Raw genomic sequence first — 49414 nt, 5'->3', positions numbered from 1 at the left:
CTAACGTCATAGAAGCAAGCTTCTAATCAGTTCGCTCGACTTGCATGTATTAGGCACGCCGCCAGCGTTCATCCTGAGCCAGGATCAAACTCTCCGAAGAAATGTTTGACTTGCTCAATTTAAAAAAATAAAAATTAACGTTGACGTTTGTCGCTTTGTTCAGTTTTCAAAGTTCAACTGCCGCTCTTAAGCGACTTTACTATCTTATCAAGTTATTAACGTAATGTCAACAACTTTTTTTATTTCTTTTTGTTGTTTTCGCTTATCTGCGTTAGCAACAGATATAAATATACCAAATCGTTTTCATAAAAACAAGAGGTAAATTAAAAGTTTAAATTTTCTAATATTACTAACTAAAAAAAGATGGCCGTAGCCATCTCTTTTTTAGCGTTGACGCATATGTGGGAATAATAGTACATCACGGATTGACGGTGCATTTGTTAGTAACATAACAAGACGGTCAATACCGATTCCTAGACCACCTGTAGGTGGCATACCATATTCTAATGCCTCAATAAAGTCATCATCCATCTCATGTGCTTCATCGTTTCCTTGTTCTTTCTCTTTCAACTGAGCTTCAAAGCGCTCACGTTGGTCAATTGGATCATTTAGCTCTGTAAATGCGTTGGCGTGTTCACGTGCAACGATAAACAGCTCAAAACGGTCAGTAAAACGCGGATCTTCCGCATTTTTCTTAGCCAATGGAGAGATTTCTACAGGATGTCCGTAAATGAACGTTGGTTGAATTAACTGCTCTTCTACTTTTTGTTCAAAGAATTCATTTACAATATGTCCATATTGCATATGTTCAGTGATTTCTACCCCGTGTTCTTTCGCTAAAGCACGAGCTTCTTCAACAGATGTTTCTCCCCAGAAGTCTACGCCCGTATATTGTTTAATAGCATCGACCATATGAAGTCTTGTCCATTCTGGAGTTAAATCTACCTCTTGATCGCCATACTGAATCTTTGTTGTGCCAAGTACTTCTTGCGCAATGTGTGCAATTAAGTTCTCTGTTAAAGCCATGATATCTTTGTAGTCCGCATACGCTTCGTACAATTCGATCATTGTAAATTCAGGATTGTGACGTGTAGATATACCTTCATTACGGAATACACGGCCAATTTCATATACTTTTTCTAATCCACCTACGATTAAACGTTTTAAATGAAGTTCAATCGCAATACGCATATAAAGTTCCATATCAAGCGCGTTGTGGTGTGTCACAAACGGACGAGCTGCTGCTCCACCTGCGATTGAATGCATCATCGGTGTTTCAACTTCTAAATATCCATGATTATCTAAGTAACGGCGCATCGATTGAATAATGCGGCTTCTTGAGATAAATGTTTGTTTACTTTCTGGGTTTGTAATTAAATCTAAGTAACGTTGACGGTAGCGCTGTTCAATATCTTTTAAACCATGATATTTATCTGGAAGTGGACGAAGCGCTTTTGTTAGTAACGTAAAATCTTTTACTTTAATAGAAAGTTCGCCAACTTTTGTTTTGAATAAAACACCTTCAACCCCTACCAAGTCACCAATATCTACGCTGCTGAAGATTTCGTACTGTTCTTCGCCAATTGCATCTTTACGTACATAAAGCTGAATTTGTCCTGTTAAATCTTGAACGTGAGCGAAACCTGCTTTTCCTTTTCCACGCTTTGTCATAATACGACCAGCTAGTGACACAGGCACTTCATTTTCTTCTAACTGTTCTTTTGTTAACTCGTCATACTCACTAATTAATTGCTGTGATGTATGTGTACGTTCAAAACGTTGACCAAACGGATCAATACCTTGATCTCGTAGGTTGCTCATTTTTTCGCGACGAACGAGAAATTGATCATTTAATTCTTCATGACTCATCGTTTACTCATCTCCATCGTATAATTAAGTTTTCCGAAACAGAAAAAAGGCCAGCATGTTTACTGGCAACTACTACGTTTCTTTAAAATTATTATAGGTTCAGTCGTTTCTCTATGTCAAATCGCTTTATTCTTGCTTTGCTTCTCTTTTTCTTCGATTTCTCTAACAAGCTACCGAATAAACCAACAACCTGCGAACCCAAACCTCAAAGTTTTTACTCAGAACTCTACTTTACGCCAATATAAAAATGAATCAACTAATAAGATTCATTTTCACTTATGTAAATCATTACGATTATTTTCGAACATATCTAGTATACCCGTTGTTTGCTCTTGAAATAATTTTACATCTTTTAAATCTGATAAACGTGTTGTGATGGTTTCAACTTTTTCTTCTGCTACAGGGAGAATAAGAGATGGAGCTAGTTCGTTTAGAGGAACCATCACAAACGCTCGTTCAAACATTCGGGGATGAGGGACGCTCAGTCTATCCGTATGAATGATTTCATTACTATAAAGTAAGATATCTAAATCAAGGGTTCTAGGTCCCCATACAATCTCTCTTTTTCGGCCTGCCGTTTGTTCAATGGCTTGCAAACAATCTAAAAGGTGCTCTGACGAATACGTTGTTTGTATTTTTACTACCATGTTTAAAAAGCTTGCTTGATTCGTATACCCGACCGGGGCCGTTTCATAAACAGATGAAACAGCCACTACCTTAATCTCAGAGTGTTTCATCAAGCCAGTAACTCCTGACTTCAAATGTTCCATTCGATTTTCAATATTTGATCCTAATGCAATATATGCTTCTGTTGTCATTCAACGGCTCCTTTTAATTTCAATAGCTACCGATTGATAATAACCGGGAATTGGCGGATCGGGCTTATATACTTTTACTGTACAAGCCTGCACGAGTTCGTAATTAGCAAGCAATTCAGATGCAATCGTTTCAGCCACCGTTTCAACTAACTTGAACGTGCGCTTCTCTACAACTTCCTGGCATGTTTGGTATAAATCTGCATAGCTCACCGAGTATTCTAAATTGTCCGTAGTACCAGCTTGCTTTAAATCCAGTCCCACAGCTAAATCCACGTGAAAACGCTGCCCTAATTTATTTTCTTCTGGAAATACGCCATGATAGCCATAGAAACGCATATCATTCACATAAATTTTATCCATCTTTAGTCTCTCCTTTCGCTTTTATACATGTAGCTCGTGTCGACTCATTAGCGACATAGTGTAAGAGCGATACTCTTTTTGCAACTGAGCTGTCAGCGTATGGTCTCCTACTGAAAACTGCTTATCCTTTATACTTCGAAGAGGTACGATTTCTTGAATGGAATTTGTAACGAAAGCTTCATCACCCTCCAAGAGCTGTTCCACCGTAAATAAGCCTTCTACAACCTCTATGTTTTTCTTTTGTAAAAGCGTAAAGATAAACTGTCTCGTAATTCCATTTAAGATACCTGTTTCAAGAGACGGCGTATATACACAATCATCTTTTACAAAAAATAAATTGGACACAATACCTTCGGCTAAGAACCCTTCTTTTGTTAAAAAGATACCCTCTTTATTTAAGTCTGAACCAACTTCTCGCTTAGCTAGTACATTATTTAAATAATGATGAGACTTTAACCTCATGGTTCCTTCAGGCGTATTTCGTTTCGTCTCAAGAATAAGCCCCTCTTTTACAAGGGGGCTCGATGGATGAGGCATTGATTTCATATATACTATTGTAGATGGCTTGTCGTATTCTTCCACCTGCAAGCCAATTCCGCCATTTCCTGCTGAGACATTTAATCGAACATACGCATTCCTCTCATTGTTTTTCATTAACAGACTATTAATGATTTCCAACACGTCCTGTGTAGAGTAGTCCCATACAATATTTAATTCACGTAAGCTGCTACGCAGTCGATCCAGATGGTCTTCCACTAAAAATGGATGACCTTCATAAACTCGTAACGTTTCAAACAGCCCTAGGCCATACATATATCCGTGATCAAACGGAGAAATAGTGGCTTCAGACGCAGGCTTTACTTCGCCATTTACGTATATATACATATCATTACACTCGCTTTTTTTCGTAAGTTTCAATAAAATTCTTCAACATTTCTTTACCGTAAGAAGTCATGATAGATTCAGGATGGAACTGTACTCCTTCAATAGGTAATGATTTATGGCGAATCGCCATAATTTCATCTTCTGCTGTCCACGCTGAAATTTCAAAACAATCCGGCAGTGAACTTTTTTCTACAATCAAAGAATGGTATCGCGTTGCCGTGAACGGATTATCAAGATCTTTAAAGATAGTACGGCCATCATGATGCATTTCAGATGTTTTACCGTGCATTAATTTATCCGCACGAATCACATTCCCTCCAAAAGCTTGCCCAATCGACTGATGCCCTAAGCATACACCGAATATTGGAATCTTACCTGCAAAATACTCGATGGCTTCTAGACTGATTCCCGCTTCATTAGGACTGCATGGTCCCGGGGAGATCATCAAGAAATCTGGATTTAGCACTTCAATTTCAGAAAGTGTAATTTCATCATTTCTTTTTACAAGAAGCTCATGCCCTAGCTCACCTAAATACTGTACTAAATTAAACGTAAAAGAATCATAATTATCAATCATTAATATCATCTTTACTCACCCTCACTCAGCTCATTTTCGCTCTGCTCTTTTGCTTTCCATAGTGCAATTGCTTTTTTCAGTGATTCTTTGTATTCGTGTTTCGGATTTGAATCAATCACAACACCCGCACCAGCCTGTACATAAGCTTGGCCGTCTTGAATAATCATAGTGCGAATCGCAATATTTAATTCCATATCTCCATTAAACCCAATCCAACCAATCGATCCTGTATAAATTCCTCGTCGAACTGGTTCAAGTTCTTCAATGATTTCCATTGTACGAACTTTAGGTGCTCCAGTAATCGTTCCTCCAGGAAAAACCGCATCTACGATATCTACAAAATCTTTGTTGCGCGCGAGCTTGCCTTTTACATTAGACACAATATGCATCACATGTGAATATTTTTCAATAACCATAAACTCGTCAACATGCACAGTACCGTATTCGCTTACTCTACCAAGATCATTACGCTCCAAGTCAACAAGCATCACATGCTCTGCACGCTCTTTTTCGTTGTGAATAAGCTCATCCGCTAACTGTTGGTCTTCTTGATCATCTTTACCGCGAGAGCGCGTTCCCGCAATCGGTCTCGTACTGATTTCATCACCGGCTTTTTTCACTAATAGTTCTGGTGAACAGCTCACAATGTGAAATTCTTCTGTCTGCATATAAGACATGTAAGGAGACGGGTTGATTTTTCGTACCTGTTCGTAGATATGCATAGGATGAGTTTGAAGCTGTTGAGACTGTCGAACAGATAAGTTCACTTGAAACACATCGCCTTGCCCGATGTACTCATGTACGCGAGTAGTGGCATCTGAAAAAGCAGCTTCAGACATCGAAACCTCAATCTTTTCGGCAACACGATGAATCCGCTCATATGAGAGTCCTTCATCACTTGCCTCCATCCAGTCCTTTTTGTATTGATCAATACGCTTATGTGCCTGCTCTTTGCAATCTGCTTCGTCATTAACGATAATCCAGAGCTTTTCCTTTTCTTGATCGTATACAAATACGTCATCGAAAATAAGGAAATAAACGTCCGGCGTTTTCAATGAATCTTCAGCAAGGTCAGGTATGGTTTCTACATAGCGGATATAATCATAGCTAATAAAGCCAATTGCTCCACCTTGAAAAGGAGGAAGATCTGGATTCACCTCTGCTTCAAACTTCTTCACCCAGTCTCGCATAAGATGAAGCGGATTACCTTTTTGAACAGTAGCTTGGTCATCCGTTTTGATATGAAGCTCGTTTTGTTCGCCTCGCAAAATGGCTACAGGTTTTAATCCCATCATTTGAAACTTTCCGCCTCGACCGCTTTCAAGCAGGATATGATTCGGTTCCTCTTTTGACAACTCTTGATATTTTTTGAACCATTGGTTTTTAGAGATAGAAATAGATTCGCCCCAAGTCATTCTTTGCTGCATTTGTTCACTCTCCTAAAAATAAATCACCTGCTTTCATTTTACATGATTCTTAGATGAAAAAAAACAGCTTCATATAGAAGCTGTTTTTTTATCGTTTTTATGCTTGTGTTTGTTCCTCGAATTGGAACAATGGAGTACTTAGGTAACGCTCACCGTTACTTGGAATAATCGCTAACACTTTTTTACCTTTTCCAAGCTGTTTTGCAGCTTTTAACGCAGCATAAATCGCAGCCCCAGAAGAGATACCTACTAGTACACCTTCTGTTTTTGCTACTTTACGGGCATATTCAAAAGCTTGGTCGTTTTGAACAGCGACAACTTCGTCATATACTTCCGTGTTAAGCGTATCCGGAACAAAGTTTGCACCAATTCCTTGAATTTTATGAGGTCCTGGTTGACCACCGCTTAAAATCGGAGAATCAGCTGGCTCTACCGCATAAATTTTGATATTTGGGTACTTTTCTTTTAACACTTCACCAGCACCTGTAATAGTACCGCCAGTACCGATACCTGCCACAAATCCATCTAACTGATCGCCAAACTGCTCGATAATTTCTTTAGCCGTTGTTTGACGGTGCACTTCTGGGTTCGCCTCGTTTTGGAACTGTTGAGGAATAAAGTAGCCGTGCTCTTTTGCAAGCTCAGTTGCTTTATTAACCGCCCCTTTCATTCCTTCTGGACCTGGTGTTAACACTAACTCTGCACCGTACGCACGAAGCAGATTACGACGCTCAATACTCATCGTTTCAGGCATTGTTAAAATAGCACGGTATCCTTTTGCTGCAGCTACCATTGCTAAGCCAATTCCTGTGTTACCACTTGTTGGTTCAATGATTGTGTCGCCAGGTTTTAACACACCTTTTGCTTCCGCATCTTCAATCATCGCTAATGCGATACGATCTTTTACGCTGCTTCCCGGGTTCATGAATTCTAATTTTAAATATACATCCGCCATATCTTCTTCAACTAGACGGTTTAGTTTTACGATTGGTGTTTGACCAATTAACTCTGTAATTGAATTTGCAATACGTGCCATATGACCACTCCTAATACCAACTAATTTTATTGATTTTGTATACAATTTATCAGATGTTTTCTAAATTGTCAATCATTTTGTCTTTCCATTTACCTAATTTTGTTATATTTTTAGATCAATATATACAGAAATAGAACTTAATATCTATAAAAAAAGGCGCTCATTTATAAAATGACGCCTTTTAAGAATCTTTTATTTCATTTAAATTGCTTGTTCTTTCATTTCTTCAAGCTGCTTTTTATCAAAACGATAGGTCTCATTACAGAAATGACACTGGGCTTCAGCTTGGCCATCTTCCTCAATCATTGATTGAATCTCTTCTTGTCCTAAGCTGATAATAGCATTGGCAATTCTTTCTTCTGAGCACTGACATTTGAACTCTACAGGCATTGTCTCCAGAAACTTTACATTTTCTTTTCCAAGAACTTCTTCTAAGATTTCCTCAGGAGAAAGACCTTTTTGAATCAGTTTTGAAATTGGCTCAATCGTCTGTAAGCGTTGTTCAATAGCTGTAATCGTTTTATCATCTGTTCCTGGCAGAAGCTGAATGATAAATCCGCCCGCAGCTAAGATCGTGTTATCAGGGTTAACAAGTACTCCTACACCTACTGAAGATGGGACTTGTTCAGATGTCACAAAATAATACGTGAAATCTTCTCCTAATTCTCCCGATACAATAGGTACTTGTCCGTTAAATTGATCACGCATTCCGATATCTTTTACGACACTCAGCGTGCCATCTGTACCTACAGCACGTGCTACATCTAATTTTCCATGCTGATTTAAATCGAAGTGCGTTTGTGGATTCGTTACATATCCACGCACTTCCCCTTTAGCATTGCTGTCTACTAAGATAACGCCAATTGGGCCGCGGCCTTCAATTTTAATTGTTAGCTTTTGCTCACCCTTTAGCATAGCCCCCATCATGACTCCCGCAGTCATTGAACGTCCCAATGCTGCAGAGGCTGTAGGCCATGTATAGTGACGGCGCTGCGCTTCTCCAACTGTATCCGTTGTTTTTACTGCATAAGCGCGAACTTGACTATTGTAAGCTAGTGCTTTTACTAAATAGTCACCCATAATATACACCTCTTACTCCATATTTTTTGTATAAATTATTTGCAATCCTTTTAAAGTCAAAAATGGATCCACAATATCAATAATATCCGACTCTTTAGCAATCAATGTTGCGAGTCCTCCAGTAGCAATAACTTTAGGATTTACTGTTGCTTGCTCTTTCATTCTTGCTACAATTCCTTCTACTTGTCCAACGTATCCATATAAAATACCTGCTTGCATCGCAGATACTGTATTTTTTCCCACAATGCTATTTGGTCGCGCAATTTCAATTCGCGGAAGCTTAGATGCTCTTGAATAAAGAGCTTCTGTCGAAATATTAATACCAGGGGCAATCGCACCACCCATATATTGCTTATTTTCATCAATATAGCAATACGTGGTTGCGGTACCAAAATCAACGATAATTAAAGGGCTTCCGTATAGCTGAATTCCAGCAACAGCATTTACAATACGGTCTGCTCCCACTTCACGCGGATTTTCATATTTAATATTTAAACCCGTCTTAATTCCAGGACCAACAACAAGCGGCTTTAAATGAAAATACTTTTGACACATTCTCTCCAATGCAAACATAATAGGAGGAACAACAGAGGAAATAATAATACCATGAATATCTTTAAAAGATAAACTAACGTGCTCAAGCAAGGCTTTGATTGTCATGCCATACTCGTCTTCTGTTTTATTACGGCTTGTTTCTACACGCCAGTGATACTTTAATTCATCTCCATCGTATACACCTAATACCGTATTCGTATTTCCAACATCTAATACAAAAATCATTTCAATCACCACTTTATATAAATTCAGTATTCACACTGAAACCATCATACCATAACTGGTAAATAGACGTGTATATTCTAGATAAAATAGGAATATAATGACACGATTCTCTAGTGGATATCCTACTTATCCACCATATATACGAAAACCTTTTACCAAACCTAACTTTTGCCCATTAAAAAAATCAGTGGAGAATATCTCCACTGATTTTTATTGTCTTATGCTTTTGGCTCTTCATCGTCTGTCTTTGTTTGGATGTTTACTTTAACATCTTCATCTGTTACGTGACTAGAACGGTCTGGAAGAGTTCCATGATCTACTAAGTGGTTGATTTGCTCAGCGTCTAACGTTTCTACTTCTAACAATGTTTGAGCTACAAGCTCTAACTTGTCACGGTTTTCCGTTAAGATCTGCTTCGCACGCTCATAGCTTTCTTTAATGAAACGTTGGATTTCATTATCAATTTCATGAGCAATCGCATCACTGTAGTTTTGTTCACTGTGTAAATCACGACCTAAGAATACTTGGCCTTGTTGTGATTGACCGAATTGCATTGGTCCTAACTTTTCACTCATACCGTATTCTGTTACCATTTTACGAGCGATGCTTGTTGCACGCTGGAAGTCATTGTGAGCACCTGTACTCACTTCGCCGAAAATAATTTCCTCAGCTACGCGACCACCAAGCAATCCAACAATTTTATCCAGCAGCTCTGGCTTCGTCATAAAGTAGCGATCTTCTTTTGGTAACATAACAGCATATCCACCAGCTTGCCCACGTGGAACAATGGTTACTTTATGTACCATATCAGCTTCGTCTAATACGACACCGATAATTGTATGTCCTGCTTCATGATAAGCAACAATATTGCGTTCTTTTTTAGAAATAACTCGACTTTTCTTAGCTGGACCTGCAATTACGCGGTCTGTTGCTTCGTCAATGTCAACCATTTCAATTTTCTTTTTGTCCTGTCTAGCAGCTACTAAGGCAGCTTCGTTTAACAAGTTTTCGAGATCTGCACCTGAGAAACCTGGCGTACGCATAGCAATTGCTTTTAAGTTTACTGATTCATCTAAAGGCTTATTGCGAGCATGTACTTTAAGCACTGCTTCACGGCCATTTACATCTGGACGATCTACCGTAATTTGACGGTCGAAGCGGCCTGGACGTAATAACGCTGGATCTAAGATATCCGGGCGGTTTGTTGCTGCAATGATAATGATACCTTCATTAGCACCAAAACCATCCATCTCAACAAGCAATTGGTTCAATGTTTGTTCACGCTCATCGTGTCCGCCACCAAGACCTGCGCCACGTTGACGACCTACAGCATCGATTTCATCAATAAAGATAATACATGGAGCATTCTTCTTCGCATTTTCGAATAAATCACGAACACGAGAAGCACCGACCCCAACAAACATTTCAACAAAGTCTGAACCACTGATAGAGAAGAAAGGAACGCCTGCTTCACCAGCAACAGCTCTTGCTAATAATGTTTTACCAGTACCAGGAGGTCCCACAAGTAAGACACCCTTCGGAATTCTTGCACCTAGCTCTGCGAATTTACGAGGATCTTTTAAGAACTCAACAACTTCCACAAGTTCTTGCTTTTCTTCGTCTGCACCAGCTACGTCTTTAAATTTAACCTTTTTCTTTTCTTCACTGTAAAGCTTAGCCTTACTTTTACCGAAGTTCATAACGCGGCTTCCGCCACCTTGAGCTTGGTTCAGTAAGAAGAAGAATAGGATGAAAATAATAACAAACGGAATGATTGACGTAAAGAACGTTACCCAGCCGCTTGTTTCATCAGCAGGTTTAAAATCAACTTCTACTTGATTATTTTCGGAAGCAGCGTCAATACGATCAAGTGCTTTATCACCATCTACGATGTAAGTTTGGAACGTTTGATCCTTTTTGTAAGAATCTAACTTCCCTTGCACAACATACACGCCTCTTTCAGGTTTCATAGAGAGTGATTTCACATCACCTTTGTCTAAGTGTTGAACAAATGTATCGTATCTCATTGGTTCTGCTTTTTGATTAGAGCCACTAAAGAAGCTTACCACGCCAATAATGACTAAAAATATAAGTAAATAAAAGATGGTATTACGGAAGATCCGATTCATTTCTTACCTCCTCCCACGATAAACAAATACTGTATTCAATACTAACATAGAACATTTATCCTATCCAATAAATTGCACTTGGATATGTGCTTATTAATTGCTGTATACTTGCGGTTTAAGAACCCCAATATACGGCAGGTTACGATATTTCTCTTGATAATCTAATCCATACCCTACTACGAATGCATCAGGTACTTCAAATCCAACGTAATCTGCTTTAATAGATGCTTTACGACCTGTTGGTTTGTCTAAGAGTGTGACAATCTTAATTGACTTAGCTTTACGGTACTTGAATAACTCTACAAGATAGCTAAGCGTTAAGCCGCTGTCGATAATATCCTCTAAGATAAGAATGTCTCGACCTTCAACTGATGTATCTAAATCTTTTAGGATTTTTACTTCACCAGAAGAAACCATCGCATTGCCATAACTTGATACATCCATAAAATCCATTTCTAAATATGTATCAACACGCTTAATTAGATCAGACATAAAAGGCATAGCGCCTTTCAATACACCGATTACCAAAGGAAAACGGTCAGCGTATTCCTCAGATAATAGCTTACCCAATTCTTTTACTTTCTGTTGTATTTCTTCTTCTGAAATCAAAATTTCTTGAATATCCTGCTTCATTCCTTACTTGCCTCCTAGAAGTTTTCGCTACTTATAGTATAAAATAACATATCTGGACTTATGTGTATGCAGTTCATAAGCAGATTTTTTCAAACCAGGTAGCCACAAAATAGTTCCTTGGCTATCTTCCACTACCGGCCAATGATCTCTGAATTGTAAAGGGATTTTTTCATCGATAAAAATATCCTTTACTTTTTTATGTCCCTTCATGCCCTTTACTCGCATTTTATCGCCATTTTTTCGTGTCCTTACCTTTAATGATTGTAAATCGTGAGCTTCATCTAAAAGAAAAACATCGTTTCCTTTTATATCTTCGACTTTATTATGTATTTCACAAATAAGCTGGTGACCATTTGGAAGCTCGACGACCCCTGGAATCGGAACAATAAATTCATATGGCTCGATGTTCCCCTCATTAAAGGTGAAAAGACAGTCGTTGTAAGATCGGATAATGCGCAAACCATTTGGAAAGTCAAGCGTACCAGACGGTTTTTCACTTTCACAAAATCCTACTAACATGTCAACATGCGCTGAGGAAAGGGTTGGAGGAATTTCTTTATAGAGATAGTTTAATATTAGTTGAATACCACGCCTTTGTAAAGGCTTGCGTATCCTTAGAAAACAATCTCTATCAATGAGAATTTCATTTTGCAATTTCTTTCTCATTACTTTATTCATCACATCGGTCGTTAATTCCTCTAAGTATGCTTGATCTTCATGCAAGTTCTCGCTAAATTGTTGAAATTTTTCATGTACAGCGGCGTTTTCTTGCTTTAAAAATGGCAAAACGTAATGACGAAACCGATTTCTCGTGTACGAATCTTTCTCATTACTCGGGTCAACCCGAGGGGTAAGCCCATGTAGCTTACAGTAGCGATTGATTTCTTCTTTCGTTACGGCTAGGAACGGCCTAATAATAAATCCATCCCCATATGGCCGCTTGGGCTGCATCCCTGCGTATCCATTCATCGTACTGCCTCGAACCATTCGCATTAACATCGTTTCAATCTGATCATCTCCGTGATGTCCTAATGCAAGAAGATTTGCTTTGTGCTTCTTCATAACATGAGTAAAAAATGTATAGCGGCATTCCCTGGCTGCTACTTGAGAAGATAACTTTCTTTCCTTCTGATAGGCAACAACATCAATCTGCTTCGCCTCACATTTAATATTCAATTGTTTGCAGTAGTTCTGCACATATTCCATATCCTGCTGTGACTCTTTGCCCCGGAACATATGATCAACATGAGCAGCAATAATCGTGAGAGATTTTTGCTCTTTCAGACTCCATAAGAAATGCAGTAGTGCTAAAGAATCAGGACCACCAGAAATACCTACAACCACCGTAGAGCCTGCGGATAATAACTGATGTTTTGTCATAAAATTGTTCACTTGCTTTTCCATAGGAATGACTCATCCTTATAATGTACACGCAATAATGTATCATTAATTTACTTTATACGAATGACTATAAGGAAAGTTTCACAATTTCTCCAAACTTTATAGCACTTGAATAAATAGATACAAAATATAAATCAACATTACAGACGTACAAAGTAGTAGCGTCTCTAACACGTGAGAACGCTTCTTCTTTACTTTAACACGAGGGGCAGACGGTTGACGAACGTTTTGAGGCTTTGTTCCTTTACTTTTTGCCCCTCTTCTTTTTTCGACCGATAACACCTCTGTTTTCATTTCTTTAGCTGACTTATACTTTCCCGTAACCGCTTGATACAAAACGTCCCCGAAAGGTTCCAACTGCTTTGTTGTTAATATAAATTGTTTTAATTGTTCAGCCGGTTTGTCGGTTTTATTAATTCGCTTGCCATAAGCTGCGTGAATCAAAACCATAGATACAGCAAACAAATCATAGGTTGGTTCTGCTTTTCGGGAGCCAAGCCCCCAGTGTGCCCGATCATAAAAGTCGGTAAACTCTTTTATTGACCGCCCTTGCAGAGTTGTTCCTCCGACGTCAATCCATCGAACTTTTACGGGGTTAGATGTTACGACCAGGTTTTCTGGTTTTAAATCACCAAATACCCACCCTTCTTCATGAAGGTTTTCTAAGTCTGTTAAGAGCTGACTTGCAAATACTTGTAGCCATTCCGTCCCTCTTGTGGAGATAAAGGAAAGGAGAGGCTGCCCTTTCACATACTCCATTACATAAAAAGAAAGAGCGTGAGAACCATAGCTCCAATCATCTACATCAAGTAAGCGCGGTCCTAGCACTTTGTCTTTGACTTGAGAGAGCTTTTTTAATACATTCACTTCTGCTGTAACGGACATGTTGGAAAAGCTTATTTTTAACGCCGCTAGCGTTCCGTTTACTAATTGAACTAAATAGACAACGCCAGTTGCCCCCACGCCTAATTTCTCAAGAATTTTATAATGGACGTGATGCCATTTTCCTTGAATTTCTGTTCCCGGAGGTAGGTTACATACCTGATTCTTCAATGTATTGTTCATTATTTTTTAACAACCCTCTCAATGAGCGCTTTTTGGTGAAATAATGAGTAGCCTCTTTGATAGCAGGTCCAGTAGGCGTAATACCTCCTGCTGTTAGTTTCGGAAAAATCGTTGAAAGCGACTCTAATCTTGGATTCCAGTCCATTAGCTTCTCTACATCTTTCTTTTTCCCAGGAAATAAAAAGATTGAAAATTGATTATGCCCCATGCGAGCATTCAAGCTTAACGATAAATCTAACAGCGACTCCTTTACAGTAGGAAGCTTATTTTTCATACTTCCGCTCATGTCAACTAAAATAAGAATCTCTAAGTCAACCGTTTCCCCAAGTTCATCAACAACTTCCATGATTTCTCCTCGCTTCTCAGGAGATAACTCTTCTAATCTTGAATTAGATGAACCTAGAATTTGCTGAAGTTCTTTATTTACAACGCCTTGAAGTGTTTGCGTCATTGCCTGCCTTGTAACCATTTGAACAGTTTGAGACAGCTGTTTTACATAAACAATTTGACTCACGCCACCGCCTGACATAGCAATGCCTTCTATTTCATTCGTGCTTTGTTCATCAATTGTGTCCTCTTCCATCACACCGATAACGTTTACACTAATTCCTTGTTCTTTAGCTAGCGCTGCCATTGCTACCGGATCTTCACCTGTATTCGAACCACCGTCCGTAATGACCAACATCTGTTTCAAAGTACCTTTTTTCATAAAAAAATCCCCTCCTCATTATCAGTATTAACATGATAGACGAGGAGGAGATAAAATATACTTCTATCTAACTATTGTGCTTTTTTACGATAAGCGTAAGAAGGAATCGATGACCATTTCGGGGTATTGTGCTGAAGTTTTGCCACAACTACCGTCATATCATCTTCAATTAAACCTGATTTTGTTCGAATAACTTCTTCCATAATTAAGTCTGCAATTTCTTGTGGATCGTTTGTTTGAAGCTCGCCAATTTTTCGCTTCATCCACATTTCGTAGTTCTCAACGTGTTTTGGTCCTTCAAATACGCCGTCACTCATCATGATTAATAAGTCTTCCGCCTTCATTTGTTCATTCACAACATCCACTTCAAATTCTTCAATAATGCCCATTGGCAAATTGCTTGCCTGTATTTTAATCACCTTATCTCCGCGTTTGATGAAGCTTGGCGTAGAACCGATTTTCAAGAAGTTTACATTGGCATCTTGTAAGTCGATCATCGCTAAATCTAACGTAGAAAAGATCTCATCGTTTGTACGCAGCGATAAAATAGAATTAATCGATTTAATTGCAATTGTCTCTTCTATTCCTGTTTGTAAAATTTGTTTTAACAGCTGAAGCGTTTCGCTGCTTTCATAGTGGGCACGCTCTCCATTTCCCATACCATCGCTAATAGCTAGTGCATACTTACCGGCGTTTAGCTCAATCATGGAGTAGCTGTCACCGGATACAAACCCTCCGCCCTTAGCAGCATGTGCTACGCCTGTATCAACAACGTACGCTTTTGTACAGCCAAACGAAACGTGGCAATAGCCTTGAGGATATTTAGCACATTCTTCGTTCTTTACTACAATACTTTCACCTAAAATATCTGTAAGCATTGGTGCAATAATCTTCTCGCATTCTCCTCTTCCGTGACAATATGGCACCCACATTTCAATATCTACATTTCCAGGTTCTAAGCTATAAATTTCAATTTGATTGATTTCCATCCCAAAGTTACGAAGAGCTTCTAAAATCTGTTCTTCTTGTACATTTAAATTTTCGCGCTCTCGCTTAATTTCTTTTGCAAAATTCCCCATGACTTCAGAAACACCGTGAAGCTGTTCTGCTACAATCCTTCTACTTTCTTGAATTTGGGCTTTTAAGTGCTGATTGGCTTTAAAATACGTAAGTTCATGCTCAATCACATCGATGACTTTTTTCGATTTCACACAATGTTTGTCCATTTCTCGAATTAGTCTTGGGTTTTGTTCAAGCGTGCCATTATCAACTTCAAGCATAATTTCCTTCATATATTCATAGGTTGTATCAAACTGCTGTGCCCAACATTGTTCTTTTTTAAAACAAAATTGGCACGTTCTTTCGGTAACGCTGCTTAAGAAATAATCAACTTCTTTATCTGCGCTTGGCTTTTCATCATAAAACCCATTTTGCGTAAAGCTTTTGGAAAGTGCTTGAAAAACATTTGAGAACTGTTCTACGCGATTCGCTGTTACATCTCGGATCTTACGTACGTACTGCTGTTGTTCAAGCATATTCTCAGATGTCCCTGGTACTAATTTACTTAAGTTTTTCAAAACAAAAGATGGGGTTAATAAAAATAGAACAACGGCCGTCAGTGATTCATACAAATTAGTCGTCAATCCTTGATCTGCCTGAGCATATAGGCCAATTAGCAATGAACCAACAACTAGCCCAAGAGCTGCCCCTAGCTTTTTACCGTCTTTTAAAAGTCCTCCAAGCAAGCCGGAAAAAGCGAGTAAACTCATTTCGTACAAACTAGAAACATTCGCGAAACTTAAAATTAAACCGGTTACGACCCCCACCGTAGCTCCTATCGTAGGGCCAGATACAAACGCAAAAACTAATACTAAGTAACGAGATAATATATGTTCAGCCGAAAGCCCGTAAATCATCCACCCTATTGTCCCCGTCATAACAGATGCCAATAAAATAATAAGAGAGATCACTTCTTCTGTTTTTAATGATTGTTTTCGCTTTCGGTATGAAATTAAAGGCACGCTTTGTAAGAAAATCATGGTTAAGATAAAGCTCAACCCTGCTTCTACTGCCACAAATGTAAAATCATACATGGTGAATTCCTTGGTAAACACATAAAAAATAGTTAGTTTTGTAAGTAACATCGCGCTAAATACAGTGAACGGCAGCTTCTTTAACGGATCCATTGTCAGTATGCCGCTAAATCGATGCATTAGTAAGAAAACAAATAGTGTAGCAAATACGGTACCTCCATTTTGAATGGAAACACTAAATGCCCCTGCCAATACGGCTAAACTTGCTAGCGGTGCTTTTTCTTTCTTTATAGCCATTACAGCTGCAAAGAATGGCAAAGCAAATGGCATGATTTTCATTAAAATTAACGCTCGTCCTAATAAAAAACCTACGACTAGCAGCAACAATCCCCATTGAAATAACACCTTTTCCGTTTTCATACCCGCCTTTGTAAACACACGGGACATTTCTAATCTAGTTCGGTTAAATACCGCCTCTGTTGTTGGACTTGCAAAATCTCTTTCCGTCTTTTGCATTCTCCCACCACCCGCTAATTATACTTATTCATTATTATATCGCGGCGAAAGGTGAAATTTTGTCAAACGGACTAGCAAAATACCTATAATCGTTCGACTATTTTCTAGTATTATATTGAAAACTATACAAAAAGATGTACAATCTTACATGGCAATTTAAAAAATATCAGAGATACTGTTTGCCTCAGAGAAAGCCTACGCTCATCATTCTTTTTTAAAAGTAAATAATAGTCTATAAAAATATCAAAAAAGTTATTGACAATATCCCAGCTTTTTTATATTATTATAAATGTCTTTTAGAGAACGTATAATGGCGGTGTAGCTCAGCTGGCTAGAGCGTACGGTTCATACCCGTGAGGTCGGGGGTTCGATCCCCTCCGCCGCTACTCGAATAACGGCCCGTTGGTCAAGCGGTTAAGACACCGCCCTTTCACGGCGGTAACACGGGTTCGAATCCCGTACGGGTCATCAAAAAGCATGTACAACAGTACATGCTTTTTTTCTACTCTTTTTTACATATAAAAAAGCACCTTTTAGATAAAAGGTACTTTCCAAAAACTCGCTATCTATTTGATATAAGCAGCAAGTTAACCGCGTTTTGCACCGCGTCCACCGCGTTTTGATTCGGTATGGCGCTTTAGGGAAGATAAACGTTCTTCACTGTCTTTTAAGAAACGATTCATTTTTTGTTCGAATGTTTCTTTTGTACGGAAATCATTACCGCCACCACGATTGTTATTACGTTGTGGGCGTGAATCACGTGGACGGTCTGAGCGAGGCGCTCTTGCAGGACGCTCCGGTCTTTCCGGACGTTCTGGTTTGTCTACCGCTTTCTTAATTGAAAGACCAATTTTACCATCTTTCTCAACGTTAATTACTTTGACTTCAACTTCGTCGCCCACTTTTAAATGGTCGTTAATGTCCTTTACGTAATTATCAGCTACTTCACTGATATGAACCAAGCCTGTTGAACCTCCTGGTAACTCAACAAAAGCTCCAAAGTTCGTAATACCTGTTACCTTTCCCTGTAACTTGCTGCCTACTTCGATTGACATAAAAAAAATGCTCCTCCTTAAATGATAAAAGAAATCAATTTATTATATTATACAAAAAGCAAAAATACACTGTCAACGAACCATACGTTTAGTCTTTTTTTACATTAAAGATAATTTCCCCGTCTTCTGATAAAAAATAATCTCTGCGGGCAATTTTTTTAATATAATCATCGTCATTTAACTTGACGATTTCACCTTTTAACTGCTTTTGCTTGCTTTGTAATTTTGTCAGCTGCTGTTCTAATTTCACCTTCTCAGCTTTTTTGTTCTCAATAGCTGAGGTTTGCGTAATTAAAGCTGATACCATCAATCCACCAATGATTAAGGCCAACACTCCAAAAACAGTCAAACGCCTAATTAAACCGATACGCTTTCGATCTGTATTTTGTTTAATTTGCTCTTGTTTATGGCTATAATCAGTATTTAACTTCGCGACCTTTTTTTTTCGTACCGCACTCATTGAATTAGTCGTCCCCCTTGTTTTTTAAAGTGTTCACCCATGCAACGATTCTCATTATCATATTCTTTGCACGATTGTAAATTCCTTCTATATACCGAAAACCCATATGTAAAAATCGTTTTACAGGTTTAGGCATCATTCTCCAAAATACGAAAAGAACCCACCTGGTCGGTACGTAAATAAGCTTTAGACAGAATACGAGCAGCTTATGAACGGCTCGGTAGATCCCTAAAGCGACTACAAGTAGAATATGAATAAAGAAGCGGATAGGCTTGACCAAAAAAATATTACTAAGCGTTAAAACACCTCGATATAAACTTAATACGCTCGAGACAGTAAATGTTAATACTTTTAAATACAGTGATTGAAATAAGCTTTGATACGCGGCAAAACCGCAAAACAAAGCAAGAAACGCATACAAACGCAGTTCTCCTTCATTCACTAAAAACAACACATAAAAAATGAGAAGAGCTTGCACCATCCAAAACAATACGTCATTCACAAATACAAACCATGGGCGTGATTTAGAGCGATTAACAAAGTAACGATAAGTATCGAGAGAAGCACCTAAACCGCTTCCCATCGATACCATCGCAAGCATTGTATAGAGCTGAATGTTTAAACTCATCGAAACAACTTACTAAAGAATCCTTTAGCCTTCTCCGATTGGTTCTCATCTAAGTAAACTATATCAAAGATTTTTCCTTTTATCGATACAATTCCTTGATCAACGTCTAAATTTTTCATTTGCAGATTTTGCCCTCTAACTGACAAGAAACCCATCACTGTTTCAAGTAAAAATTCCTCATTGTCAAAGCTCTCTACCTGCTTCACACCCGTGATATCTAAGAGACGCCGACCCTTCATCACTAAATCATGATTTGGAGTATGGTCTTTGTTTGAATTGCTTGTTTCGTAAAATTGGCTCATATCTTCATCCCCACCTCATTCATTAAGAGCATTCGCTCTTGTTATCTGTTGTTTAAAACATATGAATGAGAAAGGTGATTTAGAACAAGCCTTCATCAGTTATACTTCAGATGAAACACGCTCTTCTTTGACAATTGAGTACAAATTAGCTGCTTCTTCTTTTTTAGCTGCTTCTTGAAGAGCCTCTATTTTAACGGTAATTTTCTTCGTGCCGAATGTGATCGCTAATTCATCTCCTACTTTCACATTTGTGCTTGCTTTTGCAACGATACCATTAATGGTAATACGGCCCTTGTCTGATACTTCTTTTGCTAATGTACGGCGCTTAATTAAACGTGATACTTTTAAAAATTTATCTAACCTCATAATTCCCTCACCTTCCTGTTTTACAAACCTGTTTTTTTGGCTTCTTCCCAAAATTCATCTAACTCTTCTAACGAAAAAGATTCAAATGGTTTTTCAGAAGCTCTCACTTTTTCTTCAATATATTGAAATCGATTTAAAAATTTTGTATTCGTTTTAGCTAATGCAGCTTCAGAATCAATTTTATAAAATCTTGCAATATTCACTAAAGCAAATAAAATATCTCCAAATTCATCGCTCATTTTTTCTTTATCAGCATGCTGTACTTCCTCTTGGAATTCAGCAAGTTCTTCCTGTACTTTTTCCCACATAGGTTCAACTTCTGACCAATCGAAACCAACTTTTGCAGCTTGCTTTTGGTATCCATGCGCTTTCATTAAAGAAGGCATAGCCTCAGGTACAGAAGCTAACAGAGAAGAAGGTTCCTCTCCTTTTTCTTCTTTTTTGATTTCATCCCAATTTTTCAAGACCTCATCTGCATCATTCACGCTCTCTTCCCCAAATACATGCGGATGGCGTCTTACCATTTTCTCTGAAACACTGCGAATGACATCATCAATTGAAAACATTCCTTCATCTTCACCGATTTGTGCATGAAGCAATACCTGCAGCAATACATCGCCGAGCTCTTCAATCATATTATCGTCATCTTGACGGTCAATTGCATCTAATAACTCATAAGACTCTTCTAGCAAATAGCGCTTGAGCGATTCATGCGTTTGTTTTTGATCCCAAGGACATCCATTTGGCCCTCTGAGCGTGGCAATAATCCTTCTGAATGCGTCAAATTGATGGTATAAAATTGTTTCGTCTGCTACTGGAGGGACATAAATAGTCGTTAAGTTATTGAGCGACATTTCTCTATCCAATTCATACAGCTTGACCGGCTGGATTTTTTCTTCACTGCTTCCCGCTGCTGTTACAATGTAAACGAGGTAATCATCAGGAACGTGTTCCATCAGCGTGAGCTTTACCTCTGAGGCAACGAACTGATCGTACACTTGAGCAATTAGAACATGACCGGTTAACTCTATTTCGCTTCGCTTTAAATCTGTTCCGTCTAGCAGCTGAAACCCTTCGATAGGATCGATCTTCAGCGCACCAAAAATTGGGTCTAAGAAGCTTTGTCCTCCTTTAATTTCAACAGGAATGCCTCGTTCTTTTCCTTTTTGTAAAAGTAATTGAACCGTACGTTCTGCCACTAAAGGGTGCCCAGGAACGGCATACACCACTTCTTCTATTGAAGCTTTATCGATTAAATCATTTGATATATGTTCATATACCTCTTCAAATGCATCATACGATTCGTATACGCCATCATAGGATACATACGTCAAGCCTTCACTTTCTAATTCTTTGATTACAGGATGTTCTTTTGTACGCATATAAATATGCTTTTCCTGCTGTAGCAAGCGATAAATGCCTACAGGTAGCTGTTCTAAATCGCCTGCTCCTAAACCAATAACTGTTACTTTCCCTGTCATTGCTTCACCTTCTTATTTATTTTTTAATACGTATTTAGCTAAAACACTTCCCATTGGAAGTAAACGTAATTCCTCTTCGGTAAAAATATGTTGTTTTATAATGATAAACAAATAAAACAAACCGCCTATTAAAACACCAGCTCCGGTTTCAACCACTTGGTTGCTTGTATCTAAACCATTAGACCATACAAAGTGATGTAAACAAAATAAATAGCTTTGCAAAAGAACGACCATTGCTATGCCCGTTATAAAAATACCTCCACTCGCCTTTTTCGGAACAAGAGGTACAGCAAGCTTTTTATATAGACAAAATAGATTGATTGCTGCAACGATCGCGAATCCAGCTGAGGAAGCAATGGCTGCTCCTATAGTTTGAAAATCTGGTATTAGCCAAAGATTCAATATTAGTTTGACTGCCATGCCAGCGATAACAGCTATCACAGGCGCGATAACAGCTCCCATCCCCTGCAGTACAGCTCCAGCAGTTGCTGCTACTGTTGTAAATATAACTAACAAGCTCAAAACTTGTAAAACGTCCGTTCCGTGGGAGTCACTGTATAAAAGCATATTAATGGGTTTCATCAGCGCAATCAAGCCAAAAGCTGCTCCAACTCCGACTACAAGCGATAGACGGAGAGACAGCTGAACTTTTTCAACTACAAATGACAGATTTTTTTTCGCAATGGCTGAAGAAATAACAGGTACAAGCGAAAGCGAAAAAGCTGTACCTACTACTGTACCTAATTGAATCAACGGAAGCCCGCGGTCATAAATACCTTTTAAAATTTGTGCTGCTTCTTCAGCCATGCCGTGCGCCGTTAGACTAGAATATAAAGTAAAGGAGTCAATAAGCTGGATAAACAGCAGACCCATACCGCTAATACAAATTAATAAGCCTTGAATAATAAGGATTTTAAATATTCTCTTGATGTCTGCTTTTTTTATGCGTTGAAATACTCCCTTAGAATTTGTCTTTGTTCTAAAAACAAATAAAAATAAAATAATAAGGGATGTGATACCGCCTGTTATAGAACCAAAAATAGCTCCCGCCCCTGCAGTATATAGATCATAACCATGTCGGATCAAGAAAATAGACAGATACAAAATAGTCCCTACCCGTACAACTTGTTCTGCAATTTGAGACAGCGCTGTAGGAAACATATTATGTAATCCTTGATAATAACCACGAATAACAGCAATAAACGGAATAAGTAAAAAGGAAAATGAAATAATTTGAATGAGAACCGTTAATTTACGATCTCCCATCCACTCGGCAATCGTTTCTGCGAAAATATATTCAAACGCAAATATCGTGCAGCCTACTACAAACAAAAAAGCAAACGAAACTTGAAGTATTCCCCGTATTTCCTTTCTTCGATTTGTTACCGCATACTCAGCTACTAACTTTGAAATAATTACAGGGAAACCATATGTACCTAGCTGTAGCGCAATTCCATATAGCGGATAAACTTGCTGATAGATATAAAACCCTATATCTCCCGCGATATGATGATATGGAATACGATAAGTGGCACTTAAGATTTTCGTAAATAAACCTGCGAGCGTTAAAATAACGGCGCCGTTAAAAATAGAATAGAGCTTTGATTGTTTCTGCATTCCTACACCTTTCACCTGCAGCTTGTAATGATATGAACAACTCTTTTTATTAGCCGCTAACCACACTAGAATAGAGCTTTGTTCTTATAAAACATCCTGCACTTTCCAATAAATAAAATACCGTACCATTATATCATGTTCTCTTTATTTCTAAGGTAAGACAGCATGAAAAAAGGCAGCAGAAACTGCTACCTTTTCAGTAAATAATGTAAAATAAAGATAATTACGCTTACTGCTCCATTTGACGAGATAAGAAGCTAGCTGCTGTTTCGGCTGCTTTATGCTCTACTTCACCAAGAGACTTATCTTTTGAGAAAATGACAACAGCTCCAATCGGATCTCCATTTGCAATAATCGGACCGATTGTGTAAGAAGAAATATTTTCTTCGTATCCATCGACAAATTCAAGGTTTTTGCCATCAGTTACTAAAGAAGAACTGCGGCTTTCCATAACAGATTCCACTAACGAACTAATGTTTTTATTTAAGTATTCTTTTTTAGAACTTCCTGCTACCGCAATAAATACATCGCGGTCACAAATAAGTACAGGATGACCTAAGCTGTCGTATAGCGCTTCGCCATACTCTTTTGCAAAGTCTCCCAATTCACTAATTGGCGAATATTTCTTTAAAATAACTTCTCCATCGCGATCGACGAAAATCTCTAGCGGATCTCCCTCTCGGATGCGAAGCGTTCTTCTAATTTCTTTTGGAATCACAACGCGACCCAAATCATCAATACGACGAACAATACCTGTTGCTTTCATTCATTGAAGCCTCTCTTTCATATGATGATTAAAATAGTTGGTGAATATCACTGATGGCTATATGATAAAAGGTTCACCTTTGTTGAGGTTAGTATTCTTCACTCTACAACTTCTATTCACCAACCATCTCTTTTTTTGTTAAAAAGTGTGCTTTTATTAAAAAAATGTCCAAAAAACCGCCAAAACATGGGGATTTGGCGGTTTTTATTTCGGCTATATAAAAAGAAGGCTCAAAAATGAGCCTTCTTTTTAATTCGTAACTTGTTCTTTTTTAACAGTGGCTACTCCTTTTACTAACTGATACACAATATTGAGCCATTCTTTTTGAGCAAGTCCTTTTACATTAACCACTAATTTTACTTTCTTGCCTTCCATACCTAAGCTGACCATTCTGCCAAATTGATCACCTAGCATGAATAATTTTTGGCCGTCTATCGTTGAGCTCGCTTCTTCAGACAGCAGAATAGAAATTTCTTGTTTTGACTGAAGAATAGATTCTACTAAGTTCTGCGTTGCATATACTTTTGTTTCCGCTACTTTAAACAAATACTCTACCTCAGCCGGATACTCTCCAAAACGATCAATCATTTCATCCTGCAATTCTTGAATATCTTCTAATGCTTCAATTCCTCTAAAGCGCTTATACATCTCAATTTTCAAGCGGCCGTCTGTAATGTACTGATCAGGAATATACGCGTCTAAGTCCAGATTCATTTCTACATTAAATTTCACATTTTCTCCGTCAGACCCGCGTCTTTCCTCTATCGCTTCTTTAAGCATTTGAGAGTAGAGATCGAAACCGACAGAATCGATAAATCCATGCTGCTGAGCACCCAGTAAGTTTCCGGCGCCACGTATTGAAAGATCACGCATAGCAATTTTAAAACCAGAACCTAATTCGGTGAATTCTTTAATAGCTTGCAGACGCTTTTCAGCTACTTCTGTCAGTACTTTGTCTTTGTGATACGTAAAGTACGCATATGCCACGCGATTTGAACGACCTACACGCCCTCTTAATTGGTACAGTTGTGATAATCCCATCTTATCAGCGTTGTTGACAATAAGCGTATTCACATTTGGAATATCTACTCCCGTTTCGATAATGGTTGTACTCACAATCACGTCATATTCGCCTTCTAAAAAGCTTAAAATAACCGCTTCGAGTTCGGTTTCGTTCATTTTTCCGTGGGCATACGTTACCCTAGCATCAGGCACAAGCATCGAAATTTCTTCTGCTTTTCGTTCAATATCTTCTACGCGATTATATAAAAAGTAAACTTGGCCATCACGCGCTAACTCACGCTCAATCGCTTCACGAACTAACACCGGATTATACTCCACTACATATGTTTGAACCGGAAAACGATTTTCAGGCGGCGTTTCAATAACAGACAAATCCCTTACGCCCAACATAGACATATGTAATGTTCGTGGAATAGGCGTTGCTGTAAGTGTAAGGACATCAACGTTTGCTTTCATTTGCTTGATTTTTTCCTTGTGCGTTACACCAAAACGCTGCTCTTCATCGATAACTAACAATCCTAAATCTTTATAAATCACGTCTTTAGATAGTAAACGATGTGTACCAATCACTACATCTACGGTCCCGTTTTTTAGCCCTTTAATTGTTTCTTGCTGCTGTTTACGGCTGCGAAAGCGGCTCAATAGCCCAATGTTGATTGGATAGTCTTGAAAACGCTCACGGATGGTTTCATAATGCTGCTGAGCTAAAATAGTGGTTGGCACTAAAATAGCCACTTGTTTTCCATCTGTCACAGCCTTAAACGCAGCACGAATGGCTACTTCCGTTTTTCCATATCCAACGTCTCCGCAAAGCAGACGATCCATTGGTCTTTCATGTTCCATATCCTTTTTAATTTCTTGTACAGAACGAAGCTGATCTTCGGTTTCTTGATAAGGGAACGCTGTTTCAAATTCTCTCTGTAAATCGCCATCCGGAGAAAATGCATAACCTTTACTTGCTTCACGCTCTGCATACAGTTTAATTAAGTCATCAGCGATGTCTTGAACAGAAGACTCAACTTTTCGTTTCACTTTCTTCCAGTCATTTCCGCCAAGTTTATATACTTTTGGCTCTTTCCCTTCAGAGCCTACATATTTTTGTACTTGATCAATCTGTTCAACAGGAACGTACAGCTTGTCAGAGCCTTCATATTTGATATGGATATAATCTTTATGATTACCGTTAATCTCTAACGTTTCCATTCCTAAGTAACGGCCAATACCGTGGTTCACGTGTACGACATAGTCACCTACGTTTAACTCTGAATAGCTTTTAATACGCTCTGCATTGGAAAGCTTTTGACGACGCTTTGATTTCTTTACCCGTTTTTTAAACAATTCTTCCTCGGTTAAAACAGCTAATTTTTGCATCGGCAGTTCAAAGCCCATTTGTAAATCGCCTTCAATGATTTGAACAAGACCTGGCACAAGCTGACCATTTCCATCTAAAATAGATGAATCAATATCATAATCTGCCAGCACACCTTCAAGTTTTTTCACGCGCTCTTTATCTGCTCCTAAGAGGACTACCGTATAATTAGCATTTTTCCAACGTTCAATTTCACTTTTTAATAAGTTCATTTGGCCGTAAAACTGCTGCATCTGCTTACATGAAATATTAATAATATTTTGCGGACTCGTATACGATACGTGCTTCAAAAACAACGATAAGTATAAAAACTGATGTTTTGCTCGCTGAATAAGAGATGGGAGCTTATGAGATAATTGAACGTCTCGAACAATTTGCCCCTGTCCTAATAATTCGGTTATCCATTCAGCTTCCTCTGTTTCAAGCTGATCAGACGTTTCTTGAATTCGAGTGGTTTCATCAAAGATGACAAGGCCGCCTTCTGGTAAATAATCTAGTAAACTAGCAGGCGATTCGTAGAAGAATGATAAATACTTGAACATATTTTCAAGAAGTTGACCTTGACGCAGCTGTTCGATTTCACCTTTAATATTTTCTGTTAAGGTAGCTTTTAGTGCTGCGTTTTTTACTTGTTGCAGCGTCGAAGCCAGCTGCGCTTCTAGTTCTTCAATTCCTTGGGCTACTTCATTTTGATTCACAATGATTTCCGTAGCAGGGCCGATTGAAATTTCTTTTAACTGCTCTTGAGAGCGTTGATCCTCGATTGTAAAAGTACGAATGGAATCAATCTCCGTATCAAATAGTTCAATTCGGACAGGTAGCTCTTCTGTTAACGGATAAATGTCAATGATTCCTCCGCGCACACTAAACTCACCCGGAGCTGAAACCATCGATGCCCGCTCATAGCCCAACTCAACTAACCTTTTTAAATAATGATCAACGTCGATGTCAATCCCCATTTGAAACGGCAGCTGTGTTTGCTCCCATCTTGCTTTAGGAGGCAGCAGCTTTCGAATTCCTGCAAGCGGTGTTACAACTACTCCACCTGTATGTTGACTCCAATAATTGAGTACTTCAATGCGCTGAGCCTTTAATTCTGGACTTGCAATCCCCACTTCTGTAGCAACTAAATCGTTAACAGGGTATAAGAAAACGTCTTTTTCCGGTAAAAGATGCAAAAGGTCTTCATACACTTTTTGAGCTTGATATAAATTATGAGTCACTACTAATAAGGGGTATTTTTTATCCTCATTTAAGAGTGCCATTAATACAGATCGAGCTGAACCGGAAATTCCCGTTACTAACTGTTCTTTCAAACCTTCTTCTAAACTGCTGACAACAGCTCCAATTTCTTTATTTTCTTCAAATTGCTGTCTAATCCCTCGCAAAGGAATTCCCTCCTCCCATGATATGTCTAAACTAAACAGAAAAACGCTTTGGTTTGAGACCAAAGCTTTTTATTGTATAAATGTTTCGTACTGATGATAGTCTGGATTTCGTTCTAGCGCTTCTTGACAGTCTTCACAAATAATTTTAACCACGATATCTCCACTATTGTGGTAGTGAATAAAGTCTTTTCGTTCATCTGCGGTCAGGTGATTAAAACCGAGTGCTTCCGTATTGTGAGCTGTCTTTTCTATCATACCGACTTTTGCGCCACAATGTCTACAGAAATAATGAATAGACATACAAATCCTCCCAAATCTTTTAGTGTTAGTATGGACGATTGAGAGAAATTTTATTCTACTTAATTATAGCGATTCATTACTTCTAAGAACGGTTTACCTAAAAAATCTTCACTCGCGTGTATAGACGTTTTCATCGCTTCTTCCATATGAACCATTTCATCTGCTGTAAAGCGCCCTAGTACGTAATCAACTACTTTCATACCGTTTTGCGGACGATCAATTCCAATACGAATTCGGTTAAATTCTTGGGTTTTTAAATGCTGAATAATTGATTTTATTCCGTTATGGCCGCCTGGACTTCCTTTTGTACGCAATCTTACTTTTCCGCACGGTAAATCTAAGTCATCGTAAATAACAAGCAAGTCTTCGACGTCTATATCAAAATAGTCCATTAATGGGCGAATACTTTCTCCTGATAAATTCATATATGTTAGAGGCTTTAATAATATGACTTTTTCTCCTTTTATTATACCTGTTCCATATATTCCGTTAAACTTTGTTTTATCTAATGAAATCATAAACTGTTCAGCAATTTTATCAATTGCCATAAATCCTATGTTATGACGAGTTCGGTCATATTCTTTTCCAGGATTCCCTAAACCAACGATTAATTTCAAAATAGATACTCCTTTCCACTCTATGTAAGTTGTACATAATAGGTAAATGTCTTTAATGTTTTACATTACTATATAGTATCACTTTTATTATAATCAATTCACACAAAAAGACGTAACCTTTTGGTTACGTCTTTTTATATTATTCTTCGTTATCTTTTTCTTTTGTTGCTTCAACATTGCCTTCAGCATCCTGAACTTCGCCGCTGTCCGGCTCTTCTTCCTGTTGAGGAGGTAGTACAGAAGCAACTGTATCTTCTGCATCATGCGTAATTTCTAGCTTTTTATCTACTTTAATATCCGCTACTGTGATTGTATCATTAATTCCTAAATCTGATACATCTACATCAATAGATGATGGAATATCTTGCGGCAAGCCTTTTAATGAAATTTCATATAGAGACTGCTGTAATACGCCGCCTTCTTTTGTTCCTTTTGCTTCTCCTACTAGAGATAAAGAAACTTCAGTATCAATTTCTTTCTTCATGTCGACCACTTGGAAATCCGCGTGGACAATTTCGTTTTTTAATGGATCAGTTTGAATATCATGTAACATTACGGAATATTTTTGCTTATCCACTTGTAATGTTAACACTCCATTGCGCCCTGCTTCACGAATAGTCTTAATAAAATCAGCACTGTTTAAGTAAATAGCTGTGGATTCTGTTTTATTTCCGTAAACAACCGCTGGGAAGTTTCCTTCGTCGCGAATCTTTCTATTTGTAGAATTTTTGAAATCCGTTCTTTTATTTGCTTGAATTGAAATACTCATTTTATTCACCTTCCAGTATGTTTTCTACTTAAAATGTACCCTTTTTAGAAGGTTGCTAAACATGAAACCCAGTTTGAACATTAATATATCTTTGTTCATCCTGTCCAGATCCCTTTAAAACAAAGGATTAGCGCATTTAATTTTTTTCAAAAAAACCTCTTTCCATTTGGAAAGAGGTTCTGTTTATCAATCAAATAACGTACTAACTGATTGCTCTTCATGAACACGAATAATCGCTTCACCGATTAACGGAGCTACTGAAAGTTCTGTTACTTTACCAATTTTCTTATCTTCTGTTAAAGCAATAGAGTTTGTTACAGCTAGCTCTTTGATTGTAGAGTTTTGAATACGCTCAATTGCAGGGCCTGAAAGCACTGGGTGTGTACAACAAGCATATACTTCTTTTGCACCTGCTTCAATTAATGCACTTGCACCAATTGTAATTGTACCGGCTGTATCAATCATGTCATCAATCAAGATTGCTGTTTTTCCTTCCACTTGTCCAACGATGTTCATAACTTCTGCTACGTTTGGACGAGGACGACGTTTGTCAATGATAGCGATCGGCGCTTTTAGACGTTCCGCTAAACGGCGAGCACGCGTTACGCCACCGTGGTCCGGAGATACAACAACAACGTCATCAAGGTTTTTACTCTTAAAGTATTCACCTAAAATTGGAACACCTACTAAATGGTCAATTGGAATATCGAAGAAACCTTGAATTTGAGGAGCGTGTAAATCTAATGTGATAATACGAGTAGCTCCCGCTTTTTCAATGATATTTGCTGCTAATTTTGCAGTGATTGGTTCACGTGCACGAGCTTTACGATCCTGACGAGCATAGCCATAGTAAGGCATAACGATGTTAATTGTTTTAGCTGATGCACGTTTTAATGCATCAATCATAATTAATAATTCCATTAAGTGTTCGTTAACTGGAGCACTTGTTGATTGAATGATAAATACATCACAACCACGGATACTTTCTTCAATGTTAATTTGAATTTCACCGTCACTGAAACGATCAACCGAACATTTACCTAATTCCACACCAATTACTTTTGCGATCTCTTCAGCTAAAGCCTTGTTTGAATTTAGCGTAAATAACTTTAAATTTTCATCAGCATATACATTTGACATTTTATTGTGAAACCTCCGTCAGGATTTTTTATTAATATCAAGCTTTTCAGCATAGTTTTCTTTATTTACTTGTTTCGCACGAGCAATTGATAATGCTTTTCCTGGCACATCATCCGTTACCGTTGAACCAGCTGCAACATAGGCGCCTTCCCCAATTGTTACAGGTGCAATTAAGTTTGAGTTACATCCTACGAATGCCCCATCTTCAATCTTTGTTAAAAATTTATTTTTCCCATCGTAGTTAACTGTAATAGATCCGCACCCTAAGTTTACACCTTTTCCGACCTCTGCGTCTCCAATATAACTTAAATGAGAAGCTTTGCTACCTTTGCCAAAAGATGCTTTTTTAATTTCTACAAAGTTTCCTACGCGCACTTCATCTCCAATTAATGATTGAGGACGAATATGTGCAAATGGGCCAATTGTGACTTCGTGACCAATTTCACTATCGTGAGCAACAGAATGGCGAATAGAAGTATTATTACCTATTTTGCAGTCTTTAATTTCACTGTTAGGGCCTACTTCACAATTCTCTCCAATTACAACTGTTCCTTGAATAACCGTACCAGGATAAATAACCGTATCTCTGCCAATAACAGCATCTGCTGAAATGTACGTGTTAGAAGGATCCACAATCGTCACTCCATTTAACATATGCTGCTTGTTGATGCGCTTCTTCATTGTTTCTTCTGCTTGAGACAGAGCAAATCGATCATTAACGCCCAATGTTTCAGCAAAATCGGATGTTTGATATGCAGAAATAATTTGACCTTCATTTTTTAGAATTTCGATAACATCAGGTAAATAATACTCTCCCTGTACATTATCATTTGAAACTTTTGAAAGTGTCTCAAATAATTTCTCATTATCAAAACAATACGTACCAGTATTAATTTCCTGTACAAGACGTTCTTGTTCTGTGGCATCTTTATGCTCCACAATCTTTTCAACAGACCCTTGTTCATTTCGAATGATGCGTCCATATCCTGTTGGATCTTCTGCATGAGCTGTTAAAATAGTTGCCATTGCATTTGTTGCTTCATGATGCTTTAATAAAGATTCAATTGTTTCAGCTGTAATAAGCGGAGTATCTCCACATACAACAATTGTCGTACCTTTTTCATGTGCAAGTAAAGATTCTGCTTGCATCACTGCATGAGCTGTTCCTAACTGCTCTTCTTGTAAAGCAAATAAGCTTTTATCTCCAACATGTGATTTCACTTTTTCGGCACCGTGACCTACAACTGTAATTAAATTTGTTAAATCTAAACGTGATAACTGATCAATTACGTGTTGCACCATCGGTTTGCCACACACAGGGTGTAACACTTTATATAAAGATGACTTCATACGTGTACCCTGACCAGCTGCCAATATGACTGCATATCTTTTTGACATAACAGGCCTCCAATTTTACCTTTTTATCCATTAAGAATATTATATCAAAAATGACAGCATTTCAAGGAATCATTTATAAGTCATGAATTTTATTTTTTGGTAATGCTAAAGTTTTACAAAGGTGTGAAATTATATAAGTGGTAATCAAAAAGAAAAGAGCCTACTTTTCAGTAGACTCTTAATGTATCATATGTTTACGAAGCACCCGCTTCTTCGAATTCAACTTCTACCTCACCTAAACGATGATATTCTGCTAAAACAGCATCTTGAATCTTTCCGCGAGTATTTGAATTGATTGGATGTGCAATATCACGGAACTCACCATCCGGTGTACGTTTACTTGGCATGGCTACAAATAAGCCATTATTACCATCAATCACACGAATATCATGAACAACAAATTCACCATCTAATGTGATTGAAGCAATCGCTCTCATACGTCCTTCAGTGTTCACGCGGCGTAATCTTACGTCAGTTACTTCCATCTTGTTCACCACCTTTTTCTATGCGAAGCTTTACATACTTAATTCCACAGAATTTTGTGTTTTCCTGCTATTCAGAAAAAATTTTTAGAAAATTTTCGCAAAAAAAGTGAACAATTGGAAGTTACTTGCTTTTTGTTAGAAATTTGTTAATTTGATTACCCTTTAACGAGCGCAATAACTTCAATTTCAACAAGTACATCTTTAGGTAGTCTCGCTACTTCTACACATGAACGTGCCGGCTTATGGTCCCCGAAGTAGTCGCCATAGACTTCATTTAACGCTGCGAAGTCGTTCATATCTTTAATGAATACGGTTGCCTTTACAACTGTATTTAGAGAAGCTCCAGCTTCTTCAAGAACTGCTTTTAGATTTTCAAATACCTGAGTAGCTTGTACTTGAACATCTCCTTCGACCAACGTACCATCTGGACGAAGTGGAATTTGACCTGAACTGTAAAACAAGTTATTCACAACAATTCCCTGTGAATATGGACCAATAGCTTGCGGTGCATTTTTTGTTTGAACCTGTAACATATGTTCCTCTCCCTTACTTGATCAAATATATTTTAAGTAATTGCCTTCTTGTACACGAATTTGTTTATCTTTGATATTTACATCTGTTAATTGTACAAGGGACACATACTCATCCACTAAACGTTCTTCAATATCTTCTGATTCTACTAAAACTCCAATACCAGCAACAGTTGCATCGAACTCTTCAAGCAAGCTAACCATTCCATTTACAGTGCCGCCAGCTTTCATGAAATCATCAATGATGAGTACATTTGACCCCACCGCTAAACTTCTTTTAGCTAACAGCATCGTTTGAATGCGCTTAGATGAACCCGATACGTAGTTAATACTAACGGTAGATCCTTCAGTTACTTTACTGTCTCTGCGCACAATAACAACGGGCACATCTAAATACTGAGCAACCGCATACGCAATAGGAATACCTTTTGTTGCTACAGTCATCACCACATCGATTTTGCGGTTAGCAAAAAGCGACGCATACAAGCGACCGATTTTATTCACAACGCGGGGGTTCCCTAAAATATCAGTTAAATATAAATATCCACCTGGCAATAAACGCTCAGGTTTTTCAATCAACCCACATAATTCTTGAACAAGCTGACCGGCTTCTTCATTCGTCATCTTTGGAATGAATTTAACTCCGCCGGCAGCCCCTGGTAGCGTAACCAAAGTTCCGATACCCTGCTGTTCAAAAGTTTGTTTAATAATCGCCATATCTTCGCTAATAGATGATTTTGCGGAATCATATTTATCTGCAAAATACGTAAGAGGGATAAGGCGCTGAGGGTTTTGAATGAAATAGTTGGTCATATCAATTAATCGTCCACTACGTCGAAACTTCATAACATCCTCCTGAAAATCCGAATATTGTAATGTAAATATAACATTAACATACGGATTTATTCAAGCGTTATTCGTTCACCTAGTAGCCTAACTGCATAAACTTTATCACAAAAGCCACGTAATCCATTATAAATGCGGTGCATACGTGAATCATGCTGTACAAGTCCGAATACAGTTGGCCCACTGCCGCTCATGAGCACAGCATCGGCGCCAAAACGCTTTATTTGTTCTTTAATGAGAGCTACTTCCGGATGCATTTTCAGCGTTACTGCTTCCAATACATTTCCGACAAGGCTACACATTTCATCATAATTTCCTGATTGTATGGCGTGAACCATCTCATCTACTTTAGGATGATCCATCTCTTCAATTTTTAAGTTTCGATATACATCTGCTGTAGAAACACCTATTTCAGGCTTAGCCAAAATCACCCAGCAGCTTGGAGGTGCCTCAATATGCTCTACAATCTCTCCGCGCCCTGTAGCAAGAGCTGTCCCTCCGTACACGCAAAAAGATACGTCAGAGCCAATCTCAGCCCCTATTTCTGCAAGTGTGTCTAATGATAACCCTAATTCCCATAACGTATTTAAACCGCGTAATGTAGCAGCCGCGTCACTGCTGCCTCCAGCTAATCCAGCAGCTACTGGAATATGTTTATCAATTAATATATTTACACCTTTTGAAATGTTATAACGTCGCTTCAAAATCTGCGCTGCCTGATAAGCGAGATTTCGCTGGTCATCTGGAACAAAGCGATTATGAGAATAAATAACAATTCGTCCATCTTCACGGTCAGAAAGTTCAATTCTGTCCGCTAAATCAATTGTTGTCATAATCATCTTAACTTCATGGTAACCATCTGGACGTTTATGTAACACATCAAGTGACAAATTTATTTTAGCCGGTGCTTTCACCATTAATTTCAACTTACTTCACCTACTTCATCTTATCGAGTTTAACGCTATTTTATCATAAAATGAACAAGATATAGCTGTTCATTTAAACATCTTTGTTTAATCCTCTTTTTTATCTTTCATTTTGGGACAAAAAAACCGAAGCGGTTATACACTTCGGTTTTCCTCATTTCACTTTAAATAATCGTATAAGCATTGATTTTCACTATGCTATTGCTTTAGCTGCTGCTGTGCAAGCTCTACAGCTCGCTTCACCATATTGCCTGCGTCTTTTGCCCGAATAGCGCCCCAGCCTTCTGCTTGTACAGTATCGTAAAAACCAAGTTCTTTAGCCAGTTCTTCTTTCAGCTTCGATGACATAATCCCTCTACGCCTTGACATTGCACATGGCTCCTTTACGTATAAAATGAAATTTCAACCTGAATCTCCTCGCTCTTTTACATAAGAAACGCGAGGACGATATGTATAGTATGTATAAAAAATATTGCATATATAATTTGAAAAAAAGACCAATAAAAAAGCAGTAAACCAATGTCCACTGCTCATCACCACTTGCTATATTGCCTATGTCATTCTTAGAAAAATTTTAGTTGCACTGTTTCCGTTAACACATCTGCGTAACTATACGAAACGCGCTCCAAAGAGTTTTCCTCTTGATCTAATTCAACGATAAAAACAGATGGGTACGTTTCTGTTAATACACCTGAACGTTCTACTGTTTTTCTACGACCACCGTTTGCTTTTAAAGTTAATCGTTGGCCTAGGTGCAAATCCAGCGCTTGCTTAATATCAGACAAAGTTTTCGCCATATTGGTCCACCTCACTATGTATAGTGTAACACATGTTAGAAAAATAGTCAAAAACATAAAATTATAACAATCTATCTCTAATTGTGTCAATAAATAATTTTCAACATGAATCTACATTTCGCTGTTAGTATGCTCGTTTTTCAACGAAATATGTATATCTTTAGCAAATATTGAAAATGATTTTGTGTAATTAAGCGTATACTTTGGCTTCATACGAAAAAACAACTGGTTGCACATCATGCGTGTACATGCTGTAACCAGTTGTTTTTATTTCTACTCATCGCTTTCATAAGGCATGCCCGTGCGAAGCAGCCCTTTTGTTTCTACTCCTCCTAAACCTTTAGCACCCGTTAATGTATTACGTAAGACGTCCCATACATTAATACGATCCGTGAAAGGAGTAAAACTTAGTTTTGCTACTACATACACAGGGTCAAGAGCATGAATATTTACACGTGAAGGTGAACTAGCAAAGTTTGCTCCAGCTTGAATCAATAATTCAAAATGCGATTGACAGGCACCTGCAAAGATCACCAGCTGATCTAAATTACCAACTCTTTTTCTTGCTTCTTGGACTGTTTGAATATAGTGCTTGGAATGTCTATAAGCAAGGAGATCATCTTTATTTCCTTTTCCTTTGGAATAGGCATCATGACCTGTCAGCACTAGAATATCAGGTCTTACATCCTCAATTAGCTTTCCAACCTTCTCCGGCATTTCTGACTCAACGCAATGAACACCATAAACAGGAACACCAATTTTTTCGTAAACCAACAAACATTTACGTAAATAATTAGGGTCTCCGTCTACGTGCAGGACCTTTCCTGGAATTTGAAATAAGCGATGTGAATGGCTGTATCCATTTGTCATGCTATATTCAGTTTTCTCTCGAACGAGCCGATAATCCTGTTGAATAAGCTCCAAGGATCTTTCTAAAAGTTCTTCTTCTTGTTTTTTTCTTTGATCCTGTTCTTTAGCATCCACAACCTCTAGATCTGTACAAGGAGCGTCGGCAATCAACCGAACGTCTTCTCCTATTAAAGTCGCATATTTCCCCGCTTCGCTGTCATTAATAGCTATAACACGAAAAAGCAAATCTCTTTGATAAGAAGGTCGTGTAACTATATCACCAATTTTGATGTTCATATGCTTCACTCCGTCTTTGCTACTTCAAAAATAAATTCTCTTCATAGCCTATGACTTCATGATAAAAATGTGATAATTTAGCGAAATGATTTTAAAAGTTGATCACTTAACTTTCCAAATTCTTGAATAGATAACGTTTCGCCTCTTCGTTTCGGATCAATTTCAGCAGTTGAAAGTGCTTGCTCAATGTCCGCTTTTTTCTGCTTCCCATTTGGTAAGTTGTTCACTAGATTGTTTAAAATTGTTTTTCGACGCTGTCCGAAACTTGCTCGTACAACTTGAAAGAAGAATTCTTCATCTTGTACTTCTACCGCTGGCTTCGGTCTTCTTAACAATCGAATAACAGCTGAGTCTACATTAGGCTGCGGATTAAACACTGTTTTAGGCACAATCATAACCGTCTCAGCCTCTGTATAGTATTGAATCGCAATAGAAAGTGAACCGTACTCTTTTGTTCCCGGTTTAGCTGCTATACGGTCAGCAACTTCTTTTTGAAGCATAACGACGATTCCACGTACCGGAATTTGCTCTTCTAATAATTTCATCAAAATGGGTGTCGTCACGTAATACGGTAAATTCGCAACGACCATTAAATCTTCTATGTTTTCGAATTCTTGTTCGAGCGTCTCTTTTAAATCCGCTTTTAACACATCTTGATGAATAACTTTTGCATTTGGGTAAGGAGAAAGCGTATCAGCTAAAATCGGAAGCAGACGCTGATCGATTTCAAATGCCAGTACTTTTTTTGCGCGCTTTGCTAGCTGTTCAGTTAAGGCCCCGATACCAGGTCCAATTTCAATAGCTCCCGTTTCTTCTGTTATTTCCGCATGATCAACAATACGATGTAAAATGTTTGTATCAATTAAAAAATTTTGTCCCAAACTCTTTTTAAATGTAAAACCGTATTTCTTTAAAATTTCCTTGGTTCGATTAGGCGTTGCAATATCTTTTAACACGATCCCTTTTCCTCCTTATTTATCTGCTCAACAGCTCTGATAAAGTCCTCTTTTGAAATCTGGAACATCTGTAAGCGTTTATGGAGCTGCTTTCCGTTGGCATAGCCAATTTTTAATAACTTTCCTATTCTTTCACGTCGAGATTTGGCTTTACTATCTCCTATCAAACGAGCTACGATTAAATCCTCTTGAGAAATCTCCATAGCTGCCCCCATCCACTCTTGCTTCACATCTTTTAGTGCTTTTTGAATAGACGCAATAGAAGCATGTTCAACTCCAATGCCTTTGCCATTTTTAGGGCGAGCCTCTTCTTTATCTAAGAATGCATGTTTACATCCTGGAACACGTTCTGAAACAATATTTCGAATTCGCTGTCCCGGATAATCTGGATCTGTAAAAATAATCACGCCTCTTGTTTTTTGAGCTAATTTTACTTTTTCAATGGTTTCTTCATTTACAGCTGATCCATTTGTCTCGATGGTATCCGCATCCACTGCACGTTTAATCGCTACAGTGTCATCTCGGCCTTCTACTACAATAATTTCTTTAATCTTCATTGCTTCCTCCAAAACATTCAGTTTTGTTCATTTGCTTTTCAGTAAAAATGAAATGCTCGTTACGCACATCATTTTTCTGCTATGAAATCAACGTTTTATCTTATTATCAACTAAATTAAAAAGCATTTACCTGTTATTTTAACTGAAAAAGGCAGAGGATAACATTCTCCTCTGCGCCTACCTTTACTTTAACACGAAAATGATTGTTATATGAGAAAAAGTTTTAATCATTAATGCCAAATAGCTTTTTGGCGTTAGCTGTTGTAATCTCGGCCAATTCTTCATACGTTATCCCTTTTAACTCTGCAATTTGCTCTGCTACGTATGAAACATAACCAGGTTCATTGCGCTTGCCGCGGAATGGATGAGGAGTTAAATAAGGACAGTCTGTTTCAATTAATAGTTTATCTAAAGGAAGCTCTGTAGCAACTTCTTTTGGTTTTTTCGCATTTTTAAAAGTAACAGGTCCACCAAAAGAAATATACATATTCATATCCATACACTGCTTCGCTACTTCAATACTGCCCGTGAAGCAATGCATAATTCCGCCTACTTCTTCTACGTGCTCTTCTTTTAAAATGGTTACCACGTCTTCCGTTGCATCACGATTATGAATAATGATAGGTAAATTCACTTTGCGAGCTAAGCGAATTTGACGGCGAAATACGTCCTTTTGAACCTCTTTAGGTGATTTATCCCAATGGTAGTCTAATCCCATTTCCCCTAAAGCAACAACTTTCGGATGCTGAGCTAACTCTTCAATCCAAGCTAAGTGCTCATCCGTCATATCAATTGCATCTACTGGATGCCATCCTACACTAGCATAGATAAAGTCATACGTTTCAGCTATTTGAATAGCCTTTTTGATGGTAGGTTCATCGAATCCCACAACTACCATGTTTTGAACACCTTTTTCTAACGCACGATTAATTACTTCTTGCAAATCATCTTCATACTGTTCTGCGTTTAAATGAACATGTGTATCAAATAACATCTAATCGATCCTTTCCATGAATAAAAGGGGGTCCTCGCATGTTACACGTGAAACGCCCCTTTTGCCTATACTTATTTTATCTTCGTGCCATTTGCTAAGTTTTGATCTACGCTTGCTAGGGAAAGACCATTCTCATCTTCACCCGCTAAAATCATTCCTTGTGATAGTTCACCGCGCAGTTTCACAGGTTTTAAGTTGGTTACACAAATTACTTTTCGACCTACTAATTCTTCAGGCTTATAAAACTTGGCAATCCCTGATACAACCTGGCGTTTTTCATAGCCAAGATCAAGCTGAAGCTTTAATAGTTTATCTGCCTTTTTAACTGTTTCTACTTGCGTAACTTGCGCTACACGAAGCTCTACTTTCATGAAATCATCAATTGTAATCTCTTCAGAAGACTCTTCCTTCACAACAGGTTTTTCGTCTTTTGGAGCACTTCCTTGCATCTGCTCTTTAATAAACGCTACCTCTTCTTCTCGATCTAGACGAGGGAACATTGGCTCACCTTTTTCTACTTTTGTGCCTTCTTTAAGCATATTAAAACGCGTCGTGCTTTCCCACGTTTTTAATACATCTTCTTTTACACCAATCTGAGCGAAAATTTTCTCAGGTGTACGTGTTAAGAATGGCTGCAGCAATACCGCAATGTGACGAATTGATTCAGCTAGATGTGTCATAACAGAAGCAAGTTCTGCACGCTTATTCTCATCTTTTGCTAACGCCCAAGGCTGCGTTTCATCAATGTATTTATTCGTGCGGCTTACATATTGCCAGATAGAAGCAAGAGCCACTGAAAACTCCATATCTTCCATCGCTTCTTCATATTTATTCACTGTATCTTTTTGTGCTTGGACGATAAGTGCATCAAACTCTGTTACATTGCCTTCATAAGTCGGAATAACACCATCAAAATACTTATTAATCATCGCCACTGTACGATTAATTAGGTTGCCAAGGTCATTTGCTAAGTCAAAGTTAATACGTTCAACAAACGCTTCTGGTGTGAATACACCGTCTGAACCGAATGGAACTTCACGAAGTAAGTAGTAACGAAGGGCATCTAGTCCATAGCGGTCAATCAATGTCACTGGGTCTACTACATTCCCTTTTGACTTCGACATCTTTCCATCTTTCATTAATAACCAGCCGTGAGCAAATACTTTCTTAGGAAGTGGCAAATCAAGTGCCATCAACATGATTGGCCAATAAATAGTATGGAAACGTACGATTTCTTTTCCTACTAAATGTACATTGGCTGGCCAATATTTCCGATAGTTTTCATAGTTCTCTGTACCATACCCAAGAGAGGTGATATAGTTAGAAAGCGCATCAATCCATACGTAAATAACGTGTTTTGGGTTACCTGGAACTTTTACCCCCCAATCAAACGTCGTACGAGAAACAGCTAAGTCTTCAAGGCCAGGCTTAATAAAATTATTGATCATTTCGTTTTTACGGGACTCTGGTTGAATAAATGAAGGGTTTTCTTCATAAAAAGCTAGTAAACGATCTACGTATTTCCCCATTTTAAAGAAATAGGACTCTTCTCGAACGAGCTCTACAGGGTGTCCGCTATCCGGGCTTTTTCCGCCTACAACTTTTCCATTTTCAACGATTGGATCTACTAGTTGATGCTCTGTATAGTACGTCTCATCGGGAACTGAATACCAACCTTCATACTCATCAAGATAAATATCACCTTGTTCTAAAAGGCGCGCGAAAATCTTTTCCACGATTTCTTTATGTCTGGATTCTGTTGTACGGATAAAATCATCATACGAAATATCCATCTTATCCCACAGTTCTTTGATTCCAGATACAATATCATCTACGTATTGCTGAGGTGTCACGTTTTTCTCTTCTGCTTTTCGCTGAATTTTTTGACCATGTTCATCTGTACCTGTTAAATAACGTACGTCAAACCCTCTCAAACGTTTATAACGAGCCATTGCATCTCCTGCTACTGTCGTGTATGCATGCCCTATATGTAATTTACCACTCGGATAATAAATCGGCGTAGTAATATAAAATGTATTATTTCCATCTGCCATGTTCATAACCTCCAACATTCCATTTCAACATTTTGATTTATATGTACGTAATCATATAAACCCTGTCTTCTTATTCTACTATCTATCATACTATTTTACATGATAATTTCAAAACATTCTCTTCCTATATACAAGGGAATATGACGGATTCACTTCATTTTTAAATAATCGTTATTTTCCCAAAAAATAATCCTGTTAATTGTATCAGCTTCGCCCTATTTTTATATAAAATATACCCTCATTCAAAAAGTCACTTTGATGAAAACGACAAATAGCTCTAATTTTGTCGTTTTATGTCGAATTATATTTACCCTATCTTCAAAATAGTTAATATCAAGCTATTTAGACAATTAATCTTTTTTCCAATGAAACCCCTTGTCATTCCTTGACTGACGGTCACAATTAGCTTGTAAACAAGTCGAGAAAAAATTTTTTTACCAGCTACATTTTTTTACATATAAAATGATTGACTAGTTTTGGAAACGCTGGTATTATGAAAGTACGTTGAAATTGTCGAATAATGACGAAAGTAATAACATAGAAAAATGATTACTGAGAGGAGAACGATTAACATGAAATCTACAGGTATTGTTCGTAAAGTTGATGAATTAGGACGCGTAGTAATTCCAATTGAATTACGTCGTACATTAGGAATTGCAGAGAAAGATGCTCTAGAAATCTATGTAGATGAAGAGCGCATCATCTTAAAAAAATACAAACCAAACATGACTTGCCAAGTAACAGGTGAAGTATCTGATGATAACATTCAACTTGCTAGCGGCAAATTAATTCTAAGCCGTGAAGGTGCAGAACAAATTATGAAAGAACTTCAAGATTCTTTACAAGCTTCTAAATAAAACGAAAAGCTGTCTATGATAGACAGCTTTTTTTAATGTACGTGATATTCACTATAAATGTCTCGCTTTGACACATCTCGGTCTTTTGCCACTTGCTTAATAGCTTCTTTGTTTGAAAGCCCTTCTTCTACATAGTGATCAACATGCTCGATAATGGTGAGCTGTTCCCACCATAGATTACTTTCATCTGGTGCTTCTTCATTTGTCCCTTCAAGAATTAAGCAGAATTCGCCTCTAATATCTGTGGCATTTGTCCATTCAATTGCTTCTAATACGCTTCCTCTCAAAAATTCTTCATAGCGTTTTGTTAACTCTCTACATAACACAATAGATCGGTTCCCTAAAATTTCTTCTATACTCTTTAGCGTTTCTTTTAGTCGATGAGGGGCTTCATAAAATATCATGCTTTCCTTAATATACTGAAGCTCTTGAAGCTGTTCTTTACGTTGCTTTTTGTTTCTGTTTAAAAATCCATAAAAATAAAACTGCCCCGTAGGTAAACCAGAAGCAATTAAAGCTGTTAATGCTGCGTTGGGCCCCGGCAGCGGAACAACCGTATATCCTTCTTTAACGGCAGCTACCACTAACTCATAACCAGGATCTGAAATACAAGGCATACCCGCATCGCTTACTAAAGCAATATTTTTTTCACTGTCTAAGTCGCTTAACAGCTGTTCACTTTTTGTATGTTTATTATGTTCATGATAACTTGTAATAGGCGTATCGATTTCAAAGTGGTTACATAGTTTTTTCGTTTGTCTCGTATCTTCTGCGGCAATATAATCAACTTCTTTTAAAATCCGAATCGCACGAAACGTCATATCCTCTAAGTTTCCAATAGGAGTGGGAACTAAATATAAAACGCCTCGTTCATTCGATACATCATAACTTTTTTGTGATTTCATTCTGCTTTTCTTGCTCCCTTCGAATGTAAGCCTGTTTTTGCACTCTGCTTAACTGTTTGAACCAATATTCTTTTTGCATAGCTTCTGTTTTAGAAGTAAATACCTCATGCCAAATTAATGAAACAGGCCTTCTTGCTCTCGTATATTTTGCCCCTTTTCCTTCATTATGGACAGAAATACGTTTTTGCAAATTATTCGTGTAACCAGCATAATACGTACAGTCCTTACATTCAACTACGTAAAAATAATGATTATTTTGTTCCATATAAAATCCTTTTTAATTCGTCCGTGTATTCATCATTATCTTGGTAGACCACCAGCGGAGGAAGAATCTTTAAATCTGGACTTCCATCCTTCGTACCTTCAATTAAAAGTGTATTTGCTTCTTTCCCATCTTTAGGATAGACAAACTGAAGTCTCTTTGGCTCTAAACGGTACTGCCTCATTAACGTAACGATATCTAACAGTCTTCCTGGACGGTGAACTAATGCCACTTTTCCGCCTTGCTTCACTAGTTGACTGCTGGCTCTAATCACATCTTCCAACGAACAATGAATTTCGTGGCGAGCGATTGCAAAGTGTTCGTTTTCATTTATCTCTTCTTTATTGGATGTGGTGAAATAAGGAGGATTACATGTTACAACATCATATTTTCCATAACCCAGTTCTTGAGGCGCATTTTTTAAATCACCATGTATCATTTTAATCTGCCCATCGAGCTGATTATACGCAATACTTCTTTGCGCCATACTATGTAGCCGCTCTTGAATTTCTACACCAATAATTTTTCCCTTTGTTCGTTTAGATAAAAACAGTGGGATTACACCGTTTCCTGAACATAAATCAACCAAGTTACCTTTACGAATTGGGACATAAGCAAAGTGAGATAAAAGCACAGCATCCAATGAAAAGGAAAAGACAGACGGACTTTGAATAATGCGCATCTCCTCATCGGCTAATAGATAATCTAAACGTTCATCTCCATATAACTCAACCATAGTCGTTCTTCTCCTTGTACATCTATTATTTACATCTTTTACTCATAAAAAGAACCTCTCCAAAAGGGAGAGGTGTTGTTACTTTTTATTTAAAAATGACAAGCAAAACAAACAGTCTCCATCTTTACGCACACTTCCATAATGAATGTTACAAATATGAAAACCCTCTTGGTAAAGGCGAGCCAAATTGTCATATCCTTCTCCGATATCAATTTGTTTTTGCTCTTTTGTTTGAGCGCTTGCTTTTGAATGTCTATTTTTCAGCTTCGTTTCGAAGTTTGTCTGGTCAAGGCGACGGCGCAAATGATCATTTTCTATTTGCAGGTGATGATTTTCTTCAATTAGCTCAGCAAGATGCTCTTTCAACTCACCTAACTGCTTATATAAATGACCAATTTGTTCCTCCATGTTTGTCACCGAATCAAAAATCTCTTTTTTATCCACCTTTGCCCACCTCGTTAATCTGTGGCTTGAAACGAAACAGCACCTTCATTATTGATCTCATCCAGAGTATACTCTAAAATTTGTTCGTGATCTGACAGTTCCACTTGAATAATTCTTTCCAAAATATTCAAACCCACTACACGTCCTGAACCATCTGAAGTTTTAATTGTTGAGCCTATATCAGGAAGCTGTTCTTTTGCCGTTTCATACTCATCATTTTCATATTTTAAACAACACATCAAACGTCCGCATAAACCAGAAATTTTCGTTGGATTAAGCGATAGGTTTTGGTCTTTGGCCATCTTAATAGAAACCGGCTCAAAATCGCCTAAAAACGTTGAGCAACATAGCATACGGCCACAAGGACCTATCCCGCCCAACAGTTTTGCCTCGTCTCGTACACCGATTTGACGAAGCTCAATTCGCGTACGGAAAATAGCAGCTAAATCTTTAACTAACTCTCTAAAATCAATACGGCCGTCTGCTGTAAAATAAAAAATGACTTTATTACGATCAAACGTATATTCTACATCTACTAACTTCATATCTAAATCGTGTGATTGAATTTTTTGCACGCATACGTCATACGCTTCTCTAGCAGCTTGTTTATTTTCATCCACAATCAGCCTGTCTTTTTGTTCGGCAATGCGGATTACTTTTTTCAAAGGAAGTACGACATCGTTTTCACTTACTTGCTTTTTATTAATAACCACTCTGCCAAATTCAACACCACGAACTGTTTCTACAATAACAAACTCACCATCTGGAATTGTAAGTTCTCCAGGGTCAAAATAATATATTTTTCCCGCTTTTTTAAAGCGAACGCCTACTACATCATACAAGCTTTTATCCCTCCTGCAAATCCAACACCAGCTGTTCCATTAATAACTGTAGATTCATATTTGAATTTAATTTATTTTTGGCCTTCAAGATAACCTCTAAGCGATAAATCGCTTTTTCCTGCGTTGTCTGAAGAGCTTGCTGTTTTAATTCTTCTATTTTATGACGATAGACGATTTTAGACTCTTGTCCAACTTGCAGCGTCAACAAATCACGATAAAGAAGCATCAATAAAGTTAAACCAATATGTGCTTGTTCTTTTTCTTTAAAATGTGTTACCCACTTTTCATGAATAAAAAGAAGAGCTTGTTGAGGTCTCGTTGTTAACACTTCATATAATTGTATCACTAACTTTATTGCAAGTCCAAACCATTCATCTTTACTTAATTCAATTGCTTCATCAATGCTGTTTGTTAAATTAGACAAGATGGACGCATCTACTGCGGAAAGGCCATTTTCTACTAGTTTTTCAGCTAACTGTTCTGGTGTAAGAGATCGAAATGATATTACTTGGCAACGTGAGATAATCGTATCTAATAAGCGCTGTATATTTTCTGTTAATAAAACTGCATAAGTTCCGTTGCCAGGCTCTTCTAAAAATTTCAGTAAACTATTTGCTGCGCTTACTGTCATTTTATCAACATGATTCACAATATATAACTTTTTATTAGATTCAACACCGGTTTTTGTGAATTCTGATTGCAAAAATTGAATTTGCTCTTTTTTAATCGATAAACCAGCTGGCTCAATCAAGTGAATATCTGGATGATTACCTGAATCAATTCGCCGGCAGTTACTGCACTCATGGCATGGCCTATGATTAACTGGATTTTGGCAAAACAGCGCTTTAGCAAACAAAAAACTAATTTGTTTTTTACCTGTTCCTTTGCTTCCTTCAAATAAATAAGCATGAGCAACTCGCTCTTTAAGTAAGCTGTTTTGTAAAATCTTTAATACGTTCGGCTGAAGAGCTTCAAGCTGTTCCCATGTATTTCTCATTCAATCATCACTTTCTATTTAAAATCTTCTCTCTTAAAATTGATGAAATTGATCTACTGGTAGTACGAATACTGTAGCTCCGCCCACTTCAACTTCAACAGGATACGGAATGTATGAATCTGCATTACCACCCATCGGTGCCACAGGAGAAATCATCTGTCTGCGGTTTTCACATTGGCCCTTAATAATATCAAGTGCTTCATCTACTTTATGATCATCTGTACCAATCATAATTGTTGTATTCCCTGATTTTAAAAATCCGCCCGTACTTGATAATTTGGTTGAACGAAACCCTCTTTCTACAAGTGCATTTAAAAGCTTTGAGCTATCTGAATCTTGAATAACGGCCATTACTAATTTCATGAATAACACCTCATTTTACTTTTTTGTTAAGAATAGTATAGCAAGAATAACGATCATCTGTATTTATTTTAAAATCAATTTTATTTGTTTATAAGCTTCTTCACAGACTTTTTCAACGGATTGATTTGCATCAATTCGTCGAATACGCTCTGGAAATTCACTCAAAAGAGATAAATATCCATCTCGTACTTTGTAATGAAAGTCTAAGGATTCTAAATCTAATCGATTAATCTCATCTTTTCGACCTTTATTAATTCTTTCTAACCCTACCTCAGGCTCAATATCAAAATATAAAGTGGCCTGTGGCATCGTTTGCTCAATAGCAAATTGATTGATAGCAAAAATATCTTCTACGCCTATACCCCGCGCATTTCCTTGATAAGCAAGTGAGCTATCAATAAAACGGTCGCATAATACTATATTCCCTTTATTTAGCTCAGGAATCACTTTTTCTACAAGATGTTGTCTTCTAGCCGCAGCATAAAGAAGTGCTTCGGTTCTGGCATCCATTTCCGTATTAGATGGATTTAAGATGATTTCACGAATTTGTTCAGCAATTCGTATGCCTCCAGGCTCTCTTGTTAATACAATGGTATAGCCCTCTTGTATTAATTTTTGTTGAACCATATGGATGATCGTCGTCTTACCAGCACCTTCTGGCCCTTCGAATGTAATAAACGTTCCTGACATGTATAAATTCCTTTCTCTATTTAAATACTTCTATCTTTCCTTCTTCCATACAAGAGCCGCCCTGAATATGACCATTTAACCTTTGAATATGCAAAATATAGTCAATATGATTGCTCGTAATCGTTTCTCCCTCCATTAAAATAGGAATTCCAGGAGGATATGGAATAACAGATTGTGCGCTTACACGCCCAATCGCTTCTTCAAACGAACACATATGCTTTGATCTTAGTTTTCTTTCTTCCACAGGCAGGAGAACCGTTGCTCTTGAAAAACGAAATGGTTTGATTAGTGGTTTTTCATATGACTTACGCTGTATATTCTCTACTGCTTGTCTAACCCGCTTAATTGTATCATTAAAATCCCAACTGCTGCTTAAAGGTAGCACAAACAATACATAGTTAACATCAGCTAGTTCTGTATAAATATCTTGCTTTTCCAGTTCCTTTTGCAAATGATATCCTGTTGCAGCCGAACAAGTCAACGTCATTTTCAAAAGGTCGGTAACAGTTTGATCTGTTTCCACATCAATAGTTGAAAGTGTATCAATCTCATTAATCTTTTCAACAAACGAATGAATATTGTCAGTCATTCTATCAATATCATGCTGAGTAAACTGCTGCAGATAATACCTTGCTAAATCGAGAGAAGCCATAATAGGGTATGAGGGACTGCTTGACTGCAGTACTTGTAGGTAATGCCGAACGCTTTGCTTATTTATCAACGTCCCCTGCATATGTAAATAAGAACCCATAGTCATAGCTGGCAGCGTTTTATGTGCTGACTGAACAACAAGATCCGCTCCATACGTAACAGCTGACGACGGAAAAGGATTACCTAAAATAAAGTGGGCTCCATGAGCTTCATCAATAATTATAGGAATATTGTAGCCATGAATAAAATCAATGATCTTCTTTAAATCTCGCGCTACCCCGTAGTAAGTAGGATTTGTTAATACAAATGCTTTTATATCCTGAGAACCCTCTAAAGCTGCTTTAATTGTTTTAATGGATACACCTGTACTAAGATGTGTTTTTGAATCTATTTCAGGAGCTAAAAAAATAGGCGATGCCTTTGATAAAGCAATAGCATTAAAAATAGATTTATGAGAATCTCTTTGAACAGCAATTTTATCTCCTTCTTGACAAAGAGATAAAATTGCGGCGAGATTGCCTACAGTAGAACCATTAACTAAAAAAAAGCTTTCATCTACTCCATACAACTTTGCCGTTAACTCTTGTGCTTCTTTAATAACAGATTCTGCTTCATGTAAATCATCTAATCCGCTAATTTCTGTTAGATCGTATTGCAAAAAGTCTGCGTAAGAAGACTGAATATGTGAAGGTAGAATTTGACCATTTTTGTGGCCGGGCACGTGATAAGAGAGTGACCTTTTTTCGCTGTGCCTTACTAAACGGTTATATAAAGGTAAATATGTATCCATACATCCATTCCTTACTTTTTGTAAATATAACATTGTTAACTTGATAAAAGAATATGTAAGTATTTTTCCTATCAAAATTCATTTTTCTTTCATTATAACAAACTTAGTTGATTTTTTTGAGCCATATAAAGAAGCCCTTATAAAAAAGGGCTTTTAGTAAGAAAACGCTCCTGATATTCTCTTTAATTGATCTACTAACAATTGATAACGAAAATGAGATGAATCCACCTCTACAATCTCTACCTCGCAGTGTTGGCATATAAAGCTGGAAAACACCTCAATACCCTGTGTATGCTGTTCATGACAAACGGAACATGTCTTAATTTGTTTTTCCATTACTCTCCACCTCCACTAATTAAGTATCGACAAGATGTAACTTCTTTATGCAGTTCATTTACCCCATTTTATGTAGATAGCTTATACTCTGTGAATAATAAAAAAAGGACTAGCTAAAATAGCTAATCCTTTTTCAGGTGCCTGGCAACGTCCTACTCTCACAGGGACAAAGTCCCAACTACCATTGGCGCTAAAGAGCTTAACTTCCGTGTTCGGTATGGGAACGGGTGTGACCTCTTCGCTATCGCCACCA

The 49414-nt window shown here is 37.8% G+C and carries 51 protein-coding genes, 2 tRNA genes and 2 rRNA genes; 3 read left to right on the top strand and 52 right to left on the bottom strand.

Translation table 11 applies throughout. The features are described 5' to 3' along the window. The 16 genes from LJC66_RS00375 to spoIIE all read right to left on the bottom strand — a co-directional run. A 16S ribosomal RNA gene (locus tag LJC66_RS00375) occupies nt 1-100 on the bottom strand; the annotation flags it as partial. Between the two features lie 284 nt (nt 101-384). Then, nucleotides 385-1869, bottom strand: coding sequence for a lysine--tRNA ligase (gene lysS, locus LJC66_RS00370; RefSeq protein WP_050691233.1), 1485 nt, complete (start codon nt 1867-1869; stop codon nt 385-387). Nucleotides 1870-2141: 272 nt separating this feature from the next. Continuing rightward, nucleotides 2142-2687, bottom strand: a complete 546-nt coding sequence (folK, locus tag LJC66_RS00365; protein ID WP_230931636.1) for a 2-amino-4-hydroxy-6-hydroxymethyldihydropteridine diphosphokinase — start codon at nt 2685-2687, stop codon at nt 2142-2144. Continuing rightward, nucleotides 2688-3047 carry a dihydroneopterin aldolase gene (folB, locus tag LJC66_RS00360; protein WP_230931635.1) on the bottom strand — a complete coding sequence of 120 codons (360 nt, stop codon included), beginning with the start codon at nt 3045-3047 and terminating at the stop codon, nt 2688-2690. A gap of 21 nt (nt 3048-3068) precedes the next feature. Further along, nucleotides 3069-3932, bottom strand: coding sequence for an aminodeoxychorismate lyase (gene pabC, locus LJC66_RS00355; protein WP_195695614.1), 864 nt, complete (start codon nt 3930-3932; stop codon nt 3069-3071). 4 nt (nt 3933-3936) lie between these two features. Then, nucleotides 3937-4518 (bottom strand): aminodeoxychorismate/anthranilate synthase component II, encoded by a 582-nt coding sequence (pabA, locus tag LJC66_RS00350; protein ID WP_028412652.1) that lies wholly within the window; start codon nt 4516-4518, stop codon nt 3937-3939. Nucleotides 4519-4520: 2 nt separating this feature from the next. Continuing rightward, on the bottom strand, nt 4521-5936 hold the full coding sequence (gene pabB, locus LJC66_RS00345) for an aminodeoxychorismate synthase component I (protein WP_195695615.1): 1416 nt from the start codon (nt 5934-5936) through the stop codon (nt 4521-4523). Between the two features lie 97 nt (nt 5937-6033). Continuing rightward, a complete protein-coding gene (gene cysK, locus LJC66_RS00340; RefSeq protein ID WP_013054888.1) occupies nt 6034-6972 on the bottom strand; it encodes a cysteine synthase A in 939 nt (312 codons plus the stop codon). A 201-nt stretch (nt 6973-7173) separates the two neighbouring features. Beyond that, nucleotides 7174-8052, bottom strand: a complete 879-nt coding sequence (gene hslO / locus LJC66_RS00335) for an Hsp33 family molecular chaperone HslO (RefSeq protein ID WP_013054887.1) — start codon at nt 8050-8052, stop codon at nt 7174-7176. Between the two features lie 12 nt (nt 8053-8064). After that, on the bottom strand, nt 8065-8832 hold the full coding sequence (locus LJC66_RS00330) for a type III pantothenate kinase (RefSeq protein ID WP_013054886.1): 768 nt from the start codon (nt 8830-8832) through the stop codon (nt 8065-8067). Between the two features lie 218 nt (nt 8833-9050). Next, nucleotides 9051-10961, bottom strand: coding sequence for an ATP-dependent zinc metalloprotease FtsH (ftsH, locus tag LJC66_RS00325; RefSeq protein WP_013054885.1), 1911 nt, complete (start codon nt 10959-10961; stop codon nt 9051-9053). Between the two features lie 93 nt (nt 10962-11054). Beyond that, on the bottom strand, nt 11055-11594 hold the full coding sequence (gene hpt, locus LJC66_RS00320; protein ID WP_013054884.1) for a hypoxanthine phosphoribosyltransferase: 540 nt from the start codon (nt 11592-11594) through the stop codon (nt 11055-11057). A gap of 27 nt (nt 11595-11621) precedes the next feature. Further along, entirely contained in the window at nt 11622-12998 is a 1377-nt protein-coding gene (gene tilS, locus LJC66_RS00315; protein WP_230931634.1) for a tRNA lysidine(34) synthetase TilS, read from the bottom strand. 96 nt (nt 12999-13094) lie between these two features. Continuing rightward, nucleotides 13095-14060: a protein kinase domain-containing protein gene (locus LJC66_RS00310; RefSeq protein ID WP_195695617.1), complete on the bottom strand. Its 966-nt coding sequence runs from the start codon at nt 14058-14060 to the stop codon at nt 13095-13097. Continuing rightward, entirely contained in the window at nt 14029-14769 is a 741-nt protein-coding gene (locus LJC66_RS00305; RefSeq protein ID WP_013054881.1) for a VWA domain-containing protein, read from the bottom strand. The genes LJC66_RS00310 and LJC66_RS00305 overlap by 32 nt, the downstream gene beginning before the upstream one ends. 71 nt (nt 14770-14840) lie before the next feature. Next, nucleotides 14841-17318 carry a stage II sporulation protein E gene (gene spoIIE, locus LJC66_RS00300; RefSeq protein ID WP_050691226.1) on the bottom strand — a complete coding sequence of 826 codons (2478 nt, stop codon included), beginning with the start codon at nt 17316-17318 and terminating at the stop codon, nt 14841-14843. A gap of 312 nt (nt 17319-17630) precedes the next feature. Here spoIIE and LJC66_RS00295 point away from each other — a divergent pair. Together LJC66_RS00295 and LJC66_RS00290 are read left to right on the top strand one after the other, a co-directional pair. Next, nucleotides 17631-17704, top strand: a tRNA-Met gene (locus tag LJC66_RS00295). Nucleotides 17705-17714: 10 nt separating this feature from the next. After that, nucleotides 17715-17786: transfer RNA gene (locus tag LJC66_RS00290), tRNA-Glu, on the top strand. Nucleotides 17787-17905: 119 nt separating this feature from the next. Here the strand turns inward: LJC66_RS00290 and LJC66_RS00285 are convergent. From LJC66_RS00285 to metG, 25 genes are all read right to left on the bottom strand, one after another. After that, the gene (locus LJC66_RS00285) at nt 17906-18373 is read right to left on the bottom strand and encodes a S1 domain-containing RNA-binding protein (RefSeq protein ID WP_013054879.1); all 468 of its coding nucleotides are present in this window, start codon (nt 18371-18373) and stop codon (nt 17906-17908) included. Between the two features lie 88 nt (nt 18374-18461). Beyond that, complete coding sequence (locus tag LJC66_RS00280; RefSeq protein WP_013054878.1) at nt 18462-18833, bottom strand: FtsB family cell division protein; 372 nt, start codon at nt 18831-18833, stop codon at nt 18462-18464. Nucleotides 18834-18837: 4 nt separating this feature from the next. Then, nucleotides 18838-19461 carry a spore cortex biosynthesis protein YabQ gene (gene yabQ, locus LJC66_RS00275; protein WP_050691224.1) on the bottom strand — a complete coding sequence of 208 codons (624 nt, stop codon included), beginning with the start codon at nt 19459-19461 and terminating at the stop codon, nt 18838-18840. Then, nucleotides 19458-19763 (bottom strand): sporulation protein YabP, encoded by a 306-nt coding sequence (gene yabP, locus LJC66_RS00270; protein WP_013054876.1) that lies wholly within the window; start codon nt 19761-19763, stop codon nt 19458-19460. The genes yabQ and yabP overlap by 4 nt, the downstream gene beginning before the upstream one ends. Nucleotides 19764-19862: 99 nt before the next feature. Beyond that, nucleotides 19863-20129, bottom strand: a complete 267-nt coding sequence (locus LJC66_RS00265; protein WP_230931633.1) for an RNA-binding S4 domain-containing protein — start codon at nt 20127-20129, stop codon at nt 19863-19865. 20 nt (nt 20130-20149) lie between these two features. Beyond that, nucleotides 20150-21610 carry a bifunctional methyltransferase/pyrophosphohydrolase YabN gene (gene yabN / locus LJC66_RS00260; protein ID WP_050691223.1) on the bottom strand — a complete coding sequence of 487 codons (1461 nt, stop codon included), beginning with the start codon at nt 21608-21610 and terminating at the stop codon, nt 20150-20152. 12 nt (nt 21611-21622) lie between these two features. Continuing rightward, a complete protein-coding gene (locus LJC66_RS00255; protein WP_230931632.1) occupies nt 21623-23227 on the bottom strand; it encodes a putative polysaccharide biosynthesis protein in 1605 nt (534 codons plus the stop codon). 229 nt (nt 23228-23456) lie between these two features. Then, nucleotides 23457-23993, bottom strand: coding sequence for a stage V sporulation protein T (spoVT, locus tag LJC66_RS00250; protein WP_013054872.1), 537 nt, complete (start codon nt 23991-23993; stop codon nt 23457-23459). Nucleotides 23994-24242: 249 nt separating this feature from the next. Next, entirely contained in the window at nt 24243-27773 is a 3531-nt protein-coding gene (gene mfd / locus LJC66_RS00245) for a transcription-repair coupling factor (protein ID WP_195695621.1), read from the bottom strand. Between the two features lie 69 nt (nt 27774-27842). After that, entirely contained in the window at nt 27843-28073 is a 231-nt protein-coding gene (gene fin, locus LJC66_RS00240) for an anti-sigma-F factor Fin (RefSeq protein ID WP_013054869.1), read from the bottom strand. A gap of 59 nt (nt 28074-28132) precedes the next feature. Continuing rightward, on the bottom strand, nt 28133-28690 hold the full coding sequence (gene pth, locus LJC66_RS00235; RefSeq protein WP_025753163.1) for an aminoacyl-tRNA hydrolase: 558 nt from the start codon (nt 28688-28690) through the stop codon (nt 28133-28135). A 139-nt stretch (nt 28691-28829) separates the two neighbouring features. Continuing rightward, the gene (locus LJC66_RS00230; RefSeq protein ID WP_230931631.1) at nt 28830-29459 is read right to left on the bottom strand and encodes a 50S ribosomal protein L25/general stress protein Ctc; all 630 of its coding nucleotides are present in this window, start codon (nt 29457-29459) and stop codon (nt 28830-28832) included. A 186-nt stretch (nt 29460-29645) separates the two neighbouring features. Beyond that, nucleotides 29646-30599 (bottom strand): ribose-phosphate diphosphokinase, encoded by a 954-nt coding sequence (locus tag LJC66_RS00225; protein WP_014462059.1) that lies wholly within the window; start codon nt 30597-30599, stop codon nt 29646-29648. Nucleotides 30600-30617: 18 nt separating this feature from the next. Continuing rightward, on the bottom strand, nt 30618-31997 hold the full coding sequence (glmU, locus tag LJC66_RS00220; protein ID WP_014462060.1) for a bifunctional UDP-N-acetylglucosamine diphosphorylase/glucosamine-1-phosphate N-acetyltransferase GlmU: 1380 nt from the start codon (nt 31995-31997) through the stop codon (nt 30618-30620). Between the two features lie 194 nt (nt 31998-32191). Then, a complete protein-coding gene (spoVG, locus tag LJC66_RS00215; RefSeq protein ID WP_013054864.1) occupies nt 32192-32482 on the bottom strand; it encodes a septation regulator SpoVG in 291 nt (96 codons plus the stop codon). Between the two features lie 155 nt (nt 32483-32637). Continuing rightward, nucleotides 32638-33015 carry a RidA family protein gene (locus LJC66_RS00210; RefSeq protein ID WP_013054863.1) on the bottom strand — a complete coding sequence of 126 codons (378 nt, stop codon included), beginning with the start codon at nt 33013-33015 and terminating at the stop codon, nt 32638-32640. Nucleotides 33016-33036: 21 nt separating this feature from the next. After that, complete coding sequence (purR, locus tag LJC66_RS00205) at nt 33037-33858, bottom strand: pur operon repressor (RefSeq protein WP_013054862.1); 822 nt, start codon at nt 33856-33858, stop codon at nt 33037-33039. 56 nt (nt 33859-33914) lie between these two features. Further along, nucleotides 33915-34784 (bottom strand): 4-(cytidine 5'-diphospho)-2-C-methyl-D-erythritol kinase, encoded by an 870-nt coding sequence (ispE, locus tag LJC66_RS00200; protein ID WP_025753156.1) that lies wholly within the window; start codon nt 34782-34784, stop codon nt 33915-33917. A 198-nt stretch (nt 34785-34982) separates the two neighbouring features. Beyond that, nucleotides 34983-35153, bottom strand: a complete 171-nt coding sequence (locus LJC66_RS00195; RefSeq protein WP_013054860.1) for a small, acid-soluble spore protein, alpha/beta type — start codon at nt 35151-35153, stop codon at nt 34983-34985. 194 nt (nt 35154-35347) lie between these two features. After that, complete coding sequence (veg, locus tag LJC66_RS00190) at nt 35348-35581, bottom strand: biofilm formation stimulator Veg (RefSeq protein WP_013054859.1); 234 nt, start codon at nt 35579-35581, stop codon at nt 35348-35350. Between the two features lie 273 nt (nt 35582-35854). Beyond that, on the bottom strand, nt 35855-36727 hold the full coding sequence (gene yabG / locus LJC66_RS00185; RefSeq protein ID WP_025601509.1) for a sporulation peptidase YabG: 873 nt from the start codon (nt 36725-36727) through the stop codon (nt 35855-35857). Nucleotides 36728-36804: 77 nt separating this feature from the next. Further along, on the bottom strand, nt 36805-37683 hold the full coding sequence (rsmA, locus tag LJC66_RS00180) for a 16S rRNA (adenine(1518)-N(6)/adenine(1519)-N(6))-dimethyltransferase RsmA (protein WP_195695625.1): 879 nt from the start codon (nt 37681-37683) through the stop codon (nt 36805-36807). Next, complete coding sequence (gene rnmV / locus LJC66_RS00175; RefSeq protein WP_013081337.1) at nt 37677-38240, bottom strand: ribonuclease M5; 564 nt, start codon at nt 38238-38240, stop codon at nt 37677-37679. Before rnmV ends, rsmA begins: the two co-directional genes overlap by 7 nt. Nucleotides 38241-38463: 223 nt before the next feature. Continuing rightward, nucleotides 38464-39234, bottom strand: a complete 771-nt coding sequence (locus LJC66_RS00170; protein WP_050691219.1) for a TatD family hydrolase — start codon at nt 39232-39234, stop codon at nt 38464-38466. A gap of 71 nt (nt 39235-39305) precedes the next feature. Then, nucleotides 39306-41288 carry a methionine--tRNA ligase gene (gene metG, locus LJC66_RS00165; RefSeq protein WP_230931630.1) on the bottom strand — a complete coding sequence of 661 codons (1983 nt, stop codon included), beginning with the start codon at nt 41286-41288 and terminating at the stop codon, nt 39306-39308. 566 nt (nt 41289-41854) lie between these two features. Between metG and LJC66_RS00160 the strand changes: the two genes are divergently transcribed. Beyond that, on the top strand, nt 41855-42145 hold the full coding sequence (locus LJC66_RS00160) for a transition state genes transcriptional regulator AbrB (RefSeq protein ID WP_170836841.1): 291 nt from the start codon (nt 41855-41857) through the stop codon (nt 42143-42145). A 32-nt stretch (nt 42146-42177) separates the two neighbouring features. Here LJC66_RS00160 and rsmI read toward each other — a convergent pair whose 3' ends face one another. From rsmI to rrf, 11 genes are all read right to left on the bottom strand, one after another. Next, a complete protein-coding gene (gene rsmI / locus LJC66_RS00155; protein ID WP_016762698.1) occupies nt 42178-43050 on the bottom strand; it encodes a 16S rRNA (cytidine(1402)-2'-O)-methyltransferase in 873 nt (290 codons plus the stop codon). Continuing rightward, nucleotides 43028-43315, bottom strand: coding sequence for a GIY-YIG nuclease family protein (locus LJC66_RS00150; protein ID WP_013054850.1), 288 nt, complete (start codon nt 43313-43315; stop codon nt 43028-43030). Before LJC66_RS00150 ends, rsmI begins: the two co-directional genes overlap by 23 nt. Beyond that, nucleotides 43302-44048 carry a tRNA1(Val) (adenine(37)-N6)-methyltransferase gene (locus LJC66_RS00145; RefSeq protein WP_013054849.1) on the bottom strand — a complete coding sequence of 249 codons (747 nt, stop codon included), beginning with the start codon at nt 44046-44048 and terminating at the stop codon, nt 43302-43304. Before LJC66_RS00145 ends, LJC66_RS00150 begins: the two co-directional genes overlap by 14 nt. A gap of 78 nt (nt 44049-44126) precedes the next feature. Further along, nucleotides 44127-44492, bottom strand: a complete 366-nt coding sequence (gene yabA / locus LJC66_RS00140) for a DNA replication initiation control protein YabA (protein ID WP_013054848.1) — start codon at nt 44490-44492, stop codon at nt 44127-44129. Nucleotides 44493-44506: 14 nt separating this feature from the next. Then, nucleotides 44507-45334, bottom strand: coding sequence for a PSP1 domain-containing protein (locus LJC66_RS00135; RefSeq protein ID WP_028410357.1), 828 nt, complete (start codon nt 45332-45334; stop codon nt 44507-44509). 4 nt (nt 45335-45338) lie between these two features. Further along, nucleotides 45339-46331: a DNA polymerase III subunit delta' gene (holB, locus tag LJC66_RS00130; protein ID WP_230931629.1), complete on the bottom strand. Its 993-nt coding sequence runs from the start codon at nt 46329-46331 to the stop codon at nt 45339-45341. A 33-nt stretch (nt 46332-46364) separates the two neighbouring features. After that, nucleotides 46365-46694, bottom strand: a complete 330-nt coding sequence (locus LJC66_RS00125) for a cyclic-di-AMP receptor (RefSeq protein ID WP_063248177.1) — start codon at nt 46692-46694, stop codon at nt 46365-46367. 63 nt (nt 46695-46757) lie between these two features. Beyond that, a complete protein-coding gene (tmk, locus tag LJC66_RS00120) occupies nt 46758-47384 on the bottom strand; it encodes a dTMP kinase (protein ID WP_043979046.1) in 627 nt (208 codons plus the stop codon). Between the two features lie 16 nt (nt 47385-47400). Next, on the bottom strand, nt 47401-48825 hold the full coding sequence (locus tag LJC66_RS00115; RefSeq protein ID WP_230931628.1) for an aminotransferase class I/II-fold pyridoxal phosphate-dependent enzyme: 1425 nt from the start codon (nt 48823-48825) through the stop codon (nt 47401-47403). Between the two features lie 153 nt (nt 48826-48978). After that, nucleotides 48979-49161 carry a sigma factor G inhibitor Gin gene (locus tag LJC66_RS00110; RefSeq protein ID WP_230931627.1) on the bottom strand — a complete coding sequence of 61 codons (183 nt, stop codon included), beginning with the start codon at nt 49159-49161 and terminating at the stop codon, nt 48979-48981. A gap of 139 nt (nt 49162-49300) precedes the next feature. After that, a 5S ribosomal RNA gene (rrf, locus tag LJC66_RS00105) occupies nt 49301-49414 on the bottom strand; the annotation flags it as partial.

The sequence above is a fragment of the Priestia sp. TSO9 genome (assembly GCF_021029645.1).
In the GTDB taxonomy this organism is placed as follows: Bacteria; Bacillota; Bacilli; order Bacillales; family Bacillaceae_H; genus Priestia; species Priestia megaterium_E.
Note: the sequence above shows the minus strand (reverse complement) of the source record. Positions and strands in the feature narration are given on the sequence as shown.

What these genes read in the sequence shown, in the direction of transcription:
- lysS (WP_050691233.1), bottom strand. Translation starts at nt 1,869, where the DNA reads ATGAGTCATGAAGAATTAAATGATCAATTTCTCGTTCGTCGCGAAAAA.
- folK (WP_230931636.1), bottom strand. Translation starts at nt 2,687, where the DNA reads ATGACAACAGAAGCATATATTGCATTAGGATCAAATATTGAAAATCGA.
- folB (WP_230931635.1), bottom strand. Translation starts at nt 3,047, where the DNA reads ATGGATAAAATTTATGTGAATGATATGCGTTTCTATGGCTATCATGGC.
- pabC (WP_195695614.1), bottom strand. Translation starts at nt 3,932, where the DNA reads ATGTATATATACGTAAATGGCGAAGTAAAGCCTGCGTCTGAAGCCACT.
- pabA (WP_028412652.1), bottom strand. Translation starts at nt 4,518, where the DNA reads ATGATATTAATGATTGATAATTATGATTCTTTTACGTTTAATTTAGTA.
- pabB (WP_195695615.1), bottom strand. Translation starts at nt 5,936, where the DNA reads ATGCAGCAAAGAATGACTTGGGGCGAATCTATTTCTATCTCTAAAAAC.
- cysK (WP_013054888.1), bottom strand. Translation starts at nt 6,972, where the DNA reads ATGGCACGTATTGCAAATTCAATTACAGAGTTAATTGGTCAAACACCA.
- hslO (WP_013054887.1), bottom strand. Translation starts at nt 8,052, where the DNA reads ATGGGTGACTATTTAGTAAAAGCACTAGCTTACAATAGTCAAGTTCGC.
- LJC66_RS00330 (WP_013054886.1), bottom strand. Translation starts at nt 8,832, where the DNA reads ATGATTTTTGTATTAGATGTTGGAAATACGAATACGGTATTAGGTGTA.
- ftsH (WP_013054885.1), bottom strand. Translation starts at nt 10,961, where the DNA reads ATGAATCGGATCTTCCGTAATACCATCTTTTATTTACTTATATTTTTA.
- hpt (WP_013054884.1), bottom strand. Translation starts at nt 11,594, where the DNA reads ATGAAGCAGGATATTCAAGAAATTTTGATTTCAGAAGAAGAAATACAA.
- tilS (WP_230931634.1), bottom strand. Translation starts at nt 12,998, where the DNA reads ATGGAAAAGCAAGTGAACAATTTTATGACAAAACATCAGTTATTATCC.
- LJC66_RS00310 (WP_195695617.1), bottom strand. Translation starts at nt 14,060, where the DNA reads ATGAACAATACATTGAAGAATCAGGTATGTAACCTACCTCCGGGAACA.
- LJC66_RS00305 (WP_013054881.1), bottom strand. Translation starts at nt 14,769, where the DNA reads ATGAAAAAAGGTACTTTGAAACAGATGTTGGTCATTACGGACGGTGGT.
- spoIIE (WP_050691226.1), bottom strand. Translation starts at nt 17,318, where the DNA reads ATGCAAAAGACGGAAAGAGATTTTGCAAGTCCAACAACAGAGGCGGTA.
- LJC66_RS00285 (WP_013054879.1), bottom strand. Translation starts at nt 18,373, where the DNA reads ATGTCAATCGAAGTAGGCAGCAAGTTACAGGGAAAGGTAACAGGTATT.
- LJC66_RS00280 (WP_013054878.1), bottom strand. Translation starts at nt 18,833, where the DNA reads ATGAGTGCGGTACGAAAAAAAAAGGTCGCGAAGTTAAATACTGATTAT.
- yabQ (WP_050691224.1), bottom strand. Translation starts at nt 19,461, where the DNA reads ATGAGTTTAAACATTCAGCTCTATACAATGCTTGCGATGGTATCGATG.
- yabP (WP_013054876.1), bottom strand. Translation starts at nt 19,763, where the DNA reads ATGAGCCAATTTTACGAAACAAGCAATTCAAACAAAGACCATACTCCA.
- LJC66_RS00265 (WP_230931633.1), bottom strand. Translation starts at nt 20,129, where the DNA reads ATGAGGTTAGATAAATTTTTAAAAGTATCACGTTTAATTAAGCGCCGT.
- yabN (WP_050691223.1), bottom strand. Translation starts at nt 21,610, where the DNA reads ATGACAGGGAAAGTAACAGTTATTGGTTTAGGAGCAGGCGATTTAGAA.
- LJC66_RS00255 (WP_230931632.1), bottom strand. Translation starts at nt 23,227, where the DNA reads ATGCAGAAACAATCAAAGCTCTATTCTATTTTTAACGGCGCCGTTATT.
- spoVT (WP_013054872.1), bottom strand. Translation starts at nt 23,993, where the DNA reads ATGAAAGCAACAGGTATTGTTCGTCGTATTGATGATTTGGGTCGCGTT.
- fin (WP_013054869.1), bottom strand. Translation starts at nt 28,073, where the DNA reads ATGTCTATTCATTATTTCTGTAGACATTGTGGCGCAAAAGTCGGTATG.
- LJC66_RS00230 (WP_230931631.1), bottom strand. Translation starts at nt 29,459, where the DNA reads ATGAGTATTTCAATTCAAGCAAATAAAAGAACGGATTTCAAAAATTCT.
- LJC66_RS00225 (WP_014462059.1), bottom strand. Translation starts at nt 30,599, where the DNA reads ATGTCAAATGTATATGCTGATGAAAATTTAAAGTTATTTACGCTAAAT.
- glmU (WP_014462060.1), bottom strand. Translation starts at nt 31,997, where the DNA reads ATGTCAAAAAGATATGCAGTCATATTGGCAGCTGGTCAGGGTACACGT.
- spoVG (WP_013054864.1), bottom strand. Translation starts at nt 32,482, where the DNA reads ATGGAAGTAACTGACGTAAGATTACGCCGCGTGAACACTGAAGGACGT.
- LJC66_RS00210 (WP_013054863.1), bottom strand. Translation starts at nt 33,015, where the DNA reads ATGTTACAGGTTCAAACAAAAAATGCACCGCAAGCTATTGGTCCATAT.
- purR (WP_013054862.1), bottom strand. Translation starts at nt 33,858, where the DNA reads ATGAAGTTTCGACGTAGTGGACGATTAATTGATATGACCAACTATTTC.
- LJC66_RS00195 (WP_013054860.1), bottom strand. Translation starts at nt 35,153, where the DNA reads ATGTCAAGGCGTAGAGGGATTATGTCATCGAAGCTGAAAGAAGAACTG.
- veg (WP_013054859.1), bottom strand. Translation starts at nt 35,581, where the DNA reads ATGGCGAAAACTTTGTCTGATATTAAGCAAGCGCTGGATTTGCACCTA.
- yabG (WP_025601509.1), bottom strand. Translation starts at nt 36,727, where the DNA reads ATGAACATCAAAATTGGTGATATAGTTACACGACCTTCTTATCAAAGA.
- rnmV (WP_013081337.1), bottom strand. Translation starts at nt 38,240, where the DNA reads ATGAAGATTAAAGAAATTATTGTAGTAGAAGGCCGAGATGACACTGTA.
- LJC66_RS00170 (WP_050691219.1), bottom strand. Translation starts at nt 39,234, where the DNA reads ATGTTATTTGATACACATGTTCATTTAAACGCAGAACAGTATGAAGAT.
- metG (WP_230931630.1), bottom strand. Translation starts at nt 41,288, where the DNA reads ATGGCAGATGGAAATAATACATTTTATATTACTACGCCGATTTATTAT.
- rsmI (WP_016762698.1), bottom strand. Translation starts at nt 43,050, where the DNA reads ATGAAATCACAAAAAAGTTATGATGTATCGAATGAACGAGGCGTTTTA.
- LJC66_RS00150 (WP_013054850.1), bottom strand. Translation starts at nt 43,315, where the DNA reads ATGGAACAAAATAATCATTATTTTTACGTAGTTGAATGTAAGGACTGT.
- LJC66_RS00145 (WP_013054849.1), bottom strand. Translation starts at nt 44,048, where the DNA reads ATGGTTGAGTTATATGGAGATGAACGTTTAGATTATCTATTAGCCGAT.
- holB (WP_230931629.1), bottom strand. Translation starts at nt 46,331, where the DNA reads ATGAGAAATACATGGGAACAGCTTGAAGCTCTTCAGCCGAACGTATTA.
- LJC66_RS00125 (WP_063248177.1), bottom strand. Translation starts at nt 46,694, where the DNA reads ATGAAATTAGTAATGGCCGTTATTCAAGATTCAGATAGCTCAAAGCTT.
- tmk (WP_043979046.1), bottom strand. Translation starts at nt 47,384, where the DNA reads ATGTCAGGAACGTTTATTACATTCGAAGGGCCAGAAGGTGCTGGTAAG.
- LJC66_RS00115 (WP_230931628.1), bottom strand. Translation starts at nt 48,825, where the DNA reads ATGGATACATATTTACCTTTATATAACCGTTTAGTAAGGCACAGCGAA.
- LJC66_RS00110 (WP_230931627.1), bottom strand. Translation starts at nt 49,161, where the DNA reads ATGGAAAAACAAATTAAGACATGTTCCGTTTGTCATGAACAGCATACA.